Raw genomic sequence first — 56814 nt, forward strand, 5'->3', positions numbered from 1 at the left:
GCGCTTCGACGCGCCCGTGGCCTTCAACACGCTGGCGATCGTCGAGCCCGTCCATGACGCCGACTACGGTGCCACCAGCCGGATCACCGCCTACAAGGTGCAGGCGGAGCAGGGCGGGGCATGGGTCGATCTCGCCAGCGGCGGCACCCCGCTCGCATATCAGTTCCATGAAGTGCCGCGGACCACCGCGTCGCGGGTGCGCCTGTGGGTGCAGGGCCGCCAGCCGGGCATCACCGAATTCGCCCTCTACGATGAGCCAGACTTCACGCCACGATAAGCTAACGCGTTGAAACATGGCGCATTGCCTCCCATATCGGGAGGTGATGCAACGTGGCCGGAGGTGGCCCATGGCGACCGGATGGGCGGGCGATACCGCCGTACAGGACCAGATCGACGCCACCGTGGAAGACGCGGTGAAGCGGGCACGCAGTCGCATGGCGAAGGGTCCCAGCCTGGAGCGCTGCGAGGAGTGCGAAAAGCCGATTCCCGAAGCGCGGCGCAAGGCCGTCCCCGGCGTGCGCCTGTGCGTGGCCTGCCAGGAAGCCGCCGACCGCGACGAAGCCACCCACAGCGGTTACAACCGTCGCGGCAGCAAGGACAGCCAGTTGCGCTGAGCATTACCATGGGCGTTCCCCCGCGCAGCAAGGCACGTCCCCCCATGCTCGAACACCTGATCGTCTGCCGCCATGGCGAAACCGAATGGAACCGCGAACGGCGGACGCAGGGCCGGGAAGACAGCCCGCTGACGGCCGCGGGCATCGATCAGGCCGCGGCACTGGGCCGCGCACTCGCGGCGCGCGGCGTCGAGCACGTCGTCTCGTCGACGCTGGGCCGGGCCATGCACACCGCGGAGATCGTCGCCGGCATCGTCGGTTGCACGGTGTCGGTGGATGCCCGGCTGGTCGAGCGCGCCTTCGGTCATCTGGAAGGGCGCCAATTCGGCGAAATCCCCCTCGATGAGACCTGGACCGCGATCGTTCGCGGCATCGACCCCGACGTCACCGCGCCCGGCTCCGAATCGTTGCGCGAGGTGGGCGCGCGGATGCTGGCGGCCCTGCACGATTGCCTGTCGTTGCCCTATCGCAACGTCGCGGTGATCAGCCACGGCCACAGCCTGCGCGGCATGCTGGGAGCGCTGAAAGAAAGCAGCGACTACGCGGCCTACCATCACGGCAACTGCGGCTTCGCACCCCTGCAGGTGCGCGACGGCGTGTTCTCGGTCGAGGCATGGAACGTCGACCCGCTCGCCGTCGATGCCGCCGACGCCATGCCTGTCACAAATCAGAAATAATTGATTTAAAACGATTTATTTAAGTAAATGGGGCAGGCTGCCGATACCGGTGGCAGACCACCGGCCATCCCCCATGCCCACCTCCCATGCCCCCGCCGGCCGCGAGCCGTCGCCGATCGAACAGGCGCTCTCCGGCGCCTCGCTCTCGGCCGTGTTCCAGCCGGTCATCCGTGTCACCGACGGCGAGGTGGTGGCGCACGAAGGCCTGATCCGTTGCGCGTTGCCCCATCTCGCGCTCACCCCGACCGACCTGCTCGACCTGGCTCGCGCGCGCGGCCGCCTGGGCGAATTCGAACTGGTGGCGGCACGCCGTGTCGCCGAGGGCTTCGTCGCTTTGGGCCTGCCCGGGCGCCTGCTGGTGAACCTCAGCGCGCAGGCGGTGATGCACGAGGGCGTCGCCGCCGAGGATGTCATCGCCGCCCTGTCGGTGCCCGGCCTCGACCTTGGCCGGGTCACCATCGAGCTGACCGAACGCGACATCGTCGAAAACGCCGCCAAGCTGGCGCACGCCCTGGGCTACCTGCGTGCCCGCGGCGTGCGCGTCGCGCTGGATGACTTCGGCAACGGCCACTCTAACTTCGAGATGTGGAACGAGATCCACCCCGAGGTCGTCAAGATCGATCGTTACCTGATCAACGGCCTCGCCAGCAGCGCGGAACGCCTGGCGATCGTCCGCGCCCTGTGTTCGGTGGCAGAGACGCTCGGTGCCGATCTCGTCGGCGAGGGCGTGGAGGACGAAGCCGACCTGCGCATGCTGCGCGAGCTCGGCATTCCCTACGCTCAGGGCTTCCTCATCGCCCGCCCTTCGAGCACGCCATCGGCCGACATTCCCGCCCACGTCGCGGCCGCCCTGCGACGCACCGTGGTACCGGTGCCGCCGCGACCGAGCGGCCCCGTCGCCGCGCGCCTGTTGACCGCGGGCCACATGTTGATCGAGGCGCCCGCCGTGGCGCCGCGGCAGAGCAACGACGACATCGCCGAGGTGTTCGCCGCGCACCCGCGCCTGCATGCCGTGGCGGTGGTGGACGACGGCGTGCCCGTCGGCATCGTCAACCGGCGCACCTTCACCGAACGCATGGCCCAGCCCTTCGCGCGCGAGCTGTTCGGACGCAAGGCCTGCACCAGCTTCATGCACGCCGATCCGCTGCTGTGCGACGAAGAGATGCCCCTGCAGGGCATGGCCGACATCCTGCGCGGCGAAGACCAGCGCTACCTCAGCGACGGTTTCATCATCACCTCCGCCGGCCATTACATCGGCCTGGGCACGGGCGAATCGCTGGTGCGGCGCGTGACCGAGATCCGCGTGGAGGCCGCGCGCTACGCCAACCCGCTGACCTTCCTGCCGGGCAACCTGCCGGTGACCGAACACATCGAGCGCCTGCTGCGTGCGGCCCGCCCGTTTGCCGCGGCGTATTTCGACCTCGACAACTTCAAGCCCTTCAACGACCAGTACGGATACTTTCGCGGCGACGAGATGATCCGCCTGTTGGCCAGCGTGCTCACCGGCGCCCTGCGCCACGACGCGGACTTCGTCGGCCACATCGGCGGCGACGATTTCATGGTGGTGTTCCAGGGCATGGACTGGCAGGGCCGTTGCGAAGAGATGCGCCAGCGCTTCAACGCCATGGCCGGCAACCTGTTCGACGAGGTCGACCGGCAACGCGGTGGCATCGACAGCGAAGACCGCCACGGCAACCGCCGCTTCTTCCCGATCACGACCGTGGCCGTGGGCATCGCCTGTTTCACCGACGCGTTCCCCGCCGATGCCGAAGTCGTGGCCAGCCTCGCGGCATCGGCCAAGCGGGTGGCCAAGAACGCGGGCATCGGGACGCATGCGGTCGCCTGGCAGGACGACGACGGGATCCTTGCGTCACGACATATTCAAGTGTCTGAAATAAAACAGTAATCTTCGACATTCGGGCTAAAGTTGCCGAAAATGCGGCCGATCAGTGGGGCGTTCCCCACCCCCGAGCCTCCCATGCGCATCCCTCGAATCGTTGTACCGACGCTGACCCTGCGCGCCCGCCTCACCCTCCGCCTTGCCGGCACCATCCTGCTGCTGCTCGCCCTGTGGATCGTGGGCGGCGTGCAGCTACGCCAGGCCAACGGACGGCTACAGTCGGTGGTCGGCGAGACGCTCGCCCCCGTTGCCGACGTCGGGCACATCCAGAACGACTACAACGACCTGCTCGATGCGCTGGTGCACGCCACGCTGATGCGCCTGCCCTCCGCCACCGATGACGCGGTGACCGCGATCGGCGCGAACCGCAGCGACATCGACAAGCAATGGAAGTCGCTGTCCGCCAGTGGCCTCGGCGTGCAACAGCAGAAGCTCGTCGCGCTGGCCGCGGTCCATCGCAAGGCTGCCGACGAGGCCATTGACGCCGTGCTGGAGCTGCTCAAGGCCGAACAGTACGACCTCGCCCAACTGCAGCTGTCCAATGACGTGCAGTCGGCAGTCGGCCCGCTGAAGAGCGACTTCTCCAACCTGTTCCAGCTCGCCCTCGCCGGCGGCAAGGAAGAAGCCGAAGCGCAGCAGGCGGCCGTGCGCCAGGGCGGGATCTTCTCCGCCATCCTGCTCGGCGTCGCCTTGTTGCTGGCGAGCGTGATGGACGTGGCGATCATCCGCTCGCTGCACCGTCGCCTGCGCCAGGCCTCCGAGGTCGCGGCCAACATCGCACGCGGCACGCTGGGCGCACGCATCGAGGTCGGCCGCGACGACGAGATCGGTGAACTGCTCACGTCGCTGGCGGCGATGGACGCGCAGCTGGGCAACGTGGTGGTGCAGGTGCGTGACCGCGCGGACCACGTGGCGCACGCGGCGAATCACATCGCGCGCGGCAACGATGCCCTAAACGACCGCACGCGCACCCAGGCCGAACATCTCGAACACACCTCGTCGTCGATCCGTGCGATGGCGAATGCTGCGAAGGGTGGCCTTGGCCATGCCACCGCGGCGCATCGTGCCGTGGTCGAAGCGCGCGGGATGACCGACGAGGGCCAGCGCGTGGCGATGGACGCCGTCGGCAACATGCGCGAAATCCAGCGCACCAGCGAACGCATGAATGAAGTACTCGACCTGGTTGACCAGGTGGCGTTCCAGACCAACCTGCTGGCGCTGAACGCGGCGGTGGAAGCGGCACGCGCCGGTGAACATGGCCGTGGCTTCGCCGTCGTGGCGCACGAGGTGCGCGAACTCGCTCGCCGCTGCGGTACGGCCGCGCGCGACATCCGCGGCTTGATCGCCTCCAGCGACGAAGCCGTGCAGGCGGGTGTGCAGTCGGTCGATCGCGCGGGCGCCGTGCTTGCCGGCATCGGCGAGCGGGTCAATGCGCTGTCGGGCCTGGTTGCCGACGTCATGGCGGCGACCCAGGGCCAGGCCCAGGGCATCGAGCAGGCGAACGGCGCGATCGTGGTGATCGACGCGACGACGCGCGAGAACGCGTCGCTGGTCGAACAGGCCGCATCGGCAAGCCGGGCCATGCAGGAGAGCGCCGAGATCCTGCGCAGCGAAGTCGCGTACTTCTCGCTCGAAGCCGCCTGATCGAAGCAGCCTGATCGCAGCCCCCGATCGAAGCAGGGCAGGCGCCGGCGCCTAGCGCGCGGCGGCCGTCCGCTGGTAGCGCAGCAGGGCCATCACCGCGCCACGGTCGCGCGGGGTGGCCTCGCGGAACCAGCGCACCAGCAGGCGGATCTCGTCGCTCTCGTCCGGCGCCGCTTCGCCCACCAGCGCGCCGATCGAGACGTCGAAGTACATCGACAGCGCCCGCAGCACCGCATACGACGGATTGGCGCTGGTGCCCTTCTCCAGCTGGTGGACGTGCGACTTGGACAAGCCCAGCGCATCCGCCACTTCCTGCAGGGAATGGCCCCTGGCTTTGCGAAGCTCGCGAACCCTTGCGGCCAGCGCGTTCGCGTTTTCGGCATCGGGCGTCGCCGGGTAAGAAAAATTCTTACCGTCTTTTTCTACGTCTTTCGTACGAACCACGGGTCGAACCCCCTATCCAACCACCCCGAGCCATCGCCCGGGCCTGGCCATCATCATGCATGGCCAGCCTGCCAGTGCCCTTCAAATGGCTTTACTAGGCCATTTCCCCTTGTCGAAGCCGCGTCGCTTCTCGCCCTACGCAACCCTTTTTTCGCAGCGTGCCGCCCCCCTGTCAATCGGAATGCTTCGCAGGCCCGGTCGCGATTTCGTACTTCCCCAGCGTACGAAACCGTCGCGTATGGACGTACGAAGGCGCAAGAACGTGCCCGGGCGCGTTGACGGTTTGTTATCGAACCGTTTACAAAGTTGTGCAGGCTATGTGACACGGATCGCGTTTCAAGGGCTTGCTTGTAGTGACGGCGACACTCCTGAGGGAGGGAGTCCGCCGGCGATTTTTTTTCTGGTGTGGCGCTTGCCGCATTCTTTTTCTGGGGGACATTGCATGTTTTCATCGATTCGGCCGCGCTCCGCGGCCGTGGTAAGCCGTTCTTTGCTCCATGTCGCGATCGCGACCGCGCTGGCGCTGCCGTCGGCCGCGGTTTTCGCACAGTCGACCACCGGTACGATCTACGGCCAGGCTCCGGCTGCCGCCGGTGAGTCGATCCGCATCGAGAGCAACACCGGCCAGTCGCGCGAAGTGGGCGTCGACGCCAGCGGCCGCTACACGCTGCCGGAACTGCCGATCGGTAAGTACAAGGTTTCGCTGCTGAAGGACGGTGCCGTCGTCGATTCGCGCGATAACGTCAACGTGGTCGTCGGTCGCGGTATCGATGTCTCGTTCGTCGCCGCCGCCGCTGGCGAAGCGCAGAACCTGCAGAGCGTCACCGTTTCGGCCAACACGCTGCCCGCCATCGACGTCTCGAGCGTCGACGCCCGCACCGTCGTTACCTCGCAGGAACTCGCCAAGTACCCGCTAGGCCGCACCGCCGAAGCCATCGCGCTGCTGGCGCCGGGCGTCGTCCCGGGTAGCTCGTACTTCGCCGGCCCGACGCGTAACGCGCTGGTCTCGTTCAGCGGTTCGTCCGTGACCGAGAACGCGTACTACATCAACGGCTTCAACACGACCGACCCGGTCAGCGGCTTCGGTGGCATCACGCTGCCGTACAACGTCATCGAGCAGCAGGAAGTGCTGACCGGCGGCTACGGCGCTGCCTACGGCCGTTCCGACGGTGGCGTGCTCAACCAGATCGGCAAGCAGGGCACCAACGAGTGGCATTTCGGCGCGCAGGTGCTCTACACCCCGCGTTCGCTGAAGGGCGACCCGAAGGACACCTACTACACCCAGGGTCCGAACGCCGGCAAGATCTACCGCCAGTTCAGCGACAACAAGTCGTGGGTTGCCACCACCAGCGCCTACGCGTCCGGTCCGCTGATCAAGGACAAGCTGTTCTTCTTCATCGCCGCTGAGTATGAAAAGACCCAGGGCGACAGCGTCGGCGCCGTCACGCTGCCGTACAACACCAAGTACAGCTACCGCGACCCGCGCTACTACGGCAAGCTGGACTGGAACATCACCGACAACCACCACCTTGAAGCGACCTTCGCGTCGAGCAAGGACCAGTACGCCGGTAACCTGTACAACTTCGACTACGCGAATCGCCAGACCGGCGACTACAACAGCAGCGACACCTCGCTGAAGAACTCCGGCGACCTGGGCGTCCTGAAGTACACCGGTTACATCACCGATGACCTCACGATCACCGCCCTGTACGGCAAGCTGAAGTCGACCTACTTCTCGCAGATCCCGGGTTACGACCCGACCCTGCCGTTCATTGCTGGCCGTGACCAGCAGAACCCGGCCATCGGCCAGAACATCGGTAACTCGCAGACCGTCGCCACGTTCACCGATCCGAAGCACAAGTCGACCAACCGCAACCTGCGCTTCGACGTGTCGTACCACATCGGCGATCACACGATCACCGCCGGTATCGATAACCAGGACGTGCATGACGTCGATGACGGCGACACCACGTCGGGCCCGGGCTACGAGTGGATCTACTCGCAGGTCGCCCCGGGTACGCCGATCCTGGACAACGGCACGGTCTTCGTCGACGCGCCGAACAAGTACGCCAACGGCGCTGGTGGCTACGTCGTCAACCAGCAGATCTACAAGACCGCCGCTTCGGTCCGCGTGAAGCAGCGCGCCCAGTACATCGAGGACACCTGGCAGGTGACCGATCGCTGGCTGGTGAAGCTCGGCCTGCGCAACGACCAGTTCACCAACTACAACCCGGACGGCGTCGCTTACCTCAAGCTGACCAGCCCGCAGTGGGCGCCGCGCATCGGTGCTACCTGGGACGTGAACGGCGACTCGTCGACGAAGATCTTCGCCAACGTCGGTCGTTACTACCTCGCGCTGCCGGCCTCGGTCGCGCTGCGTTCGGCAGGTTCCTCGCTGTACACCAATGAGTACTTCACGTACTCGGGTATCGACGGCCAGGGCAACCCGACCGGCCTGACCCAGATCGCTACCTCCACCGGTGGCCCGGTCTCGAGCAACGCCGAGTACGGCCAGCCGCGCGATCCGAAGACGGCTGCGTCCAGCAACCTGAAGTCGGAGTTCCAGGACGAAGCCATCCTCGGCTTCCAGACCGAACTGAACCCGGACTGGGTTGCCGGTGCGAAGCTGACGTGGCGCAAGCTGCGTAACGCGATCGACGACGTGGCCGATCAGGACACCATCCTGAACAAGGCGCAGTCGCTCGGTTACAACGTCACCATCGACGACATCCAGGGCGGCTACCTGTTCAACCCGGGTCGTGCCAACACGTTCAAGATCCCTGACGGCAACGGCGGCTACTACGACGTGCCGGTCACCAACAAGGATTTCGGCTTCTCGAAGCTGAAGCGTAAGTACTACGGCCTCGACCTGAGCCTCGAGCATCCGTTCGATGGCAAGTGGCAGGCGAAGGCGCTGTACACCTTCAGCCGCAGCTACGGCAACTCGGAAGGCCAGGTCAAGTCGGACATCGGCCAGGACGACATCTCGGCCACGCAGGACTGGGACTTCGCTTCGCTGATGAGCTACGCCAACGGCGCGCAGTCGAACGACCAGAAGCACGTGCTGAAGCTGTACGGTTCGTACCAGATCAACCCGGAATTCCTGGTTGGCGCGGTGCTCAGCGTTGCCTCGGGCAAGCCGCGTAGCTGCCTTGGCTACTACGGTCCGGACGAAACCTCGCCGGCTTACGCTGGTCCGTATTACCACTGGTGCGGTGGCCAGCCGTCGCCCCCGGGCACGTACCGTTACCCGTGGCAGAAGATCCTCAGCCTGAACGCCGAGTACCGTCCGGCCTTTGCCGACCACAAGCTCGCGTTCAACGTGATGGTCTACAACGTCACCAACAAGACCGAAGTCACCACGGCTTACGCCTACTACGGCGCTTCCGATGCACGCCTGTCGCGTTACGACAGCGCGCTGTACCGCAGCCAGCCGCGTTACGTCCGCTTCGGCATGACGTACGACTTCTAAGTCGGTTAGCACCACCGGACGGCTGGCCATGGATGGCTAGCCGCCCACAAGTCCGGAAGAGAGTGCGGAGCAAAGAACACCGTCACTTCCGGCGGCGAACATGCCAGTTACGATTTCGCCAGATCTCCCCAATTGACCCGCGCCCCAGGTGCGGGTTTTTTTATGCGCGCTCGCCGCGTGCGGCCTTCAGCGTCTTATAGAGGGTGGCGCGCGACACGCCGAGCACCTGGGCGATGTAGTTCGCGGCGTGCCGGATGTCGAATAGCCCGCGATCGGCCAGGGCACGCACGAGCGCTTCGCGTTCGGCGACGTCGAGCATGCCCAGGCTGATCCCGCGTTCGCCGAGGAACTGGCCGACCTGCTCGTTCACGTCTTCGCGCCAGTCTTCGCGGAACAGCGCCGCGGGGCGCGGGGCTTCGTCGCCGAAGCGCAGGAAATCCTTCAGCACGCCCTGCATCGACGCGAACATCGACACATCCAGGTTGATGCACATCAGGCCGGTGGCGCGGCCGCGGCCGTCGCGCAGCACGGCGGTCACCGACTTCAGGGCACGCCCGTCGACGTTGGTCTTCGGGTAGGGGCCGATGACGCTTTCCGCGGCGGCGGGCGGCTCACCGATGTCGTTGAGCGAGTCGTCGCCGGGCGCGCGCCGCGAGAGCCGGTTGGCGATGTGCCGGATCGTGCCGCTGGCCAGGTCGTGGATCACGACCTCGGCGTGCGGCTTGAGCAGGGCGGCGACGGCATCGGCGACGGGGATGAACGGGGCAAGGGGATCGGCCATGCCCCGGATCATCGAAGTGGCGAGACGTTTTGTCCAGTTCGGTAGTCCAGCTTCGGATACCAGTCCGGGCGGCGCCCTTCCGGCGTGCAGTCGAGCACGGTCCACAGCGGCATCAGGTCCGGGGCGCCGCGCGGATCCTGCCCCGGGTCGGCGGTCGCCGCATCCATCTCGCCGGCCCAGAAGTGGCGGATCGTGCCGTCGCGACGGGTAAATACGTTGAACGCGGGGATGTCGTTGCCTTCGGCGTCCAGCGCGAAGTAGTCGCGGCTGAAGGCCCCGTTGGTGTCGGTGACGAAGCGCAGGTGCTGCCAGCCACGTTCGCGGGCGAAGGCCTGCATGCGCTCCCATGGCGAACGCGAGACGACCACCAGCGCCACGTTCTGCTCGATGTCGCGGGCTTCGCCATCCCACGAGGCGAGCAGGGCCGAGCACATCGGGCACGGACGATCGCGCTCCGGGCCGAACATCCAGCTATAGGTCACCAGCGTCGGCTTGTCGCCGAACAGCGCGGCGACGTCGAGCGGGCCCCCTGCGCCGGCGAAGCGGTAGTCGCCGCCGACTTCGCCGCCAGGCGGCAGCGCGCGGCGTAGCGCGGCAACGCGTTCGATCTGCCGGCGCAGCTCGATCTCCTCGGCCAGCAACGCCGTGCGCGCGGCGCGGTATGCGGCGCTTTCGTTGGGCATGCGCATGGCGCTGCGCGAGGCAAGGATCGAGGCCGGAACCAGGGTGTCTGCGTTCATGGTGTGCTCCGTCAATCGCGATCGGGCGCGCCGAGGGGGAACAGCGCGCGATAGGGGCGGGCTTCGTCGACGGCCCGGGCAAACGAGGGTCGCGCCAGCAGCCGCTGGCGGTATGCATGGACGTGGACGAAGCCTTGGTCGAGCGGATGGGCCCAGTCCGCGTAAAACAGCGACGGCGCCGCGCCACAGTCAGCGAGGCTGAAGCGATTGTCGACGGCCCAGCTGCGGCCTTCCATGTGTCGATCCAGCCACGCATAGGCGTGGTCGAGCACGCAGCGTGCGTGGGCGACGCCGGTGGGATCGTGCTGGTGCGGCGCACGCATGGCATCGGCAACGATCGCCTGCAGCGGGGTAGAGATGTAGTTGTCGAAGAAACGATCGAGGTTGCGTACGTCCAGTGCCGCCTTCGCGTCGTCGGGCAGCATCGGTGCGGGGCCGGGATGGTAGAGCTGCAGGTATTCGATGATGGTGCTGGCCTCGGTGACCACGCGCTTGCCGTCGACCAGCACGGGGAAGCGCTTCAGCGGCCACAGCTCGGCGAACTCGGCGTAGATCTCGGGATGCTCCGGCGACAGCATCCGCCATTCGAACGGCGTGCCGTTTTCGTACAGGGCGATCAGCGCCTTCTGGCAGTACGACGAGAACGGGTGGGCATAAAGCTTCAGCGTCATGGACGGTTCCTCGCAATGGAGCGGGCTTCTAACCCTGCGTCGATCCAGCCAGGGGGTTTTCGACAAACCGGCTTGGTATGCTCGGCGCGACACGGAGGCGCCATGAAGATCGCGATTACAGGCTATGGAACGGCCGGGCAGGCCAGTGCGATCCTGCTCGCCGCACAAGGCCATGAGGTTACCGTTTTCGAGAAGAGCCCGTCGCTGGGGCCGGTCGGCGCGGGATTCCTGCTCCAGCCCACGGGCCTTGGCGTGCTTGGACGGCTCGGCCTGGCGGACCGGGCGCTGGCGCTGGGCCAGCGGATCGACGAACTGCACGGCTGCACGCCGGGCGGTCGGGATGTCATGGCGATGCGCTACCGCGACCGCCGGGAGGGCTGTTTCGGCCTGGGCATGACCCGTGGCGCCCTGTTCGAATTGCTTCGCGATGCGTGGCCCGGGGCGGCATCGGTGCGTACCGGCGTGCGCATCGACGCCTACGATCCGGCGACCCACCTGCTGCGCGACGACCAGGGCGGCGAGCACGGTCCGTTCGACCTCGTCGTCGCTGCTGACGGCGTGCACTCCAGCCTGCGGCCACACTGCGCGGGCCAGGTCCGTCGCGCATCCATGTACGCCTGGGGGGCGATCTGGTGCCTGCTACGCGTGGACGACTGGCCGACACCGACGGTGCTGCGGCAGCGCTATGCAGGCACCCGGTCGATGATCGGCATGTTGCCCGTGGGCACGCGGCCCGGCCACGACGGGCGCTGGGTAACCTTCTACTGGAGCCTGCCCGGCAGCGAGGTGGATCGCTTCGACGACGCCGGCGTGGCCGCCATGAAGGCGGGCGTGCAGCGGATCTGGCCGGAGGTGTCGCCGTGCCTCGAACACGTGACGAGCGCCGCGCAACTCAACCACGCGCGGTATCGCGACGTGCTGCTCCGCGCCCCGCACCATGCGCGCATGGTGGTGATCGGCGACGCGGCGCACGCCATGAGCCCGCAGTTGGGGCAGGGCGTGAACATGGCCCTGCTCGATGCCGCGGCGCTCGCGGATGCGCTCGCGGCACACCCGGTGCTGGACGACGCGCTGGCGGCTTACCGACGCAGCCGGCATGCCCACGTGCGGCTGTACCAGCGGATGAGCCGCTGGCTGACCCCGGTGTTCCAGTCCGACCACACCGCGTTGGGCTGGTGCCGTGACCTCGTGTTCGGTCCGCTGGGCCGCGCGCCCGGTGCGCGCCAGGCCATGCTCAGCATCCTCACCGGCGAAGCCGGGCATCGCCCCGCCGCCCTCGCGGCTGCGGCCACGGAGGTCGCGCCAGCCAGCGGGCATACCTTCGGCTAGCAGCGCCACTGCCCGCGATTGTTTACCCTCTCGCCAACGGATGCCTGGAACCCGCGCATGACCCGCCTGCTTGCCGCCTTCGCCTTGCTGATCGTCCTGGCCATGCCGGCCAGCGCCGCGGTGCCCACGTGGGGCGCGAAGCAATCCAGCCCGGCGGATACGCCGCCGTCCGCGTTGAAGGCGGGTGAGTGGATCTGGGGCGGCCGTGCGACCTCGCCCGGCCCGATGGCGGTGATCGTCAGCCTGACCGAACAGCGCGCCTATGCGTATCGCAACGGCATCCTCATCGGCGTCACCACGGTGAGCACCGGCAAGAAGGGATACGAGACGCCGACCGGTGTCTTCACGATCCTGCAGAAGGACAAGAACCACAAATCGAACAAGTACAACGCGGCGCCGATGCCTTACCAGGAACGGCTGACCTGGGATGGCGTGGCGCTGCACGCGGGTGGCCTGCCGGGGTATCCGGAATCGCACGGCTGCGTGCACATGCCCACGGAATTCGCGCGGCTGCTGTTCGACTCCACCAACATGGGCATGACCGTGGTCGTCGCTGAAGAGGGCACGGCGCCGGTCACCGTGGTCCATCCCACCGCCGTGATCCCGATCGACCCACGCAACGGCCGCGATCTCACCGTTGCGCCGCTGATGAACGGCGACATGTACAGCTGGAATCCGGACGCCTCGCCGACCGGTCCCATCTCCATGGTGCTCAGCGTGCCCGACCAGCGCGTCATCGTCTTCCGCAACGGCATCGAAATCGGCCGGAGCAAGGTCGAGGTCACCAATCCGCTCGTCGGCACCCATGCCTACATCGTGGCCGCGGGCTACATGGCGCCGGCGGCGACGCGCGAAGGGCTGCAGATGCCGAACTGGATCACGATCGGCATCCCCGGCCACGGCGAGGAAGCGGGCAAGGTCGTCGACGAGGCGCTGGTCGACCGCGTCGCCGTGCCACGCGAGTTCATGGCGAAGATCCTGCCGGAGCTGAAGCCCGGCGACGTGCTGCTCGCCACCGACGAAAGGATCCTGCCGTCGACGACGGGGCCGCAACTCGAAGTGATCGACGCCAGGCCGCCGGAGCGCGCCCCGTAGGACGCGCACGCGGTGTCAGTTGGGTAGCGGCAGCGAGATCGGATTCGACTTGATGCTGCTGCTGAGGCCGGGGAATGGATCGATGCCGGTCTCGTCGCTGATGTCGTCGATCGACACCACCGTGCACACGGTCGCGTCGACGTTGGTGCAACGCCACGCCGCCGCGCCACCCGCCTTCGCGTCGTAGACGGCTTTCCACGTGTAGTTCGGCACGATGACCGCGTCGTCACCGATGGTGTCGGGCGTGGCGCCATCGAAACCGGGGCCGGTGACGACGTAGATGTCGCCGTCGGCGAGCACCATGTTGCGCAGGCTGGTTTCGATGCGCTCCCACTTGCCGGTGTTCAGCGTGTGGTTCTGCGGCACCATGTTGGCCAGCGAAAAGCTATCGCGTTGCGCGGTGGCATTCGGTTCGTCGCCGCTCGGCGTCATGTGGCCACGGTCGAAGCCACTGCCCTTGTAGTCGGCGAGTTCCGAACGATCCGCTTCGGGGATCCCGGTCTCGGCGTGGAAGGCGTCCTTGCGCGGCGTATTCTGCGCGTCTTCGATCTGTTCCGTGGTGAGGTGCTCGGCGGCCCACAGCGGACCCTTGGTGACGCCCGAGGCGATCAGCGAATACGCGTTGAAACACAGCGTGGTGGTGCGCTCGGCTAGCGAGCTGTCGACGAGGTCGGGCGCTTCGGATCCCTGGAAGAACTGAGGGCAGGACGTCTCCGAAGCGAATGCCGAGCCGGCGAACACGAAGGCGACGACGGCGCAGAAGGCGCGCGCATGGCGTTTGAACATGTTTTGTTTCCCCACTTCACGATGGGATCCCCTGTTCGCGAGCCTCGCCATTCTTGCCGCGTTCGATGACGGCAGAGGTGCACGCGATGCACCGGAAATGCGAACGCGTTCACGCTTCCGCGCTTATCAATCGTTCGTTCAGCGATCGAAGCCGTTTTCGCCTATCGCATCGGCGAGGTAATTCACGAACGATGCGATGCGTGCGGAGATCGCGGTGTTTCGGTAGTAGACCGCGTTGATCGGCTGCCGGTGTTCGACCACCTGCCGCGCAAGCACTTCCACCAGCGTGCCGGCCTGGCGATCCTGCCAGGTCATGAAATCCGACAGGCAGACGATGCCGTTACCGCCCAGTGCAAGGTGGCGCAGTGTTTCGCCGCTCGACGTGGAGATGGTCGGCTTGATATGCAGCGGCTGGCGTCGTGCATCGCGCAGCGGCCATTCGTTGAGCAGGTCGGGCTCGGTGAAGCCGAGCAGGCTGTGTCCCTGCAGGTCGGCCACCTTGCGTGGCGTGCCGCGCCGTTCGAGGTAAGCAGGGCTCGCGAGCACGCGCACCTGGCTGCTGCCGATGGGTCGTGCGTGCAGGGTCGAGTCCTTCAGGCGCCCGATACGCAACGCGACGTCGGTGCGCCGTTCGAGCAGGTCGATATAGCCTTCGCTGGTATGCAGTTCCAGCTCGACGTCGGGATACTGCTCGCGGTAACCCGCCACCAGCGGCGCGACCACGTGGAGCATGAACGGCATGGCCGCGTCGACGCGGAGCCGCCCGGCCGGACGTGCACGCCGCGTCGCCATGGCTTCCTCGGCCCCCTCCACGGCGGCGACGATCTCGCGCGCCCGTTCGAGGAAGGCTTCGCCTTCGTCGGTCAGCTCGATCCGGCGTGTCGTACGGCGGAGCAGGGTGGTCTTCAGCTTCTGCTCGAGTCGCCCCAGCGTCCGGCTCGCCGCCGACACGGTCTGGTCCAGCTGCGTCGCCGCACTGGTGATCGAACCGGTATCGACCACGGCGATGAAGTTCTGGATCTCGTCGAGCGTGATGTCCATTGTTGCGCTGGCGGTAAGGGTGATCTGCTTATACCCGCAGACTGGCGCAAAAGTCACCCGACGCGCCGGTACATCACTCAAAGCCGGCTGATAGAAGCCCCACCGTCGACGAGCGATGCGGTGCCGGTGATGAACGAGGCGTCGTCCGAAGCGTAGAACAGCACGGCCTTCGCCAGTTCATCCGGCGTCGCCACGCGCTGCAGTGCGTGCATCCTGCGCAGCGTTTCCTGTGATTCGGGCGTGTCGTTCATTTCCAGGTACATCTCGGTTTCCACGGCGCCCGGCAACACGGCGTTGACCCGGATGCCGCGCGGTCCGAACTCGGCAGCAAGGGCCTGGGTGAGGCCGATCAGGCCGGCCTTGCTGGCGGCATACGCGGCCACGCCGGGGAACGAGAACGAGTAGCCGACGAAGGTTGAGGTGAACACGATCGAGCCGCCGCCGTCTTTTTCCATCTGCGCCAGCTGGTGCTTGGCCGAAAGGAACGAGCCGGTGAGATTGACGTCGATCGCCTGCTGCCAGCCCGACTCGCTGACGCCGGTGCTTGGCCCCAGCTCGCCGAGCGTGCCGGCGTTGTTGAAGGCGATGTCGAGGCGGCCATAGCGGGCGACGGCGAGCTCGACGAGCGCCCTGGCGTAGGCCTCGTCGCGGACGTCGCCGGCGAGGGCGGCGGCATCGCCACCGGCGGCCTGGATCTCGGCGACGAGGGATTGCAGCTCGGCGTCACGGCGGGCGCCGACCACCACCTTCGCACCTTCACGGGCGAACAGCAGGGCGGTGGCACGGCCGATGCCCGAACTGGCACCGGTGACGATGGCAACTTTGTTGGCAAGGCGGGACATGGCGGATCTCCACGGAAAGAAGGTATGGAGAGAGCTTGCGCCGGGCCGGTGCCGATGACGTTCCATGCCGCGGTCGCGGACGTTCGATGGCATCGAACGTCCCGAGCTGCGAGACCTGCGCGAGGCGCCCGGCGGCCGCGCGCGACTAGCTGCCCGGAGCGGCCACGGCACGCACGATGGTGCGTTCGAGGTTGTCGCGGTTGAATGGCTTGTCCAGGCGGAGCAGCCCCGGGAAATCGCCCATCGCGAGGTCGGCGTAGCCGGTGGCCAGAACCACGGGAAGCTCCGGGCGGGCCAGCCGGGCACTGCGTGCCACGTCGCCGCCGGTGATACCGGGCATGGCGTAGTCGGTCAGCAACAGGTCGTAGTCGCCGTCGCCGCGCAGCAGCTCGATGGCGCGCTCGCCGGATGCCGTGGCGGTGACGGCGTGGCCCATGTCTTCGAGCAGGGCCTTCAGCGTCGACAGCACCAGCACGTCGTCGTCGACGGCAAGGATGCGCAGGGCCGGCGCGGGCACCTCGGGCAACGGCCCGGCGATCAGCGGCCGGGGCAGGTCGACGGGGGCCTGTCCCACGATGGGCAACCAGATATCGGCGCGCGTGCCCACCGCCGGCTGGCTGCGCAGGACCAGGCGCCCGTGCGATTGCGCGGCGAGGCCGTGGACCATCGACAGGCCCAGTCCGGTGCCCTTGCCGACGCCCTTGGTGGTGAAGAAGGGATCCGTGGCGCGGGCCAGCGTCGCCGCATCCATGCCCGGGCCCTGGTCGACCACCGCGAGGCGGATATAGCGGCCTGCCGGCAAGCCAGGCACGTCGGCGTGCGGTGCTTCCAGTGCATCGGCCTCGATCGAGATCCGGCCGCCTCCATCGCCGTACGCATCGCGCGCATTGACCACGAGGTTCAACAGCGCGAGTTCGAGCTGGTGTGGGTCGACCAGCACGCGGTCGAGGCGGAAGGCGAAACGGGTCGCGAGCTGGAAACGCGCGCCAAGCGTGCCGTCGATCAGTTCCGACATGCCATGGACCAGCTCGACCAGGTCCACCGCCTGCGGGCGCAGCTCCTGCTTGCGGGCAAATGCCAGCATGCGTTGCGACAGGCTCTTGCCGCGGTTGACCCCGGCCTGGGCGGCCGCGACCAGGTTCTGGATGTTCGGGTCGTCGGGGATCCGGCGCACCAGCAGGTCGAGCGAGCTCTGGATCGCCATCAGCAGGTTATTGAAGTCGTGCGCCATGCCGCCGGTGAGCTGGCCAATGGCTTCCATTTTTTGCGACTGGAACAGCGCCTCGCGGGCTTCCTCCAGCTGCGCGGCGGCCTCGCGCTGCACGGTCACGTCGCGCGTCACCTTGGCGAAGCCGACGAGCTGGCCGTTGTCGTCGAGGATCCGGTCGATGATCACGTGGGCCCAGAAGCGGGTGCCGTCCTTGCGCACGCGCCAGCCTTCGGCTTCCACCCGGCCTTCGGCGGTCGCGCGGCGCAGGTTCCGCTCCGGCTCGTGCGTGGCCTGGTCTTCCTCGGTGTAGAACGCGCGGTAATGCCGGCCGATGATCTCGGCGGGCAGGTAACCCTTGATGCGCTGGGCGCCGGAGTTCCAGCTGGCCACCCGGCCGTCCGGGCTGATCATGTAGATCGCATAGTCGGCCACACCGTCCACCAGCAGGCGGAACTGGGTGTCGCTCTGGCCCAGGGCCATGACATCGGCCGGCCCGGGCGCATCGCCCGCCGCCCTGCCTGCCACGCCCGCATCGTCGTGCTGCACCATGTAACCCACGCTCCCCGATTTCCCGGGAGCATGCGCGCGCCGGCCGGCATTCGCCAGCCCCGGCTCACGTATTTCTTACGGCGATGGGCTCATCGTGGGGCCTTCATCCACCGAGGGCGCTGCCATGACCGACCATGTCTATAAGTCCGTCGAGCTCACCGGTTCGTCAGCGGACGGCACCGATGCCGCCGTCCGCTGTGCCATCGAACGCGCCTCGAAGACCATCCGCGACATCCGCTGGTTCAAGGTCATCGAGACGCGTGGCTACGTGGAAGACGGCAAGGTGGCGCACTGGCAGGTGACGATCAAGGTCGGCTTCACCCTCGAGGAATGACCCTCGCGCGGGTGCGCCATGAGTTGATTGGCGCATGACGGCGATGGAATTGTCTAACGCGGCACCCCTCGCCTACCATCGCTGGCGATGACCGCTCCGTCCGCCACGCTGTTTGCTTCCCTGCGCCGCCTTCGCGGTGCATGGCTGCTCGTGGCCGCCGCGCTGGTGATCAAGCTGCTTTCCGGCACGGCTTGCCTGCTGGACGGCGCACGCGTCGCCGCCACGGATGTCGTGCAGGTGATGCAGGCACAGGCGGCCGACGAGGGTGACCCGGGTTGCCTGCTCGACGAGCGTGGCGGTTGCCACTGCGCCTGCGCACATGCGGCCGCGTTGCCTTCGCACATCGCCACCCTGGCCGCCTACCTGCCGGCCCCGGCGCGGCACGCCCACGTTCCCGTGGAGCCCTCGCCACAGGTACCTGGCTCGCCGCTGCGCCCACCGATCGCCTGAGACCACGCCATGGCGCGCCGCTGCCCTTGCAGCGGCGTGGATTGCTTGTGTCCCAGGAGAAACCCCCATGTTCGCTCGACGTACAGCGCCTCTCGGCGCCCTGTGCGCGTTGCTTGCCGTCCCGGCCATCGCCAGCCAGGCGACCGCCGGCACGTCCTCGTTAGCCGCACCGCCACCTGCCGTGCAGGCGGCCATCCGTGACCTCTGGGCGCGTAGCCCGCGGGTCGAAGCCGCCGATGCCAGCCTTCGCGCCGCGCAGGAGCGCGCCCATGCCGCCGGCCAGCCGGTCTACAACCCTTCGCTCCAGCTGGACGGCGAAAACGCCGACGTCGATCGCCGTACGGTGGGCGCGAGCCTGACTCTCGACGTCACCGGCAAGCGCGGCGCGCGGGTGGTCGAAAACGCCGCCGCCGTGCGTGGTCGCGAAGCCGTGCTGCGGCGCGAGCGGCGCGACGTCGCCGCCGAGTGGCTCAAGGCATGGGCCGGCACGACCCTCGCGCGGGACCAGGTCGTGCTTGGCCGCGAGCGCCTCGCCCTGATGCAGCGCTTCGACGCGGAGGCCGCGCGACGGCTGGAAGCGGGCGACATCAGCGGCCCGGAGCGGGACCTCGCCCGCCTTGCCCTGGGCGAAGCCCACGTGCAGCAGTCCGCGCTGGATGCGCAGGCTGCATCCGCGGATGCAGCGCTGGCCGCGCTTGGCAGCGATGTCCGCGAGCCTTTGCCCGCATTGCCGCGCGAGCTGCCACCGTCGATCGACGCCGTGGTGCCCGTGCCCGAGGCCGAGCGGATCGAGACGGTCGAGGCCCAGGCCGAGCAGGAGCGTAGCGATGCGGCCGTCGTCGTCGCCGACCGTGCCCGCCGTCCCGATCCGACCGTGAGCCTCACCGGTGGCCAGGTGCGCAGTGGTCCGCGTACCGATCGTGTCGTCGGCGTCAGCGTCTCGATCCCCATCCCCCTGCGCAACAGCGGGCGACACGACGTGGATGCGGCGCGCGCCGATGCCGATGCCGCGTGGGCGGCGCGTCGTGCCGTGGCGCTTCGCGTCGCTGCGCAATGGCAAGGAACGCGGGCGACGTACGCGGCACTACGTGCGGCAAGCGAATCGTTCCGCCGCACGCGTGCCGAAGGGCGTGACGCACCCACGTTGCAACTCGACCGGCTTTGGCAGGCCGGCGAAATCACCACCTCGGATTACCTCGTGCAGGTGAAACAGCACCTCGATACCGCACTCGCCGGCCTCGCCCTGGAAAACCAGGCGTGGCAGGCGTGGTTCGACTACCTCGCCACGTCGGGCCGCCTCACCGAATGGATCGGCAGCCACGCAAAGGACACCACGCCATGACCTTCGTTTCGTATCGCAAGAAAACCCTGTGCGTCGTCGTCGCCGCGTTGCTGCCATGTCTCGCCGATGCCGCGCCCGTCGAGCCTGCCACGACGACGCATCCGCTGACGCTGGACGCCGACGCCATCCGGGAGGCCGGCATCGTGGTCAGCCAGCTCGCCCGTCGGAACATGACCGATGAGCTTCGCGCACCCGGCGAAGTCAAGGCCGATGCGTACGCCACCGCGCTGGTCACGCCGCGCGTCGCGTCGCAGGTGGTCGCGCGCAAGGCGGCGCTTGGCGATGAGGTGAAGGCGGGCCAGCCGCTGGTCGTCCTTTCCAGCGTCGACGTCGCCGAAACGCAGGGCCAGCTCATCGTCGCCAGCCAGGACTGGGCACGCGTCGCTGCGCTGGGACCGCAGGCCGTCTCGGCGCGACGCTACAACGAGGCACTCATCCAGCGCGACCAGGCCCGGGCGAAGCTGAAGGCCTATGGCCTGTCCGACGGCCAGCTTGCCGATCTGGTGAAGCGTGGCTCGCCTGCGGCGGACGGCCGCTTCGCCTTGCTGGCGCCGCAGGCCGGCCGGGTGACGACGGATGACTTCATCGTGGGTGAGCGCGTCGAGCCGGGCCGCGTCCTGTTTACGCTCGTCGCCGAATCGTCGGTATGGGTCGACGCCCGCCTTGCCCCCGGCGACGCCGCGCAGGTGAAGCGCGACGCCGAGGCCACGGTGCTGGCGCACGGACGGGAACTCCGCGGCCGCGTGATCCAGCGGTCGCACCAGGCCAGCGAGGCGAGCCGCACGGTCAGCCTGCGCATCCGCGTCGGCAACGAACACGACCTGCTGCATCCCGGCGAACTGGTCGAAGCGCGGATTGCCGTCGGTGCATCGACGGCGACGCTGGCGGTCCCCGCCGAAGCGATCGTCCTGCTGCAAAACCAGCCGACCGTCTTCGTCCGTGGAGAACGGCCCGGTCAATTCGAACCGGTGGCGATCGACCCGGGTGGCACCCGCGATGGGTGGACGGCGATCAGGCAGGGGCTGGAGGAAGGCGTGCCCTATGTCAGCAAGGGAGCGTTCGCCTTGAAGGCACGGATCCTCCGTGCGCAGCTGGGAGACGAATGATGCTCACCCGTATCGTCGCCCTGTCGTTGCAGTACAAGGTGCTGGTGATCATCGGCTTCGTGCTCGTGGCCGCGTTTGGCTACCACGCCGCGCGCACGCTGCCGATCGATGCCTTCCCCGACGTCACGCCGGTGCAGGTGAATGTCTACACCGAAGCCGCCGGCCTTGCCGCCGAAGACGTGGAAACCCTGCTCACCACGCCCGTCGAGTCGTCCCTTGCCGGCCTGCCCGGCGTGCAGGACGTGCGCTCGGTCAGCCTGTTCGGACTGTCTTATGTGTCGGTCTATTTCGACGACGACATGGATATCTATTTCGCCCGCCAGCTCGTGAACGAACGGCTGCAACAGGTCGGTGAGCGGCTTCCGGCGGGTTATGGAAAGCCGGAGATGGGACCGAACACATCCGGCCTGGGCCAGGTGTTCTGGTACACCGTGGAGCGTGCCAGCGACACGGCGGCGGACGCGCCATCCGACATGGACCTGCGTGCACTGCAGGACTGGTCGATCCGGCTGATCCTGCGTACGGCGCCCGGCGTCGACGACGTGACCTCGTGGGGCGGCCAGCAGAAGCAGTACCAGGTGCGTGTCGATCCGCTTCGGCTGGCCGCGCATTCGCTCGGCTTCAGGGACGTGATCGATGCGCTGGCCGCGAACAACGCGCAGGTCGGTGGCAACGTGCTCGACGTCGGCCGCGAGCAATACCTTGTCCGCGGCCTCGGGCTGGTGGAAAACGCGAAGGACATCGGCAGCATCGTGCTCACGTCCAGCGACGGAACGCCGGTCTACATCCGCGACGTCGCGACGGTGACCGAGGCCGGCGCGCCGCGCACGGGTGCGGTGACCCGCGATGGCAAGGAAGTGGTGCTGGGGCAGGCGCTCGCCCGCGTCGGCGAGAATGCGCGCAGCGTGGTCGACGCGGTCAAGGCGAAGCTGGAAACGGTACGAAAGGCGTTACCCAACGGAACGGTCGTCAAGCCCGTCTACGAACGCACCGACCTGGTCAACGCCGCGGTAGGTACCGCGGTGCGCGCGCTCATCGAGGGCTCGATCCTCGTCGCACTGGTGCTGTTCCTCTTCCTCGGCGAGTTGCGCAGCGCACTGATCGTCGTCGTGACCCTGCCCCTGGCCATGCTCATCGCGTTCATCTGCATGGGGCAGGCCGGGCTGTCGGCCAACCTGATGTCGCTTGCCGGCCTCGCGATCGGTATCGGCATGATGGTCGACGGTGCGGTGGTGATGGTGGAGAACGCTTTCAGGATCATGGCCGAGAAGCGTGCCGAAGGCGCGGGCGTCGACCGTTCCGCGGCGGTGTTGCAGGCGGCACGCGAAGTGGCGGCACCCATGGCCTTCGCGATCCTGATCATCATCGTGGTGTTCCTTCCGTTGCTCAGCCTGCAAGGGCTCGAAGGCAAGATGTTCAAGCCGATGGCATTCAACATCAGCTTCGCCATGGCCGGCTCATTGGTGCTTGCGCTGACCCTGGTGCCGGTGCTGGCCGCGCTGGTGCTCAAGCCGAAAGCCGAGAAGGACACGCGCCTGGTTGGCTACCTCAAGCGAGCCTATGCGCGGGTGCTGGGCTGGTCGCTCGCGCATCGCAGGGTCGTGCTCGGTATCGCCGCTGCCGCGCTCATCGCGTCGCTCGCGCTGTTCCCGTTCCTCGGCAAGGAGTTCATGCCCAACCTCCGCGAGGGCGCCATCATGTGGCGGATCACCTCGATCCCTTCCGCTTCCCTGGACGAGTCGATCGACATCTCGCGGCGCGTCGCCGACCGGATCAAGGCGAAGTTCCCGGAGGTGGACACGACGCTGGCGATGATCGGGCGCGCCGAGAAAGGCGAGACGGCGGACGTGAACTACATGGAGGTTTACACGCCGTTGAAGCAGGAGGCGCAGTGGCGCCGCGGCCAGACCCTGGAAAGCATCGAGGAAGCCATGCAGGCCGAACTCGGCGCGCTGCTACCCACGGCCGTGGTCAGTTACACCCAGCCGATCCAGATGCGTATCGAGGAATTGATTTCCGGCGTGCGCGCCACGCTCGCGCTGAAGATCTATGGCGATGATCTCGCTCAGCTCGATCGCCTCGCCGCGGCCAGCAAGGCGGTGCTGGCCGGCGTGCCGGGCGTCGCCGACCTCGCCCTCGAAGCCAACCTGGGCAAGCCACAGGTACGCATCGCGGTGGACCGCGAAGCCCTTGCCCGCTATGGCCTGAATGCCCAGGACATCCTCACCGTAGTTCGCAACGGCATCGGCGGCGAGCCCGTCGGCACGCTGCTGGACGGGGTGAAGCGTTTCGACCTGACGGTGCGACTCAACGCGGCGAATACGGCCTCGCTGCAGGAACTCGAACGGATACCGCTACGGACGCCGTCCGGTGCACTGGTGCGGCTCGACCAGGTGGCCTCCCTTACCACCGCGGAGGGCTACTCGTTCATCCGCCGCGAACAGCTGCAGCGCTACGCCGTGATCCAGATGGACGTGCGCGGCCGCGACATCGATGGCTTCGTCCGCGACGCCAACGCGGCCCTGGCGACATCGGTACCGATGCCGACCGGCTACTACAGCGAATGGGGCGGCGCGTTCGAGAACCAGCAACGTGCGCTGGCACGGCTGGCGATCATCGTGCCGGCAACGATCTTCCTGATCTTCATCCTGCTCTATACCGCCTTCAACTCGACCAGGCATGCCGCGCTGATCCTTGCCAACGTGCCGTTCGCGACGATCGGCGGGGTCGTCGGCCTGTTCCTCACCGGGCAATACCTGTCGGTGCCCTCCGCGATCGGGTTCATCGCCGTGTTCGGCGTGGCCATGCTCAACGGTATCGTGCTGGTCAGCTTCCTCAACGAACAGCGCCGTGCGGGCATGGGCGTGCGTGAGGCCGTCTTACGCGGCACGGCGCTGCGACTGCGGCCGGTGTTGATGACGGCGAGCGTGGCGATCCTGGGCCTCGTGCCGATGCTGCTCTCCCGCGGTGTCGGCGCCGAGACCCAGCGTCCGCTGGCGACCGTCGTCGTCGGCGGCCTGGTCACGGCAACCCTGTTGACGCTGGTGCTGTTGCCGGTGCTTTACGACTGGATGGAGGGCAGGAAGGAAGCGGTCAGCCCCCGTTCGTGACCTGCGCGAGCACGCGTGCCACCAGTTCCGGCGTGGTGGGGTTGTAGACCATCATCGTGAGGTCCGGGCGGCCGTCGACGGCGAAGGTGGAGAATTCCAGCTCCATCGTGCCCAGCGTGGGGTGATGCATGCGCTTCATCCCATCGCCATGCCCGGCGATGTCGCTGCTGCGCCAGAGCGTCGCGAACTCCGCGCTGCCCTGGCACAGCTCTTCCACCAGCGCGTTGATTTCGTCACCGGCGCCGGCGCGCGCGGCGTCGGCGCGAAAGGTGCCGACCACGAAGCGGGCGACGCTCAGCCAGTCGTCCTGCGCGGCACGGATGCGCTGGCTGGAAAACATCAGGCGAAGGATGTTGCGTTGCTCGCGCGGCAGCGTGGCGTAGTCGGTGAGCACGACGGCGGCGGCACGATTCCAGGCCACGACGTCCCACGTGGCGGTGCGGACGATGGCGGGGCTGGTCGGCATGGCGTCGAGCACGCGCTGCAGCCGCGGCGTGATGCCTTCGCTTTCCCGGTAGCGTGGTTGCGGCGGGTGGCCGAGTGCCAGCATGAACATGTGCTCGCGCTCGGTCTCGGTCAGCATCAGGCAGCCGGCGAGGCGCTCGAGCACGGACGCGGAGGGCGCGCCGCCGCGACCCTGTTCGAGCCAGGTGTACCAGGTCGGGCTGATGTTGGCGCGCTGGGCGACTTCCTCCCGGCGCAGCCCGGGCGTGCGCCGGCGACCGCCGGTGAAACCGAAGGTGGCCGGGTCGAGCCGGGAGCGGCGGTCGCGCAGGAAGCGACCCAGGGTATGCGGGTTATCGGTAGCCATGGCCGAAGGGGGTGGCGGTTATAACAGGATAACGTCCCTACTTTAACAGGGAGCGGCGTGGGCCAAGACTACACCCTGGCTTCCCCCACGGAGTAATCCCCATGCGTATTTTCCTTACCGGCGCCACGGGTTTCATCGGTTCGCGCATCGTCCCCGAGTTGCTCGCGGCCGGCCACCAGGTGCTTGGCATGACCCGATCGGAGAGCGGTGCCCGTGCGCTGGCGGCCGCCGGCGCCGAGGCGCACCAGGCGACGCTGGAAGACCTCGACAGCCTGCGCGCGGGTGCCGAAGGCGTCGACGCCGTGATCCACACCGCCTTCGACCACGACTTCTCGAACTTCGTCGCCAATTGCGAGAAGGACCGTCGTGTCATCGGGGCCCTTGGGTCGGTGCTGAAAGGCTCCCAACGTCCCTTGCTCATTACCTCGGGCACCGGCCTGGGCATGGGCGCCGACCACCAGCCGGCGCGCGAACAGATCGTCAACCTCGACCATCCCAATCCGCGCGTCGCGTCGGAGATGGCCGGCAATGCCTTGCTCGACGCCGGGGTGAACCTGTCCGTGGTGCGGCTACCCCAGGTCCACGATCCGGTGAAACAGGGCCTGGTGTCGCCCTTCATCGACCAGTCGCGCGCGAAGGGGCTGGTCGCCTACGTAGGCGATGGCAACAACCGCTGGCCCGCCGCGCACGTGGACGACGTCGCTCGCCTGTATCGGCTCGCGATCGAGAAAGCCGAAGTGGGTGCGCGCTACCACGCCGTCGACGAGGAAGGTGTCTCGGCCCGCGACATCGCCACGGTCGTCGCGGAGGGCCTCGGCCTGCCGCTGCGCTCGATCGCACCGGAAGAGGCCGCGGCGCACTTCGGCTGGCTGTCGATCTTCGCCGCCCTCGACATGCCCGCGTCCAGCGCCTGGACCCGCGACTACCTGGGCTGGACGCCCACCGGCCCCAGCCTCCTCGAGGACCTGCGCCGGATGGACTACACGGCTTAGGGCCCGCGACCGACAGCGCATCGCCGGCCTTATTTTGCCCCTGCTCCGCCGATCATCCCGAGGCCCGTCATCCATCGCTCTGCGAGGGCGGGCCACTCGGTGATCGCGTTGTCGGTCTTGCGCAGGCCGAAGGCGTGGCCGCCCTTGGCGTAGAGGTGCATCTCGACCGGGACCTTTGCCTGTTGAAGGGCGAGGTAGTAGGTGAGCGATTCGCGGATATCGTCGGTGGCGTCGTCTTCGGCCTGGACGATCAGCGTCGGCGGTGCATGCGGGTCGATCTTCACCTGGGGGTCCAGCGTCAGGCCGGGCTTCGTCCACAGGTGGCCGGGATAGAGTGCGATCGCGAAGTCCGGTCGCACGCTTTGCTTGTCGGCGTCGTCGACCGGCTTGTAGCTACGCTTCGCGTGGTTGCTGACATCGGCGACCATGCGTCCCCCCGCCGAGAATCCGACGACGCCGATCTTGTGCGGATCCACGCCCAGCGACGCGGCCTGCTGGCGTAGCAGGCTGATCGCGCGCTGCGCATCCTGCAGCGCCATCGGCTCGGCCGGATTGCGACGGCAGTTGCACTCGTCGTTCCAGTAGGGCCCGGAGCCCGGCACGCGGTATTTCACGACGACGCAGGTCATGCCTTTCGCAGTGGCCCAGTCGCAGACTTCCGTGCCTTCGAGATCGATCGCCAGCACGCGATAGCCGCCACCGGGAAACACCACCAGCGCGGCGCCATTGTTCTTGCCGACGGGCCGGAAGATCGACATCGTCGGTACCGAGACATGCTGGACCATGACGATGCCGCGCCCGGCGATCTGCCCGGTGCTCGACCCGAATCGTTCGTTGCCGGGATAGGCCGGTGCGGCGATCTTCAGCCCGGCCGGCCAGAGCGGCGTCTGCACGGCGGGGGCGGCCGGCTGCCATGGCCGGTCCTGCTGATTGACCAGCTTTTCCCCGCCGGTCTCGGCGCTGGCAAAAGCAGGCACGAGCAGCAGCGCGGCTGCGGCAAGCCAAGTCGATCGCGTCATGATCCGATCCCCTTCCAATGAGCGTCCCACTGTCGTGCAACGACATGGCATTTAGGGGGCGATCGGCCGACACGACGCTGGCACGCTGCGCCGGTGCCCATCTACCCCGCGGGCGGTGTGGGATTGTTGGTCGCCCACTGGGCCGCGAACGCGCGCTGGTACGCAGGCCTTGCTTCGGCGCGGGCCACATAGGCCGCGAGCGTCGGAAACTCGTTGAGCATGCCGGACGGCTTCAGCCGCATGAGTACCGACGCCATCACGAGGTCGCCTGCGCTGAACTCGCCTTCCAGCCACTCGGTATCACCCATGTGCCGGGCAAGCTGGGCGATGCGCTGGCGGATGCGTTCCTGGACCAGCGGCATGCGCTCCGCGGCCCAGGGCTTGTCGCCCTCCGAGAAGCGGCAGGTGACGAGGTCGAGGATCGGCGGCTCGACCGAGTTCAGGGCGGCGAACATCCACATGATCGCGCGGGCGCGAGCGTTCGGCTCGTCGGGCAACAGCCCGGGATAGCGATCGGCGAGATGGAAGATGATCGCGCCCGACTCGAACAGGGTGAGGTCGTCCTGCTGGAAGGTCGGAATCTGCCCGAACGGCTGGATGGCGAGGTAGGCCGGCTCCTTCATGGCCTGGAACGACACGCAGCGCACCTCGTAAGGCTGGCCGGTTTCTTCCAGTGCCCAGCGTACGCGTGTGTCGCGTGCCAGGCCCATGCCGCCGTCGGGCGACCGTTCGAACGCGGTGATCGTGATCGTCATGGCGTGCTCCTCGCGGGTGCCTGGCCATTCTTCACCGCCGGCTGCGGCGCCGCAACCGACGTGGCGGATGCCGGTTCGTCGTCGTCATCCTTGAGGATGTCGCGGGTGCAGCTATAGCCGAGGGCCAGGTGGGTCACGCCGGCCACCGCCGCGGTCTCGGGATCGTACTGGGCCTTGTCGTCCATCGTGCGTGGCGTGTCGAAATGCGACGGCTTCGCCTCGGGGGTGCCCCATACCTCGTCAACCGCGAAGCCCTTGCCGCAGCTGCCATAGAGAACGAAGCTGCCGGTCAGGTAGTAGCTGGCGTAGACCTCGTAAGGCGTGAGCTCCTTTCCATGGCTGGTGACATGGAACACCACCGGATGCTCTCCTTCCCCGTAGATCAGATCCATCGCCACCCGGTAATCGTGCACGGAAGGATCCGGTGCGAGCTTGGAATAATCCGGACCGGGCGGCGTCGCCTCGCAGGCTTCGATAGGGGTGAGTGACACCACCGTCTGGTAGACGTCGGCGCTGAAATAGCCGTTCGGCGCGAAGTCGAGCGTGCCGACCGAGCGGACATGGCAGCCCTTCCACTTCCACAGCGACGGGCCGTCCTCGACGTTGGAGTAAAGCTCCACGGAGTCCATGCCACAGGTTGGTTCGTCGAGGACCAGTTCGACCCAGCCGCGGATATTGTCGTGGATGACAAGCTGGCCGGTCAGGCTGCGCTCCACCGAAGGGACGGTGGGCCCGTCGTTACCCGGGAGGGGACAGGCCTGCGGGGGCATTTCCGGTGGGGTCTGCACCGCCGGTGCCTGCGCAAGCGCCGCTTGACCCACGCCAGCCAGCGCCACTCCCATCACGTGCGCGAGCAGGTAACGCATGCCGGTGATTCCCTGGTGAGCGCGAAAGCGCGGCGCCATGCTCCCATGTTGACAGGGGCCAATCCAGGTTTCAGCGCGACGTGCCGACGACATCGCCGGCCGCGCCCTGCGCGCGACCAGCGATCTTGCGATTACTTCGCGTCGGGAACGAGGTTGGCCAGCTTGCCCTTCTTATCGAACTGACAGGTGAAGTTCTTCTTGCCGTCCATGCCCGCGTCGGCGACGCCGGTGATGGCGTAACCGGAATCGGCGGCCTGGATCGGCTGCAGCTGGATGTAGTCGTTCTTCACGTCGAACTTCTTCGCCGCGGCGTCGAGGCACTTGGTGGTCAGCTTGCCCGGGTCGGGACGGTCGGAGGCGAAGGCGCCCGAGGCCACGACGAGGCCGAGCGAAGCGGCCAACAGCAGGGTGGATTTACGCATGGGTCTATCTCCGGTACGAGGCACGAGGCCGGGGTTACTGCCAACCGGAGTCTGCTTTGGCCTGCCTTGCGGGAGGATGAACCGGGGCCGCAGGCGGCCCTTCCGTCGTTCAGGAAGCGTCCGGCCCAACCCCGGAGCGGCCTGGCGCCGGCCGTGGCCCCTTCAGGCCGCCCGCAGGCGCTGCGTGGCGAGGTAGCGCAGGCCGACCGAAAGGGCCATGCCGTACCCGCCGATCCGGTTGCCGGGCACGGTGATGCTGACCAGTGAGGCGTGCCCTGGCGACACGCGTGCCAGGTCGCCTTCGCGACTGCCGTCATGGATCTCGATCAGCGGGATGGACGACGCGTTCAAGGCGTCGCGCAGAAGGGTAGTGCCTGGCTCGTCGATGGCATCCGGATCCATGTCCAGCAGGATCAGGTCGACATCGCGTGGCGTGGCGAGGCACGCCGCCACGTCGGTCACGTCGCGGCACGGTCGCCACAGCAAGTCCTCGCCCGCCGCCTGGGCCCGATCCCACAACTGCATCATCGGTTCGCTTGCGACGAAGGCATCGGCGTCAAGGTCGGGAGCGGCGACCACCAGCAGGATCGACATCCGGGTATTCCATGGTTAGGTGCGAGGCAGTATCTGTCGGCTCGCATAATGTCTGGCTTATGCTTATGGGTCGCGGCGTAAACAGTGCATAAAAAGGGAAGGATGCGGGCATATGAGGGACGTGACGATTCCACGGTGGCTGCTGGCGATTATCCTGGTGTTCGTTACCGCGCATGCCATGGCCGCTTCGACGCGCCATGGATTCGCCGACATCAGGGACTTCATCGGTGTCTTTGCCGAAGAGGGCATGGACTCGCCACGGCTAACGCAGAGACTGACCGAGCGAGGCATGGTTTTCGGTCCGGGCGATGCATATGGCAGGCAGCGCGGCAACGACGTGACGTTCGCCGACGGCGCGGTGTTGCGAGACATTCGGTACGTCCCCGATACGAGTTCCCGCGTAGGCATGTTCGACGCCATGCTCGCCGAGACCCAATGCGTTCCCGCCGGTGAGCTGGTTGCCGCCTATCATCTCAACGAGGTTCCTGCGTTGATTGGAGCGCCTGCGCCATCGAGCCATCCCTCACCCGATCCCATGCCGACCGCGAGGCGTTTCGATGGACGCGTCGGCAACGCGCAGATCTCGATCATGTACTTCACGGGTCGCGGCCAACCCGCAAGCCAGGACTGTGTTTCGACGCTGATCGTGCGGTGAGTCGCGTCAGCGACGCAGCCGTCCAAGCAAGGCCTGGCTTTCCTCGATGCGCAGCATGAAGGTCGCGCCGAAGTAGACCACGCCGTACACGCCGAGGACGTACACCGCCACGAGGATCGGCCCGAGGTCGGGCCCGAACCATTCCGCCGTGCCGGCGGCGATGGCGGCGACCAGCGCGGCACCCCATAGCCTGGCCATCATGGCAAAGGGCACGCCCGTCGTGCCCAGCCGCGCATTCATGCCCCGGCGCAGCAGGTAGAACTCGATCCAGCCGGCGATGCCAGCCGAGGCGGTGAGGAACGCGGTGCCCCACTTCGGCGCGATGCCGAGGGCGCCCGGTAGCCATAGCGCACCGCCAAGGCCGAGCAGGGCCGTGGCCACCAGGCGGATCATGGCGAAGCGTAGCGGCGTGCGCGTGTCGCGCAGTGCGTAGTAGGTCGAGGCATACAGGCGGCCGAACGTCGAGGCGAGCAGGCCGACGCCGGAGCCGGCGAGGATCGCCCAGACGTAGTTGGCATCGGCGCGAGTGAATTTACCCGACTGGTAAAGCGCCGCCACGATGACGTTGCCCAGCACGAAGAACGCCATCGCCGAGGGAACCACGAAGAAGGCGATGCGGGCGAGGCCGTTATCCAGGCGCCGGGAGAGTTTCGCTGCGCCTTCGGCATCCAGCTCCTTGCCCGCCACGCGCGACAGCTCGGGCAGCTCGGCCGCGGAGATCGCCATGCCGAACAGGCTGATCGGCAGCATGTTGATCGACGAGGCCGTGGTCATCGCCGCCATCGCACCCTGGCCGAGCAGGGTCGAAATGGCCTGGTCGACGAAGGCGCTGATCTGCACGACGCCGCGGCCGATCGCGACCGAGGTGAAGCTGCGCGTCACCTGTCGCACATCATCCGAGCGCCATCCGAGGTTGGGACGCATGGCGGGCGACAGCTTCATCACCGGGCCCAGCTGCACGAGGAACTGCAACAGGCAGCCGAGCACCGTGCCCCAGCCGAGGTAGACGATCAGCGAGTCGGCTGGCTGCTGGCGAAACACCAGCAGCGTCGCGATCATCGAGAGGTTCCACACCACCGGCGCCGCGTAGGAGAGGAAGAAGCGGCCGTGGCTGTTGAGGATGCCCAGGCACCATGCCGACCAGACCAGGATGCCCGTACCGGGAAACAGAATGCGCACGATCAGGATCGTCAGCTCGCGTTTCTCGCCCGAGTAGCCGGGGGCGATGAGCCAGAGCAGCCACGGCGTGGCCAGCACGCCGATGGCCACGATGGCCGAGATCACCAGGGCGAGGGCGGCGGCGATGGCCCCGGCCAGCCGGTCGGCTTCCTCGCGCCTGCCTTCGTGCAGCAGCCGGGCATAGACCGGGATGAACGACGCCGACAGCACGCCCTCGCCGAACAGGTTCTGCAGGAAGTTGGGCACGCGCAGCGCCGAGCTGAACACGTCCGCCGCGTCGGAAAGACCGAAGAAGTGCGAGAACACCCGCTGGCGCACGAGGCCCAGGATGCGGCTGCAGAGGATGCCGGCGGCAACCATGGCGGCGTTCCGGCGTCCGGTGGCTGGGGGCATCGTCAGTCGCTACGGTTGGGGATGGAAGAGTTTACCATCCGGGTGGTACCCATCCGGCCTGAGGGGACTGTTTTGAAAATCGAGATCGACTTCAGCATCTTCGACTCCCCGACGACCGCCTATGGGATGGCCACAGGCACGCTCGACGTGCCCTCGCTTCCGGTGGAGGGGGATCGACTCCAGGTGTCGGGCGCTCGCGGAGCCATTTGCGTCGATGGGTTCGATGGTTGTCTCAAGGTCGAGCATCTGGTTGCCATAGAGCGTACAGGGCGCTGCATATTCATGTTGAGTGACGTCGTGACGGAGTCGCGCGCAGATGCGGAACTGTTGCACCGTCGCCTCGAGGCTGAATCCGACGTGTTCGTCGACGAGTACTGATCCCCCATGAAGACCATTGGCATTCTTGGCGGCATGTCCGCCGCATCGACCCAGCTCTATTACAGCGAACTGTGCCGGCTGACCGCCGCGCGCCTCGGCGGCCTGCATTCGCCGGAACTGCTGATCCGCTCCGTGGACTTCGCTGCCATCGAAGCGCTCCAGGCCGCCGGCGACTGGACGACGGCGGGCGAACGCCTTCGCCTCGAAGCCCAGGCACTCGAGCGTGGTGGCGCCGGGCTCCTCGTGCTCGCGACCAACACGATGCACAAGGTGGCGGACCAGATGATGGAAGGCGTGGGCATCCCGCTGGTGCATATCGCGGACGCCACGGCGGCGCGCATCGCCGCGGCTGGTTTGCGTTCGCCGGGCCTGATCGCGACGGCGTTCACCATGGAGCAGGACTTCTACACGAGCCGGCTTGCACGGGCCGGGCTCGACGTCATCGTTCCCGAGGCTGCGGATCGCGCGGAAACGCACCGGATCATCTACGACGAGCTTTGCCGCAACATTACGCTCGACCAGAGCCGCGCGACGTACGTCGCGATCGCCGAACGGCTCGTGCAACGCGGTGCGGACTGCATCATCCTCGGCTGCACGGAAGTGGGGATGCTGCTCAACCAGGGGAACGTCACCGTGCCGGTCTTCGACACGGCGCTGGTCCATTGCGAAGTGGCGCTGGACAGGGCGTTGGCGGTCGACGACCGCTAACGCCCCAAGCACGCTAGTGGCGCTGCGCCTTGCCGGCGGCGCGGCTGGCGCCATCGAGTGCATCGGCGATCGCGCCGGCCAGTTCTGTCCGGGTGAACGGCTTGGCGAGGATGCCCACGTCGCGGACCTCGCGCTCGTTCGCTTCCATGTTGCGCGGATAGCCCGAGGTGAACAGCACGACCAGGCCGGGCTTGATGATCCGGGCCTTCTGCGCGAGCTCCCAGCCGGCCATGCCCGGCATGACGACGTCCGAGAAGAGCATGTCGACGTCCACGTCCGGCCGTTCGAGCAGTCGCAGCGCACTGAAGCCATCGTGTGCTTCGAGGACGCGATAGCCGAGGTCGCGCAGCACCTCGACGACATAGGCGCGGACGTCGTCGTTGTCTTCGGCCACGAGGATGGTGGCATCGCGGCTATCGTGCGTGGTCGCTTCGGGGCTGGCCTCGTCGGATGGCTCCGCCACCTGCATCGAGCGCGGGAAGAACATGGTGACGGCCGTGCCCTTGCCTTCGGTGGAGTCGAGCAGCACGTGGCCTTCGGACTGCCGGACGAACCCATAGACCATCGGCAAGCCGAGCCCGGTGCCGCGGCCCACTTCCTTGGTCGTGAAGAACGGCTCGAAGACCCGGGCCATCGTCTCGGCGGACATGCCTTCGCCGCTGTCCTTGACCCGCAGCATGACGTACTCGCCGGGCGAGAGCTCCGGGATGCGCTCGACGTCATCGCTGGAGAGGCGCGTGTTGCTGGTTTCGATGACGAGCCGGCCGCCGCCCGGCATGGCATCACGCGCGTTGACCGCCAGGTTGAGGATCGACGCTTCCAGCTGGGCTGGATCGACCTCGACGCTCCACAGGCTCGGCGCCGTCACCAGTTCCAGGTGGACGAGCTCGCCAAGCGCGCGCTTCAGCATGTCCTGCATGCCGAACAGCCGGCGATTACAGTCCAGCGGCTCCGTCTTCAGCGGCTGGCGCCGGGCGAAGGCGAGCAGCCGGTGCGTCAACGCGGCGGCGCTGGCGACGCCTTTCAGCGCATGGTCCAGCGCTCGCGATGCGCGGTCCGCGGAACCCTGGCTGCCGATCAGCATCTTGGCCAGCTCGGCGCTGCCCGCGATGATCGTCAGGATATTGTTGAAGTCGTGGGCGATGCCGCCGGTCAACTGGCCGATGGCCTCGATCTTCTGCGACTGGCGCAGCGCATGCTCGGCCTGGCGGCGTGCCGTCGTTTCCACCGCCTCCGACACCACGGCGACGATGTCGCCGGAGCGGTCGCGCAGCGGGCGGAACGAGAAGCCGAAGCTGCGCAGTCCGGTCGGAAGGTAGAGCTCCAGCTCGTGCTTCGAGGATTCTCCCTCGGCCGCACGGGCGATGGCCGCGCGAACGGTGGGCTGTGCCGCGCTGGTGCCGGCGAACCACGGTGAGTCCACCAGCGCTTCGCCGAGCACGGCCGTCTTCGCGATCAACACGGAGTTCAGCGACGCCGCGTTCGCGTCGAGGATGCGGCCTTCCTTGTCGAGCAGGATCTGCAACTGGAAGCTGGACTCGAAGATGGCCGCGAGGTGGCTGCGGCTGGTCTCCAGCTCGAGCGTGCGGGCACGCACTTCGCGCTCGAGCGTATCGTTGGACTGCCGCAGCGAACGTTCGGCGTCCTTCAGGTCGGTGATGTCGCGAGCCAGCAGGTAGTAGCCGGTGACATCGCCGGCGGCGTCCATCTCCGGCACGCAGTCGATCTGCGCGTAACGATGCTCGCCCTGCCTGGTCGGGAAGGCGGCTTCGATGACGGTACGCGCGCCGGTCGTGACCGACAGGAGTGAATCGGCACTCTCGGCGAAGGCTTCCTGGCCCAGCACCTCGGCGAGGTGCATGCCGGTCAGTTGCTCCGGGGTGATGCCGAACCAGTGCGTGTGTGCGTCATTGCCGAAGCGGTAGCGGTGGTCGAGGTCGACATGCGCGATCAACGCGGGCAGCGCGTCCGCGATCAGCAGCAGCCGCTCGCGGCTTTCCTTGAGCTCGCGTTCGGCCCTGGCAAGCTTCTTTCGTTCTTCGTTTTCGGACAATGCACGATCGATGGCATCCGGCAGTCGCTGCAGTCGCTGCTTGACCACGTAGTCGCGCGCGCCTTGCTTGAGTGCCGCCACGGCGAGCTCGTCCGAGAGCGTGCCGGAGACGAAGATAAAGGGGACATCCGGCGCGTCGGCACGGGCGATCGCCAGGGCGTCGCTGCCATCGAAACCGCGCAGGAGGTGGTCGGAAAGGATGATGTCGTGTTCGTGCGACGACACCGCTGCCTGGAACGCGTCCAGCGTCCAGACGCGGTCCAGCGTGTAGTTCATGCGGGCATGGGCCAGCTGAGCTTCGATCAGCTCCGCGTCGAGCGCGCTGTCCTCCAGCAGGAGGATGCGGGTAGCCGCCGCGCGCGCGTCGCTCGTCATGCGCCACCGCCCTGCACGGGCAAGGGCGGCGGTGGCTGGTTCGTGATGCCCCAGAACATGCCGAGCCCCTGGATGGCTTCGAAGAATTCCTTGAAGTCCACGGGCTTCACCACGAAGGCATTCACCCCGAGCTTGTAGCTGCGCAGGAGATCCTGCTCTTCGCGCGACGAGGTGAGCATCACGACCGGCGTGCTGCGTAGTTTTTCGTCGCGACGCACTTCCTCGAGTACTTCAAGGCCGTTGATCTTGGGCAGCTTGAGGTCGAGCAACACCACGACGGGCCCGCCGTGGCGGGTGCCCGCGAACGCGCCTTCGCTGCGCAGGTAGTCGAGCGCTTCCGCGCCGTCACGCACGTGGATGACGTCGTTGAGCAACTGGCACTTGGCCAGCGCGGCGAGGGTCAGCTCGGCGTCTTTGGGATTGTCCTCGACGAGCAGGATGGGACGTAGATCGCGCACGGAAAATCCTCTGCCTAGCAAGGAATGGAAAATGAAAAGGTGGCGCCTTCGCCGAGGAGGCCTTCCGCCCACACGCGGCCGCCATGGCGGGTGACGATGCGGTGCACGTTGGCCAGGCCGATGCCCGTGCCTTCGTAGTCTTCGATGTGGTGCAGTCGCTGGAACACGCCGAACAGCTTGTCGACGTAGCGCATGTCGAAGCCACAGCCGTTGTCGCGGACGAAGAAGATGTCTTCGCCCTCCTCGCGGCGATGGCCGATGGTGATCCGCGGGTCGGCCGCGTCGCGAGTGAACTTCAGCGCATTGGCGACGAGGTTCTGCCAGACCTGGCGCATCATCGCCGGGTCCACGGTGACCACCGGCAGGGGGCCGATGTCCCAGGTGACGGTCCGTCCCTGCGACTCCATCTCGAGGCGGTGGCGGACATCGTCGACGAGGGAAGCCATCTTGATGGTCAGCTTGCCGAGCGTCGAGCGACCCAGCTGGGAGAAGCTCAATAGATCGTCGACCAGGGTGCCGGCCGACTTCGCCGACTCCACGATGGTGTCCAGGAAGCGCCGCTCGGTGTCGTTCAGTCGCTCACTCGCGGAGGACGACAGTAGTTCGGAGTAGCCGACGATGTGCCTGAACGGTGCGCGCAGGTCGTGGCTGACCGAATAGGAGAACGCTTCCAGTTCCTTATTCGTGCGGACCAGCTGTTCGTTGACCTCGGCAAGTTCTTCGGCATTGCGCAGCACGATGTCGACGATTGCCACGCGCAATTCCATGGCGGCGTCGCGATCGACATCGCTCCACGGCAGGGAGCGCTGGTGGACGGTTTCCTTCCAGATCTCGAACGACATGCGCGGCGACAGCGACCCATCGCCCTGCGACTTGCGCGGATCGCCGCCCCAGCGCACCGTCCGCACCACCTCGGGCCGGAACCAGAGCAGGTAGCTGTCGTGCAGCTGCGAGATCGAGATCGCCAGTACGCCGCTTGCGACGTCGGCGACCGACTCGGTGCCGGGCAGCTCGGACGGCAGGCGGTCGGTCGTGTAGACGTCGCTGCCGTCACGCTGGCCGGCGACCCACTGGATGATGGCCTGGATCTGGTCTTCGGGCGGGCAGTCGCCCACGCGGATGCAGTCGTCGCGCCGGACGATGGCCGCGCCACTGGCACGCGTCAGCGCGAGCAGGTGGGCTTCATCCTTGCGCAGGGCTTCGACGAAATCATCGTCGCCGGTCATCCGTCCGAGCAGGTGCATCTGCGCCGCGCGTCGATGGACGCGTTCTTCGACGACCGCGGCGCGTTCTTTCTGCGCGATCTGCAAGGCGAGGATCTGGCCGATGAATTCGCATGCGGTGCGGACGTGGTACGGGACGCGGCGCGACACCTGGTTGTGACACGAGATGAGGCCCCACAGCCGGTTGTCGTGCACCAGCGAGACCGACATCGACGAGCCGGTACCCATGTTGCGCATGTATTGCAGATGGACCGGCGAGACGCTGCGAAGCATGGCCAGGCTGAGGTCGGTCGGTGGCGCGCCCCGGCGCCCCTTGCTCCGGGTCAGCGGGGTCGGCTGGTAGTCGGCGTCGGCGATCAGGCGCAGTCGGTTGCGGCGGTAGAGCTCGCGCGCCTGCGCCGGGATGTCCGACTCCGGGAAGCGCAGGTCCAGGTACGACGGCAGGACTTCGTTCCGCGACTCGGCGACCACGGCGCCGTTCCACTCGGCATCGAACTGGTAGACCAGGGTTCGATCGAACCCGGTCAGCCGCGCGACTTCGGCGGCGCCAAGATCGCACAGCGCCTGGACGGTCTCGGCTTTCTCCAGCGCGGAGATGAAGCGCCGGATGGAGGGGTAGAGTTCCTCGAGTGACGACGGCTCGCCCGGTACCGGCGATTCCAGCTCGATGACGATCTCGTTGCCGTTGCGATGCGCCAGGCCGTGGTGTTTACCCAGGGCGCCGAGCGGAATCGTGCCGAGGTAGACCGCGCCGTCCGGTGCCATGCCATCCAGCTGCGAGAGGCAGGGTGCCAGCACGCCGCCAAAGGCATCGGCGAGGGGCTGGTCGAGCGGATCGCCTGCGGACGCCAGCAGATCGGTATCCGACACGGCGCGCTCGGTCACCCGCATGCTGGCGGGATCGACGACAAGCAGGGCGCCGTAAGGCTGGATCGCGCCGGGCGTGTGGATCGGTTCCCGCGCACAGGCCGATAAATCCAGCGCTTGCGAGGGAAGGGATTGCGCAGACATGCAGGAACTCCGGACGCACGGACATTTATATTGCCTGATGCGGACGGCAACCCCAAATGGATTCAACGAGTAACTGGCGTCTACACATATGTGTAAGAGCAGTTCACGAACGTGAAGACCCGTGCGGCAGGACAGCGCGCCGGCACCATGCCGACGCGCGAACTGGGGACTTAAGGCATCAAGACCTTGTCGACCACATGGATGACGCCATTGGATTGCATCACATCACCTATCGTCACGTGGGCGACGCCACCCTTGGTATCGGTCACGGTGAGCGCATTGCCCGCCTGCATCACGGTCAGCGGTTCGCCTTCGACCGAGGTAAGCGACGCCTTGCCGCCACCCTTAGCCACCAGGTCCATCAGATCCTTGGCCGTATAGCGTCCCGAGACAACGTGGTAGGTGAGGATCTTCGTCAGCGTCTCTTTATTCTCCGGCTTGACCAGGTGGTCAACCGTGCCCTTGGGCAGCGCATCGAAAGCTTCGTTGGTCGGTGCGAACACGGTGAACGGGCCGGCGCCGGATAGCGTATCGACGAGGCCGGCCGCTTTCACCGCGGCCACCAGCGTGGTGTGGTCCTTCGAGTTCATCGCGTTCTGCACGATAGTCTTGTTCGGATACATCGCTGCGCCACCTACCATGACGGTGTGGTCGGTGCCCATGTCCTGCTGTGCGAAACCCGGCACCGAGACACCAAGTCCCAGTGCGAGCGTCAGGGCCGAAAGCGATACGCGCTTGATGTGTTTCGTATTCATCGAAAACTCTCCTTGCCCCGTCATAGGGGTATGAGTGATACGCAAATGAGGAGCCGTCGGACGCGCAGTCGCATCGCGACGACTCCACGATCCAGGCTGTTACCAGCCCATGCCCACGCCGACGCCACCGGAGCTTTCGCCGTGGCTCATCGCGCCACCAAAAGTGATGTTCGCCTTCGACGTAATCGCGCGCGAATAGCCGATCGACAAGGCCGCTTCACCGCGGTAACCGCCGACACCCACGCCCAGTCGATTCTGTCCGTCCACACCCTGGGTGCTGAACGCCATCTGCGACATCGCCGCACCCATGGCGCCGACCTTGTCCAGGCGATCATTGACCGAGTGGATCTGGTTGTTGACCTGGTTCCGGTACGTATTGAAGTCGTCCCCGGTGACGAAGTTGCCGAACTTCGAATCGGTGTACGCCTTCGCCTGGTTCAGCGTCTTGACGTCGTTCGTGTCGCTATAGGTCTTGGCCGTTGCCAGCGCCTGGTCGACCTGCGCGGTATTGGCCGCATCGGTGGCCTGCGTGCCACCCGCGACGTTGGTGATCTGCCTTGGTGCCACCGCCGTACCGACCGAGACCGTATTCGCACGATCGGCGATCGAACCCTGGCCGAGCGCCACCGCATTGGCCGCCTGTACGGACGCGCCCTGGCCCACGGCCGTTCCGGAGGCCGCCGTCACCGAAGCGCCCTCGCCAACGGCGACGGCATGGGTCGCATTGGCGGTGATCGTGGCATTCGCACCCACCGCCGTGCTGCCATCCGCACCGACGCTGGCACCGCTACCCACTGCCGTATCGGTCGGGTCCTGCGCATGGGATCCTGTTCCCACTGCCAACCCGGCGCCCGTTCCCGCGGGGATGCCCATGCCGTTCGGGCCACTACCGCCCTCGATGTTGGTGACCCGTGTATTGAGGCTGCCCAGCATCGTATCCACGGCGCCGAAGGCGGAGCCCACGTTGTTGTAAGCGGTCCCACCGATGGTATAGGCCGGCGCGACGAAACCCGCAGCGCTGAACATGGCCCCTGCGCCGAGCGACTGCGCGGTCGATTGCTGGGTCAGGTTGAGCTGGTCGCCATTGACGACATCGGTACTGCCCTGGGCCACGTTACCCGCGGCAGCGTTGACGATCTTGCGCTGTGCCGTTGCGCTGCCCACCGACACCGTGTCGGCATCGACGGCTTCCGAGTTCGCGCCAAGCGCCACGCTGTTGTTCGCGACCGCGGAAGCACCGGCACCAAGCGCCGTGGCCGTTCCGCCCAGCGTGGCAGCGCCGCTACCGACAGCCGTACCCTGGCCTGCCGCGGCGGTGGCGCCGTGGCCAATCGCGGTCGATTCGTCCGCGGGTGCATAGGCGTTGGCACCCAGCGCCACGGCGTAGTTGCCACTCGCCGCCGCGGAGAAGCCGAACGCCGAGGCCGACTGGGCACCCGCCGGGTCGAAGAGGTTGAACGCCGTGGCGTTGTTGCCCACGGCCACGCTATTTGTGGACGCCTGGGTGAAATAACCCACCGCTACGCCACCCTGCCCACGCGCATGGGCGTACTGACCGACGGCGACACCTTGCGCCGAGTCCGCGCCTGCCGCGTTGCCCAGCGCGACGCTGCCATCGCCGGCTGCCGTAGCGCGTGCACCCGTAGCAACACCCAGGCTGCCGGGCGTCACGACCGCATCGTCGGTACCGTCGTTGGCGCCATCGGCGTGGAAGTAGCGCGTGGCGCCGGTCACGGCCCCGCTGACGCTGGCATTAAGTTGCGACACGTTCACCGCATCCGTCGCACCGGTGCCTGCGGCGACGTTGGTGATGCGCCTTTCCGCGCCACTGCTACCGACGGAGACCGTGTCTGCCTGGTCGGCGACCGAACCGGCACCGAGGGCCACGGCATTGGACGCGGAAGCCAGGGAACCTGACCCAAAGGCACTACTGTTGCCTGCGTAGGCGCGCGCACCGTTGCCGATGGCGACCGCATCCGTGCCGAGCGTCACGGCACTCGTGCCGATCGCCGTGCTTCCCATGGCCGATGCCGTCGCAGAGTGACCCACCGCCGTGGCTTCGTCGCTAGGCGCGTATGCCTGCGCGCCTAGCGCCGTGGAGCCATTGCCGTTGGCTGAGGAGGAGTAGCCGAAGGCGGAGGCGCCAACGGCATTGCCGAACAGCTGGAAGGCGCTGGCGTTGCTGCCCACCGCGACGCTCTGTGCGCCGGCGTTGCTGAAGTAACCGACGGTGACCCCATCCGTGTCGCGCGACTGCGCATAGGTTCCAATCGACACGCTACGAGCACCGGTGCTGCTGGAGCCGAGCCCCACCGCCACCGTCTGGTCCCCGCTCGCCATGGCCTGTGAACCGACGGCCACCGCATCCTGGCCGATCGCCTGCGAGTCCGCGCCGGTCGAATTCGTGTGGAAATACTTGACGCCCGCGCCCCCTGCAATCGCCGATACCTGGTCGTCGGTTGCCTGCAACTGGCTGACGTTCACCGCGTCGGTTGGGTCACTGCCGGCCGCGACGTTGGTCAGGCGGCGGGTGTCTCCCGTGACATTGTTGCCGATGGACACTTCGCCGACGGGTGCCGTGCCGGCAAGCGCGCCGTTGAAGCGGTTATAGGCGGGTTGCGCCAGCCGCGAACCATCGGCGCGGGTACCCGCGCCCAAGGCGACGTTGGTGTCCGTTCCCGTGCTGTCGGCTTCCGAATTCGAGCCGACGGCGACGTTGGAGGTGCCGTTTGCCACGGCGAAGTTGCCCAGCGCAGAGGAGAAATCGGCATTCGCCTCCGCGCTCGCACCTATGGCGGTCGCGAAGTTGCCAGCAGCCGTGCTCAGCGTGCCGACGGCCGTGCCGAGGCTGCCGCCCACCGTCGTGAACGCACCAACACCGACCGACAAGGTGCCTGCCACGGCGCTGGTATCACCGATGGCGATGGAGCTCCCGCCCGTCGACATCGCACCGCTGCCGATGGCGATGTCGTTCGTGATGATGTCTGACTGGCCCTGTACGCCCGCGACCGCCCCATGGCCTTGCGCGATGGCGCCATCGCCATGCGCCGTGGCGCCGTCACCGGAAGCGACGCTGCTTACGCCAGTCGCGGTGGTGTTCGTGCCAAGCGCCGTGGCGTTGTCGCCGGTAGCCGTGGCGCCGTTGCCGCACGCCAGGGCGTTGGCACCCGGGGCCGTGGCGCCCGGAATGGGATTGCCATTGGCATCGCACACATCCCCGGCCCATGCACTGGATGACGCGCAGGCGAGGGCAAGCACACACGCGTGGACCAGGAACGATGGGCGACCGCGCCTGACAACTGAGCCAGACTTACCACGACGATCCGCATGCTCACTGGCAACGACAAACGCGCGCAACGTGGTATTCCAGACGCGGCTGAAAATATGATTCATGGCAATGACCTCTCAAGATGAGCCGTTAGACGAGACGATGGTTTTTTCCGGGCAAGTGAATGCGGCTCCGTCGACACGCCGCGACAAAAGCCGGCGTCGTGAGCGACAGATGAGAGAAGATGTTTAGGCCCGCAAAAATGCCCCGCCCGAAGATTCCGGGCGGCTGATGCGATTCAGCAATGCGAATCGAAAGGGTGCATACGAGTCGATATTTTTCGACTCACACATGCATACGTTCGCAGTAGTTCTACGGATGCGTAGAAACGAAAAGTATTTTGCGAGCAACAGTCGATCGATGGTTCGCCGTTCGTCGTCAACGACGTGGCGCGTGATCCAGCGAGAAGGGCGCGTGCAATTCGCGTGAAGCATTCGCACGCAGGAGCAGCGAAGGCACCGTTAATCCGCGGCTATCGCTGCCGCGTGAACTGCTGCTCCGTCATCACCGAGCCCCACTGGTCGCCGACTTCTTCGGACGTCAGCGTGAAGCCGAAGCTTTCGTACAGCCGACGTGCTGCGTCGAGTCCCTTGAACGTAAACAACTGGATGGCCTCGTACCCCGCCTGATCGCAGAAGGCGACGGCCTCCACCATGAGTCGACGGCCAACGCCACCGCCGCGACAGCCTTCGTCGAGGATGAACCAGCGCAGGTGCGCCTGGTTGCCGCCGAGGTCTTCGCCATCGATCGCCACGGAACCGACGATCCGATCATCCTGCAGTGCCAGCCAGATGCGATTGGCGGGGCGATCGATCCGGCTGACGAACTCGGCGAGGTCGGCCGCGACGCGGCGCTCGAAGAAGGCGCCGAACTGCCAGTGACGTGCGTAGAACTCTGCGTGCATTTCCACGATGCGACCGACAAGGCCCGGGCGGTAGCCCACCGCAACCTCCAGCTCGGGTACGCCAGGTCTGGCATCGGCGTCGAGCCTGCCGGCCAGTGCCCCGCCACCGGCCTCGATCCGCGCCGCGGAAAGCTCGGCACACACAAGGGCTGCAACGGCGAAGGCGGCGGCTACCCAGCCGAGGGCCTGCGGGCCTAGCTGACGTAGCGCGACGGCGCCGACGAGGCCGGCGAACGTCGTGCCCAGATAGGTGGCGGAGCTGTTCAGTCCGAGCAGCAGGGGTGCGACCGCTGGCGCAATGCCCACCAGGCGATGCTGTTGCGGTACGAGGATCCCCCAGCCGCACGCACCCCATACGGCGATGGCGACCACGGCCGTCGCCAGGTGCGTCGCGGTCCACGGCAGGAGTGCGAAGTCGAGGATGACGAGAACCAGCATCACCGCCAACACGCGACGGGACCCTATCGCATCCAGCAGGCGGCCGGCGCGCAGGTTGGCAACGGTTCCGGCCGCACCCCACAACACGAGCATCAGTCCGAAGCGCGTGGTGCTTCCACCGATCGCCGGCGCGAACACCACGGAGAAATAGGTGTAGACGACGAACGCCGCGCAGAAGAACAGCATCGTGGTCAGCAACGTGAGGCCGACGCGTGGATCGGCGATCGGCGCCAGCCGCTTCGCCAGGGGAATCGCCGGAAGCATCGGTATGCGCGAGAGGAAGATGGCAACGCCGCCAGCGGAAAGCACGGCCAGCGCGGCGACGAACACCATCGTCCAGCGCCAGTCGACGAAGCCGCCTATGAACGTGCCGATCGGCGCACCGATGGCCGTCGATACCGTCATTCCCGCGATCACGATCGCCAACGCCCTGCCTCGGCGTTCCGGCGCGACCAGCGTCGCCGCCGTGCCGGCCGCGGTCGGTGAGTAAAGCGCGGCCCCGAGGCCTGCGAGGACCCGCGACAGAAGCGCCATCGACAGCGACGTCGCCGTGGCTGTCCACAGGTTGGCCACTACGAAGATGGCCAGGGAGGTGAGCAGCATGGTCTTGCGCGGCACGTGTGCGGTCACGGCCGCGAGCACAGGGGCAAGCAGGGCGAATGCGATGGCGTAGGCGCTGGTCAGCTGGCCGGCGGCGGGTATCGTGACGTGCAGCCCGCTGGCGATTTGCGGAAGCACGCCGGCCATGACGAAGCTGTCGGTGCCTAGGGCGAACATCCCGACGGAAAGAATGATCAGGCGGCGATCCATGGGCGTGTTCCTGGTGAAGAGTGCAGGCAGCCACGCTCGACGCAGGGACGACCCACGTGCGCTCGCGTGTTTGGGAAAGGTTGCCCACCGAGGCCTGCCGGGTGGGCAACGTGACTACCGTTTGCAGGGTGGGGCTGGCGGTGACGCTCAGTCAGCCGGCAACAGGCGGCCCAGCGGCATGAGCGGGCCGACCGGCAGCAGCTCGTAGTCCATGACGCCACCGGCGACCAGTGGCAGGGTGCCCAGCACGGTTTTCGCGTCTTCCAGCGAATCCACGTTCATCAGGAAAATGGGACCACGCTGGTCGGCGAACCAGAACTGCTCGACGTGCCCGTTGAGGTAGAGCTTGAGCGTGGCGCCGACCTCGGTGCCCATGTACGGCTTGAGCACTTCAGGGGTGAGCGGCTGCAGCGGCGTTGCGATTGCCATGACTTTCATGGTGACGACCTCGTTTGCGGTGGGAAGGGAAGCAACGGTGGTCAATCTACCCACCGGGGGTGGCCGGTGGTATCGTCGTAAATGACAATTTTAGAGTCGTTTACGCCATGAAGATCGCCATCCTCGCGCTCGACGGCCTGTTCGACACCGGCCTGACCGTTTCCCTCGACACGCTCTCCATCGCGAACAACTTTTCTTCGCGCATGACGGGTAGCCGGCCGTTCGAGGTCTCGGTGACCGGCGTGAAGCGCAAGATCCGCACCGCGCAGGGGCTGTCGATTTCCACGTGTCCCGTAGGCGACTGCGGCACCCCGGACTGGGTTATCGTCCCGGCGCTCGCTACGTCGGCGCCGGATGCGCTGGTCGCTGCGCTCGGCAGGAAGGACGTATGCAAGGCCGGGGAGCAATTGCGTGAGTGGCACGCGCAGGGTGCGAGCATCGCGGCATCGTGCATCGGCTCCTTCATCCTGGCCGAGACCGGTTTGCTCGACGAGGGCGAAGCCACGACCACATGGTGGCTGGCTCCGCTGTTTCGCCAGCGCTACCCGGCCGTCGCGCTGGACGAAACGCGGATGCTGGTGCCTTCCGGCCGGCTGGTCACGACCGGCGCGGCGATGGGGCATCTGGATCTCGCCCTGTGGCTCGTGCGCAGGGTGAGCCCGGACCTCGCCGCCGTCGTCTCGCGCTATCTGCTGGCGGACATTCGTTCTTCGCAGGCGCCCTACATCATCCCCAACCATCTCGCCCAGGCCGACCCGCTCATCGCGCAGTTTGAAAAATGGGCACGCGACCACCTGAAGGGCGGTTTCTCCCTGCAGGACGCCGCCAGAGCCCTCGCGACCAGCACCCGCACGCTGCAACGCCGCTGCGAGGCCGTGCTGGGGAAATCCCCGTTGTCGTATTTCCAGGACCTGCGCGTGGAACGCGCCCGCGCATTGATCCAGGGCAACGAGCTGGACATCGAATCCGTCGCTGCGGAGGTTGGTTATGCGGATGGCGCTACGCTGCGAACATTGCTGCGGCAGAGGCTGGGGCGTGGTGTGCGGGAGTTGCGTGGGGATTTGCAGTAACGCTCGGTTAGCCCGTGGCTAGCGCATTGCATCATCTCGCTATGGAACGAGGAAGACGCCAACAAGCGTCGCTGACTTGACCTGATGAGCCAAAGAAGGGGATTGGAATGCGCTACCGCAATCTGTTGCCACTAATGGCCATGCTGGTGGCAGGAGTTGTCCACGATGCGAGCGCGGATGACGTCCCGATCCGATCCCCCGGGCTTGCGGGAGTCACGCTCGCCGGAGCGAACCGGATCATGCGTCACGTCGTGTCCGAGGGACACAGCAAAGGCGAGGCGTTTGAACAGGTGCCGAACAATGCCAGAGAGCGCGACTTCTATGTCTTCGAGGTTTTCAGGACAAACGCGAAAAATGGGGAGTCTGATGTCTCCGCGTTCATGGCGATCAGCAAGCGGAGCGGACGCATCGTCGTAACAGCGGGCGAATGGTGCTATCCGTACCCGGAGTACGACGACGATAAGGCGGCTACGCCGATCAAGCCGACGCCCGGCGCGGACCTGCCGGCTGCCTGCGAAGACCCGACGCTGGGCAAGTAGTCAGCGCACGCTTTCGATGGAGGTGGCGGCCGTGTATGGCTCGGTATGTGTCGCCTGGGATGGCAGCATGCAGAGCATACGCGTCATAGGTATGGTGGGACTTGTGTGAATCATTTCGTTCCTGTTGAATCGCCGAACCATGCCGTTAAGGGAAGTAACGTATGCTCGGTCAACGATTCCTTGTCATTTATTCCGGGTTACTCACCGCGGTCTTCGCGGTTTCGATGCTGACCGGATTCGCGAGAAATCCGGCATCGTCATTCGACGAGATAAATGTTCAGCGTATTAATTTGCGCGAGCCCGATGGCACGCTCCGGATGGTCATAACCGACGGCGCCAGGATGCCAGGTGTAATCATCAAGGGTAAGGAGCAGCCCAAGGAAGACCGCCCGCAGGCCGGGATGATCTTCTACAACGACGAAGGCTCCGAGAATGGTGGCCTTATTTTCGGGGGAAAGCGTCTCGCTAACGGCGACGTCGTCGATGCGGGCGGAAGCCTTTCGTTCGACCGCTATAACGCGAACGAAGTTGTGAAGCTGATCGGCGTCAACGACAAGTCGGATGATTTCGCAGGCTTGATCATTTCCGATAGCAAGGAAAATGCACGCGGCCATCGCCGAGTGTGGGTCGGCAAGACGGATGACGGGCTGGCCTCGCTCGCCCTGATGGATGCGAAGGGAAACGAGCGTATCCAACTGAAGGTGCCTGCAGACGGTACGCCTGAGATCAATTTCCTCGACGAGCATGGGGCGGTCGTCAAAGTGATCAAAGGGGATGGCGCCGCGTTGCGGCAGTAATCCGCCCTCGAAGGTATTGCGCTTCGCAGCTACTCGTCGCTCGACGACGAGCGGTCAAGCTGGAAGACATCGGCTATGGGTATGGCCAGTGCTTCGGCGATCTGCAACGCAAGAAGGGTGGACGGAATGAACACTCCGTTTTCGACGGTGTTGATGGTTTTGCGTGCGACACCCACCCGCTCCGCCAATTCGGCTTGCGTGAGCTTGGCCGCGATTCGCAGTGCCTTCAAATGCACCACCAGCTTCGGTCGACTAAGCATGCTGGGCGCGCCATTCGAAGAGCACGAATGCCAGCACGGTCGCGACAACGCCCATATCCGTGGCGCTGCGACCGATCATCAGCCCATCGACGTTGATCAGGTGGGACGTAACCAGCCCATATCCGATAACTGACGCAATGCTGGACACCGTGAAGCCGACGGTGAAAGCGCCGCGCACATGCGCCCGGGTCATCTCGTCGTTCAGATAGGCCTGCACCGGTGCCGTGGTCGACACGAAGCCGGCCCGCAGCACCGTAAGGAAGAGGATGCCGACCCATACCGCCCAGAACCAGAAGTCCACTTGAGGCGAGATGTTCCCCTGGCCGTGGCCAAGGCCAAGCGCAATTTGCGCAGCAGCGAAGAGCACCACCTGTACGAGCAGGCTTACGGTTCGAATGCGATCGAGCCTGGCAATGGTCTCTCCAGAAACGGCGTGGTGGGTAGGCATTGCGATTCCTTCAGTGACGGGTTCAGGCGATCTGTAACCCTGAGGTGACTTGTAACCTTAGGGTGACTTGTAACCTTGAGGTTACTTTTCGTCAAGCCTGTGACGAAGGCGACCGCCCATTGGGTGGCGCGACCGGTTCGTTACGAGCATGGGAATCCGTCCGCGATATAGGAATCCGTCCGGTTGCACCGCACCATTTCCCTCCCTACATTGGTGCAATGAATGCACCGGATCAGGCGGAACTGTTGACATTGCTGGGCACGGGGCTTGCCGTGGTGGGCCCGGACCTCTGCGTCACGTGGCTCAACCCGGCCTTGGGCGAGGTGCTCGAAGTCGGCCCACGCACGGCTGTCGGCCACCCGCTGGCCCAGCTCATGCGCGAGCCGGCGCTGGCCAGCCAGCTGGCGCGGACGGCCGCGGAAGGGCGCGGCTTCAACCTCCGCGGCGTCACCTTCGGCGTCGCCAGGGGCCGCGAAGTCACCGCCGACCTGTCGCTGCAGCCGATCGGCGATGGCCGCGTCCTGGTTGAAGTCCATCCGCTCGCTGCCGACGTCGGCGCGCATGGCACGCCACTCTCCGCGACGCTGCGCGGTTTCGCCCACGAAGTGAAGAACCCGCTGGCCGGCCTGCGTGGCGCGGCGCAGCTGCTGGAACGCCGCGTCGCCGACGACGACCTGCGCCAGCTGGCCGCGATGGTGATCGCCGAAGCCGACCGGCTGGCCGCGCTGGCCGATGGCCTGCTACGCCACCGCGGTGCGGCGCGGATCGGGCCGGTCAACATCCATGAACTGCTCGAACGCCTCGAAGGACTGGTCACCGCCGAAGCCGACGCGCCCCGCGTGCGCCACGACTACGACCCGAGCCTCCCGGACGTCACCGGCGATGGCGACCGCCTGTTGCAAGTGCTGCTCAACCTCACCCGTAACGCGGCCGAAGCCGGCGCACGCACGATCACCCTGCGCACGCGCATCGAGCACGGCGCGCGGCTGGGCGAACGCACGGTACGCGCCGCGCTGCGCGTCGACGTCATCGACGATGGCCCCGGTGTCGCCGACGACATGCGCGACGTGTTGTTCCAGCCGCTGGTCAGCGGACGCCCCGATGGCACGGGCCTGGGCCTCGCGCTGTCGCGCGAGATCGCGCTGGAACACGGCGGCGACCTGCGTTGCGTAAGCCATCCGGGCGACACCGTGTTTTCCCTGTACCTGCCGATGGAGCGCCCGCATGAGTGAGATCTGGATCGCCGACGACGATCGCGGCGTGCGCTTCGTGCTCGCGGAAGCCCTGCGCGATGCCGGCCATGCCGTCCGCGAATTCAGCGCGGGCGACGCGGTGCGGGCCGCACTGGAAGAGAGCCGGCCGGCCCTGCTGGTGACCGACGTGCGCATGCCCGGCGAGAACGGCTTGCGCCTGCTCGAAGACCTCACCCGGCGGAACATCGGTCCGGTGATCGTCATGAGCGCGTTCACCGACGTCGCGACGACGGCCGCGGCGTATCGCGCGGGCGCGGCGGACTACCTGGCCAAGCCGTTCGACCTCGACCAGGCGGTCGAGACCGTCGAGCGTGCGCTCACCGCGGCGAACGAAGAAATCAGCATCCCGCCGCAGCGGGGCGATGCGCATGCGTTGATCGGCGAGAGCCCGGCCATGCGCGAAGTGTTCCGGCTTATCGGACGCGTCGCCGCCAGCGATCTCAACGTGTTGATCACCGGCGAGACCGGCACCGGCAAGGAACTGGTCGCGCGTGCACTGCACGAAGAGAGCGCGCGTGCGGGCAAACCGTATGTCGCGTTGAACACGGCGGCCATTCCGGCCGACCTGCTCGAGAGCGAGCTGTTCGGCCACGAGGCGGGCGCATTCACGGGCGCCACCCGGCGCGTGGCGGGACGCTTCGAGCAGGCCGACGCCGGCACGCTGTTCCTCGATGAGATCGGCGACATGCCGCTCGGCCTGCAGACCCGCCTGCTGCGCGTGCTCGCCGGTGGCGAGTTCTACCGCGTGGGCGGTCGCGAGCTGATGCACGGGAACGTGCGCATCATCGCCGCTACCCACCAGGACCTGGATGCCCGCGTCGCACAGGGCCTGTTTCGTGCGGACCTCAAGCACCGGCTCGATGTCGTCCGCATTCCGTTGCCGTCGTTGCGCGAGCGGCGCGGCGACATCCCCCTGCTGGCGCGGCATTTCCTCGCCCAGGCGTCCACCGAACTGAACCTGCCGTCCAAGCGTTTCTCGCGTGGTGCGATGAAGCTCGTCGAGCAACGCGACTACCCGGGCAACGTGCGCGAACTGGAGAACCTCTGCCGCCGCCTCGCCGTGGTGGCACCGGGCGTGGAGATCCAGGCGGCCGACCTTGGCGCCTTGCCCGCGCGTGCCACGCGTAGCGGCGAGTGGACCGAGGCCTTGCGTACCTGGGCGCAGGATGCGCTGGCACAGGGCGAGATCGACATCCACGCCCGCGCCCGCGATGCGCTCGACAAAACCTTGCTGCAAGCCGCGCTGATCGCCAACGACGGTCATCGCCAGCAGGCCGCGATCGCCCTGGGTGTCGGCCGCAACACGCTCACGCGTAAACTCGGCGCATCGCGCAAACGACGCCCTTCGACGGACCTGACATGAGTATTGAAGTACGCCGCGCCACGGCGGCCGACGCGGATGCCATCGCCGGCTGGAACATCGCGATGGCGTGGGAAACCGAAGAAAAGCAGCTGGACCCGGAGACGATCGGACGCGGCGTGCGCGCGGTGTTCGGCGAGCCAAGGCGTGGGTTTTATCTCGTCGCGGAGCAGGACGGCGTGCCGGTGGGCTGCCTGATGGTCACCTACGAGTGGAGCGACTGGCGATGCGGCGACTTCTGGTGGGTGCAGAGTGTCTACGTGGCACCGGAAGCGCGGCGCGGTGGGGTGTTCCGGGCACTGTATGCCGAGGTGAAGGCCTTGGCGGAAAGCGCGGGTGCGGTCGGCGTGCGGCTATATGTCGAGACGGAGAACGCGCGTGCGCAGGCGACGTATGGCGGGCTGGGGATGGAACGCTGCCATTACTACATGTACGAGCAGATGCTCACCTGACACCCCGCCGTTTGTAGGAGCGCGCCTGCGCGCGAATGGGGTTTCGGCGGCGGTTGGTTTTTGCGAATTGGGATAATTTGGTTTGTAGGTTGTCGCCAAAAGATGTCGCGCACAGGTGCGCTCCTACACGGTGACGGTCAGGCCGCTGTCGACCTGGGCGACGCGTTGTTCGAATTCGCGGGCAGGGACGGCGCGGCCGAACAGGAAGCCTTGCATCAGGGCGCAGCCGGCGTTGCCGAGGAAGTTGGCTTGCTCGACGCTTTCCACGCCTTCGGCGAGCACCATCTTGTTCATGCCCTTGCCCATCGCGATGATGGCGCTGACGATGGCGGCGCTGTCGTTGTCCCAGGCCACGTCGCGGATGAAGGCGCGGTCGATCTTCAGCGTGTCCACCGGGAAGTGCTTCAGGTACGACAGGCTGCAGTAGCCGGTGCCGAAGTCGTCCAGGCTGAGCGACACGCCCTGGGCCTTGATCCGGTGCAGCAGCTCGGCGATATGGTCGCCACCTTCCATCACCGTGCGTTCGGTGACTTCCAGTTCGAGCAGGGTCGGGTGCAGGCCGGTCTCGACCAGGATGCCCTGCAGCGATTCGAAGAAGCGCGTGTGCTGGAACTGCAGCGCCGACACGTTCACCGACACCGACAGCGGCCGGTACGACTGTGACCACAGGTGGGTCTGCCGGCAGGCTTCGCGCAGGGCCCATTCGCCGATCGGCACGATCAGGCCGCAGTCTTCGGCCACCGGGATGAACTGTTCCGGCGTGTAGATATCCTGGCCGTCCACCTGCCAGCGCAGCAGCGCCTCCGCACCGACGATGGTGCCCAGCTCGACGTCGACCTTGGGCTGGTAGTGCAGGCTCAGCTCGTTACGCGCCAGCGCCTTGCGCAGCTCCACTTCGATGCGGACACGCAAGGTGTTGCGCTCGTTCATGCTCGGGTTGAAGAAGCGATAGCCATTGCGGCCCTGCATCTTCGCCTCGTACATCGCGGCATCCGCGTTGCGCAGCATGGACTCCGCGTCGAACGCATCGTCCGGATACAGGCTGATGCCGATGCTGAAACTGATCGCCAGCGCCGACGCGTCCAGGCCGATCGCTTCGTTGCAGGCTTCGAGCACCTTCTCCGCGACGTCCGACGCCTGCGTGGCGTCTTCCACGTGCGGCAGCAACACGACGAACTCATCGCCGCCAAGGCGGCTGACGGTATCGTCGGAACGCACGGCGGAGCGGATCCGCCGGGCGACTTCCTGCAGCAGGGCATCGCCCGCGGCGTGGCCCAGCGAATCGTTGATCTGCTTGAAGTGATCGATGTCGACGAACAACAGCGCCGCGCGTTGTTTCCGGCGGTTAGCCACGGTTACCGCGAACTCCATGCGCGACTGCAGCAGCGCCCGGTTGGGCAGGCCGGTCAGCGTGTCGTGGTGGGCGAGGTGGGCCATCTTCAGGGCGAGCGCACGCGTCTCGCTCACGTCGTGGAAGACCACCACGCCCCCGACGACGTTGCCGGCATGGTCGTGGATCGGTGCGGCCGAGTCTTCGATCGGGCTGTCGAAACCGTTCCGGTGCAGCAGGATCGCATCGGTGGTCAGGCCGATGATGGTGTTCTTCTGCACCGCCGTCCGCAGCGGATTGACGATCGGCCGGCGGGTCAACGGATCGCGCAGCTGGAACACATCGTCCATCGAACGGCCGACGGCTTCGTGGCTGCTCCAGCCGGTCATCGCTTCGGCGATCGGATTGAGCGAGGTGACGATCAGGTCGGGATCGGTGGTGATCACCGCGTCGCCGATCGACTTCAGGGTCACCTCGGCCAGTTCGCGCTCGCGGAACAGCGCGTCTTCGAAGGCCTTGCGTTCGGTGATGTCCTGGATCTGCGAGACGAAGTAGATCGGTTCGCCGTGCTCGTCGCGCACCAGCGACACGGTCAGCATCACGTGCACGATGTGCCCTGCGCGGTGCACGTAGCGCTTTTCCATGTGGAACGACGCCCGTTCGCCGGACAGCACCTGCATGGTCAGGCCGAGGTCGGTGGCGAGGTCGTCCGGATGGGTGATGTCCTGGAACGTGAGCGCGAGCAGTTCGTCCTCGCTGTAGCCGAGCATGCTGCATACCGCGTTGTTCACCTGCAGCCAGCGGCCGTCGGGCAACACCAGCGCCATGCCGATCGCTGCGTGGCGGAAGGCCTGGGCGAAGCGGCGTTCGCTTTCCTTCAGTCGCGCTTCGAGGGCATGCCGGTCGGAGATGTCGGCCAGCACGACGAAGGCGCCACGGACCGTGCCGTGTTCGTCGGCATCCGGCGAGAAACTGGCCTGCGCGTAGCGATGCGCGTGCTCGCGCCGCAATTCGCGATCGGAGATCACCGGGTGACCGGCGAGGGCGGCGGTGATGCCCGGTTCGATCCGGGCGTAAAGGTCGTCCGGCACGAGCTCTTCCAGCCGGCGGCCCGCTACGGCGACATCATCGCCGATGCCCATCCATGCCCGGTACGCGGGGCTGGCGTAGCGCAGACACCCATCGAGCCCGACGTAGGCGATCATCGCGGGCGCGCGGGCCAGCAGGAACGCCGGCCAGTCTTCGGCGGCATGCTCGTCGGGTGGGGCCGGGTGGTGCATGGGAGGGCCGGAAGAATGGTGTCCCACTCTAACCTGCCTTGGTCCGCCGTCGTATCCCGGCGGCGTGAACGCGTTCAGTGCAGCGAGGGCGCCGGGGCGGTGAGCTGGGCGCGCTCGTCCAGCATCAGCCGGCCCAGGGTCTGGAGTTCGCTGTCGGTGCCATAGCGGGTTGCCATCGCCTCGAGCAAGGGCACGAGTGCATTGGGTTCCAGCGGATAGCCGTGGGCGAGCACGCGGGCCTTGCCGGGCACCGGCTGGGCCACGGTGATCGCGGCCATGCCCAGGCCGGCCGCTTCCTGGGCGTAGAGGCGCGGTGCCGGCAACGCCGGGTCGGGCTCGGCGAGTGCTTCGACCAGGTAGCCCGCCGACGAGGCCGGGTCGCCCTGCATATGCAGCGGCACATGGTGGGCGGCCAGCAGGGCGGCGTACTGGCGCAGTTCGAACAGCGTGCCGGCCAGCTCGTGGCTGGGGTTGTCGCGGCTGGCACCCTCGCGGGCGAACCAGCCGGCGATGCCCGGGATGCTGACCCGGCCTTCGGCGTAATGCAGGGGCAGGCCGCGCGAGCCCAGCGCGGTCTCTTCCTTATAAGGGGTGAGCAGCGCCGCCTCGAGCATCGTCCACAACGGGGCGAGGTTGACGTGCTCGTACTGCACGCAGGTGAGCGCCAGCAGGTCGTCGCGGCTCAGATAGCGGGCGTGTTCCAGGCGAACGCCCAGCGTGCGCATGAGGAAATCGGCGGTGCGCGAACCGGCTTCGCCGCGGCCGACCAGCTCCACTTCCATCGACTGGACCAGCTCCTCGGCCAGCTCGGCCGGGGCCAGCAGGACCCACGGCAGCAGGCGCATGGGGCCGCCGGCGTAGCGCGGATCCGGCACCAGCGGCTGGGCCGGCATGTGGCCCTCGTGGGTGCCGAACGCCACCACGCCGCCCTGGGTGGTCACCCGCGGCACGCGGCGGGCGAGTTCTTCCAGCGTCGCGAACACCGGGAAGCCGGGGCGGAGCAGCTCGACGCCGTCGAACAGGGCGCCGGCCAGGGCGAAGCGCGACGCCTCGACCCCCGGCAGCAGGGCGCGCAGGTCCTCGGCCATCAGCGCGGCCAGCTCCTGGGCTTCGTCGCGGGTCAGCTCGAGGCGATCGGGGGCTTCGCCCGGGACCAGTTCCAGCGCCAGGACGGCGGGGCAGGCGATCAGCGGCTCGGACACGACGCGGTTTCCACAACGGCAAAGGAACGCAATTCTATCATCCGGCGCCTTTGGTCTTTCGTTGGGAGGGGATGCGGGTTAGCCTTGCTGACACCCGGTACGTCGGCGATCGTCGGCGTCCACGTTCCCTTTGGCTTCGATCATTGGCTGGTCGGGCATTTCTCCCTGGTTTCTGGACAGTCCCTCATACAGCATGGAAAAGACGCAAAAGCGCGTGGGTGTGGTCGGCGGCGTCCGCATTCCCTTCTGCCGCAACAACACCGCGTACGCCGATGTCGGCAACTTCGGCATGTCGGTCAAGGTGCTCGGCTCGCTGGTTGAGAAGTTCGGCCTGCATGGCGTGGAGCTGGGCGAAGTGGCCATGGGGGCGGTGATCCGCCACTCCTCGGACTGGAACGTGGCCCGCGAAGCGGTGCTGTCGTCCGGCCTGAAGGCGACCACGCCCGGGATCACCACGGCGCGCGCCTGCGGCACCTCGCTGGACAACGCGATCATCATCGCCAACAAGATCGCAGCCGGGCAGATCGATGCCGGCATCGCCGGTGGCTCGGATACGACCAGCGACGTGCCGATCGTCTACGGGCAGAAATTCCGCAAGCGCCTGCTGGCGCTGAATCGCGCGAAGACGCTGAAGGAAAAGCTTCAGGTCGCCACGCGCGGTTTCTCGTTCAAGGAACTGAAGCCGTCGTTCCCCGGCGTGGCCGAGCCGCGCACCGGCAAGTCGATGGGCGACCACTGCGAGATGATGGCGAAGGAGTGGCACATCGGCCGCGTCGAGCAGGACGAGCTGGCCCTGGCCAGCCATCGCAAGCTCGGCGCCGCCTACGATGCCGGCTTCTTCGACGACCTGGTGGTGCCATTCCGCGGGCTGAAGCGCGATGGCTTCCTGCGTCCGGATACCACGCTGGAGAAGCTGGCCTCGCTGAAGCCGGCGTTCGACAAGACCTCCGGCCAGGGCACGCTGACCGCGGGCAACTCCACCGGCCTGTCCGATGGCGCCGCCGCCGTGCTGCTGGCCAGCGACGAGTGGGCCGCAGAGCGTGGCCTGTCGATCCAGGCGTATTTCCTCGATGCCGAGGTCTCGGCGGTCGACTTCGTGCACGGCGAAGGCCTGCTGATGGCGCCGACCGTCGCGGTCCCGCGCATGCTCAAGCGCCACGGGCTGACCTTGCAGGATTTCGATTTCTACGAAATCCACGAGGCGTTCGCCGCGCAGGTGTTGTGCACGTTGCGTGCATGGGAATCCGACGATTATTGTCGCAACCGGCTGGGCCTCGATGGCCCGCTGGGATCGATCGATCCGGCGAAGCTCAACGTCAACGGTTCCAGCCTCGCGGCGGGTCACCCCTTCGCGGCCACGGGTGCGCGCATCGTCGCCGCCCTGGCAAAGATGCTGGAACAGAAGGGATCCGGCCGTGGCCTGATCTCTATCTGCACCGCGGGTGGCATGGGCGTCACGGCGATCCTCGAACGACCCTGATCCGGGCGGCGCGTCGCGCGCCGTCCCCATCGGACCGATATGTTTGCACTGCGTACCAGCACTTCCCTCAGCGCGCTCGGCCTCGTCCTTGGCATCGCCGGCACGACCTGGCTGACCGCGCTCACGTACGAGCGCGCCCCCGCCACGCGTCGCCTGGCGGAGATCGCCATGCCCGGTACGGCGCCGGCGTTGCTCGCGAAGACGATCGGCGACCGGCCTTCGTCGCCGACGCCGCCCGAACGCCTGCGCGTACGCGCCGTCGTCGATCTCGCGGCACGTCCGCTGGTGCACCATCCGGTGGCCGCGGCTGCGGCGCCGGTCGAAGCCGCACAGGCCAGGGAGCCGCTGGTGCCGGTCTACATGCCGTCGCCGCGTTATCCGATCGCCGCGCTACGCGCCCATCGCGAAGGCCAGGTGGTGTTGAGCGTCACGGTCACGCCGCAGGGCGATGTCACCGCGGTATCGGTCGGCCGCTCCAGCGGCGACACCGAGCTGGACCGCTCCGCCGAAGACGCCGTGCGCAACTGGCGCTTCGCCGCCGCCACCGACGGCCGCCCCCCGCGCTACACCTCCGACCTCCCCATCCGCTTCGAAATCACCGACCCCCTGTAGGAGCGCGCCTGCGCGCGATTTCCAGATCA

52 protein-coding genes (2 of these 52 running past the window's edge) are annotated in these 56814 nt (G+C 66.9%); 25 read left to right on the forward strand and 27 right to left on the reverse strand.

From position 1 onward, the window contains the following. The 5 genes from KPL74_18290 to KPL74_18310 all read left to right on the forward strand — a co-directional run. Positions 1-277: the 3' end of an alpha-L-fucosidase gene (locus KPL74_18290; GenBank protein QWT19686.1), read on the forward strand. It extends 1184 nt beyond the left edge of the window; only the last 277 of its 1461 coding nucleotides appear in the window; the start codon falls outside the window, past its left edge; the stop codon is at positions 275-277. A gap of 70 nt (positions 278-347) precedes the next feature. Then, on the forward strand, positions 348-614 hold the full coding sequence (locus KPL74_18295) for a DksA/TraR family C4-type zinc finger protein (GenBank protein QWT19687.1): 267 nt from the start codon (positions 348-350) through the stop codon (positions 612-614). A 44-nt stretch (positions 615-658) separates the two neighbouring features. After that, positions 659-1291 (forward strand): histidine phosphatase family protein, encoded by a 633-nt coding sequence (locus KPL74_18300; GenBank protein ID QWT19688.1) that lies wholly within the window; start codon positions 659-661, stop codon positions 1289-1291. Positions 1292-1364: 73 nt separating this feature from the next. After that, positions 1365-3197: a GGDEF domain-containing protein gene (locus KPL74_18305; GenBank protein QWT19689.1), complete on the forward strand. Its 1833-nt coding sequence runs from the start codon at positions 1365-1367 to the stop codon at positions 3195-3197. 72 nt (positions 3198-3269) lie between these two features. Further along, positions 3270-4835 carry an MCP four helix bundle domain-containing protein gene (locus KPL74_18310; GenBank protein ID QWT19690.1) on the forward strand — a complete coding sequence of 522 codons (1566 nt, stop codon included), beginning with the start codon at positions 3270-3272 and terminating at the stop codon, positions 4833-4835. 51 nt (positions 4836-4886) lie between these two features. Here the strand turns inward: KPL74_18310 and KPL74_18315 are convergent, their stop codons facing one another. Further along, the gene (locus KPL74_18315) at positions 4887-5279 is read right to left on the reverse strand and encodes a helix-turn-helix domain-containing protein (protein QWT19691.1); all 393 of its coding nucleotides are present in this window, start codon (positions 5277-5279) and stop codon (positions 4887-4889) included. A gap of 442 nt (positions 5280-5721) precedes the next feature. Between KPL74_18315 and KPL74_18320 the strand changes: the two genes are divergently transcribed. After that, positions 5722-8751, forward strand: a complete 3030-nt coding sequence (locus tag KPL74_18320; GenBank protein QWT19692.1) for a TonB-dependent receptor — start codon at positions 5722-5724, stop codon at positions 8749-8751. A 160-nt stretch (positions 8752-8911) separates the two neighbouring features. Here KPL74_18320 and KPL74_18325 read toward each other — a convergent pair whose 3' ends face one another. Genes KPL74_18325 through KPL74_18335 form a run of 3 tightly spaced genes read right to left on the reverse strand, consistent with a single transcriptional unit; the run spans position 8912 to position 10943 of the window. Then, the gene (locus KPL74_18325; protein QWT19693.1) at positions 8912-9532 is read right to left on the reverse strand and encodes a PAS domain-containing protein; all 621 of its coding nucleotides are present in this window, start codon (positions 9530-9532) and stop codon (positions 8912-8914) included. An 8-nt stretch (positions 9533-9540) separates the two neighbouring features. Next, entirely contained in the window at positions 9541-10272 is a 732-nt protein-coding gene (locus KPL74_18330) for a DUF899 family protein (GenBank protein ID QWT19694.1), read from the reverse strand. Positions 10273-10283: 11 nt separating this feature from the next. Further along, the gene (locus KPL74_18335; GenBank protein ID QWT19695.1) at positions 10284-10943 is read right to left on the reverse strand and encodes a glutathione S-transferase family protein; all 660 of its coding nucleotides are present in this window, start codon (positions 10941-10943) and stop codon (positions 10284-10286) included. Between the two features lie 102 nt (positions 10944-11045). Here KPL74_18335 and KPL74_18340 point away from each other — a divergent pair, with 102 nt between their 5' ends. Together KPL74_18340 and KPL74_18345 are read left to right on the forward strand one after the other, a co-directional pair. After that, positions 11046-12272 (forward strand): FAD-dependent monooxygenase, encoded by a 1227-nt coding sequence (locus KPL74_18340; GenBank protein QWT19696.1) that lies wholly within the window; start codon positions 11046-11048, stop codon positions 12270-12272. 57 nt (positions 12273-12329) lie between these two features. Further along, complete coding sequence (locus KPL74_18345) at positions 12330-13367, forward strand: L,D-transpeptidase (GenBank protein QWT19697.1); 1038 nt, start codon at positions 12330-12332, stop codon at positions 13365-13367. Between the two features lie 15 nt (positions 13368-13382). Here KPL74_18345 and KPL74_18350 read toward each other — a convergent pair whose 3' ends face one another. The 4 genes from KPL74_18350 to KPL74_18365 all read right to left on the reverse strand — a co-directional run bounded on the left by KPL74_18350 (position 13383) and on the right by KPL74_18365 (position 17804). Beyond that, positions 13383-14153 carry a DNA/RNA non-specific endonuclease gene (locus KPL74_18350; GenBank protein ID QWT19698.1) on the reverse strand — a complete coding sequence of 257 codons (771 nt, stop codon included), beginning with the start codon at positions 14151-14153 and terminating at the stop codon, positions 13383-13385. A 138-nt stretch (positions 14154-14291) separates the two neighbouring features. Then, positions 14292-15194, reverse strand: coding sequence for a LysR family transcriptional regulator (locus KPL74_18355; GenBank protein QWT19699.1), 903 nt, complete (start codon positions 15192-15194; stop codon positions 14292-14294). A 77-nt stretch (positions 15195-15271) separates the two neighbouring features. Continuing rightward, positions 15272-16036 carry an SDR family oxidoreductase gene (locus KPL74_18360; GenBank protein ID QWT19700.1) on the reverse strand — a complete coding sequence of 255 codons (765 nt, stop codon included), beginning with the start codon at positions 16034-16036 and terminating at the stop codon, positions 15272-15274. A gap of 145 nt (positions 16037-16181) precedes the next feature. Continuing rightward, complete coding sequence (locus tag KPL74_18365) at positions 16182-17804, reverse strand: PAS domain S-box protein (GenBank protein QWT19701.1); 1623 nt, start codon at positions 17802-17804, stop codon at positions 16182-16184. 115 nt (positions 17805-17919) lie between these two features. Here KPL74_18365 and KPL74_18370 point away from each other — a divergent pair, with 115 nt between their 5' ends. The 5 genes from KPL74_18370 (at position 17920) to KPL74_18390 (ending at position 24137) form a co-directional block, all read left to right on the forward strand. Then, positions 17920-18129 (forward strand): dodecin family protein, encoded by a 210-nt coding sequence (locus KPL74_18370; GenBank protein QWT19702.1) that lies wholly within the window; start codon positions 17920-17922, stop codon positions 18127-18129. Positions 18130-18216: 87 nt separating this feature from the next. Next, positions 18217-18579 carry a hypothetical protein gene (locus tag KPL74_18375; GenBank protein QWT19703.1) on the forward strand — a complete coding sequence of 121 codons (363 nt, stop codon included), beginning with the start codon at positions 18217-18219 and terminating at the stop codon, positions 18577-18579. A gap of 67 nt (positions 18580-18646) precedes the next feature. Next, positions 18647-19921, forward strand: a complete 1275-nt coding sequence (locus KPL74_18380; GenBank protein QWT19704.1) for a TolC family protein — start codon at positions 18647-18649, stop codon at positions 19919-19921. Next, entirely contained in the window at positions 19918-21027 is a 1110-nt protein-coding gene (locus KPL74_18385; protein QWT19705.1) for an efflux RND transporter periplasmic adaptor subunit, read from the forward strand. The genes KPL74_18380 and KPL74_18385 overlap by 4 nt, the downstream gene beginning before the upstream one ends. Beyond that, complete coding sequence (locus KPL74_18390) at positions 21027-24137, forward strand: CusA/CzcA family heavy metal efflux RND transporter (protein QWT19706.1); 3111 nt, start codon at positions 21027-21029, stop codon at positions 24135-24137. The genes KPL74_18385 and KPL74_18390 overlap by 1 nt, the downstream gene beginning before the upstream one ends. Here KPL74_18390 and KPL74_18395 read toward each other — a convergent pair. Further along, positions 24121-24948 (reverse strand): helix-turn-helix transcriptional regulator, encoded by an 828-nt coding sequence (locus tag KPL74_18395; protein QWT19707.1) that lies wholly within the window; start codon positions 24946-24948, stop codon positions 24121-24123. The two genes, KPL74_18390 and KPL74_18395, sit on opposite strands and share 17 nt — an antisense overlap. Before the next feature lie 101 nt (positions 24949-25049). Between KPL74_18395 and KPL74_18400 the strand changes: the two genes are divergently transcribed. Next, positions 25050-25940: an SDR family oxidoreductase gene (locus KPL74_18400; GenBank protein ID QWT19708.1), complete on the forward strand. Its 891-nt coding sequence runs from the start codon at positions 25050-25052 to the stop codon at positions 25938-25940. A 29-nt stretch (positions 25941-25969) separates the two neighbouring features. Here the strand turns inward: KPL74_18400 and KPL74_18405 are convergent, their stop codons facing one another. The 5 genes from KPL74_18405 to KPL74_18425 all read right to left on the reverse strand — a co-directional run bounded on the left by KPL74_18405 (position 25970) and on the right by KPL74_18425 (position 29596). Beyond that, on the reverse strand, positions 25970-26959 hold the full coding sequence (locus KPL74_18405; protein QWT19709.1) for an alpha/beta hydrolase: 990 nt from the start codon (positions 26957-26959) through the stop codon (positions 25970-25972). A 101-nt stretch (positions 26960-27060) separates the two neighbouring features. Further along, positions 27061-27714 carry a glutathione S-transferase family protein gene (locus tag KPL74_18410; protein QWT19710.1) on the reverse strand — a complete coding sequence of 218 codons (654 nt, stop codon included), beginning with the start codon at positions 27712-27714 and terminating at the stop codon, positions 27061-27063. Further along, positions 27711-28580: a hypothetical protein gene (locus KPL74_18415; GenBank protein ID QWT19711.1), complete on the reverse strand. Its 870-nt coding sequence runs from the start codon at positions 28578-28580 to the stop codon at positions 27711-27713. The genes KPL74_18410 and KPL74_18415 overlap by 4 nt, the downstream gene beginning before the upstream one ends. Positions 28581-28711: 131 nt before the next feature. Then, positions 28712-29002, reverse strand: a complete 291-nt coding sequence (locus KPL74_18420) for a hypothetical protein (GenBank protein ID QWT19712.1) — start codon at positions 29000-29002, stop codon at positions 28712-28714. 162 nt (positions 29003-29164) lie between these two features. Further along, positions 29165-29596 (reverse strand): hypothetical protein, encoded by a 432-nt coding sequence (locus KPL74_18425; GenBank protein QWT19713.1) that lies wholly within the window; start codon positions 29594-29596, stop codon positions 29165-29167. Positions 29597-29708: 112 nt separating this feature from the next. On the opposite strand from KPL74_18425, the gene KPL74_18430 reads away from it, so the two are divergent. Next, positions 29709-30251, forward strand: coding sequence for a hypothetical protein (locus KPL74_18430; GenBank protein QWT19714.1), 543 nt, complete (start codon positions 29709-29711; stop codon positions 30249-30251). A 6-nt stretch (positions 30252-30257) separates the two neighbouring features. On the opposite strand, the gene murJ is transcribed toward KPL74_18430, so the two are convergent. Further along, entirely contained in the window at positions 30258-31790 is a 1533-nt protein-coding gene (murJ, locus tag KPL74_18435) for a murein biosynthesis integral membrane protein MurJ (GenBank protein QWT19715.1), read from the reverse strand. A gap of 54 nt (positions 31791-31844) precedes the next feature. Between murJ and KPL74_18440 the strand changes: the two genes are divergently transcribed. Together KPL74_18440 and KPL74_18445 are read left to right on the forward strand one after the other, a co-directional pair. Next, positions 31845-32201 carry a hypothetical protein gene (locus KPL74_18440; GenBank protein ID QWT19716.1) on the forward strand — a complete coding sequence of 119 codons (357 nt, stop codon included), beginning with the start codon at positions 31845-31847 and terminating at the stop codon, positions 32199-32201. A gap of 6 nt (positions 32202-32207) precedes the next feature. Further along, positions 32208-32909 (forward strand): aspartate/glutamate racemase family protein, encoded by a 702-nt coding sequence (locus tag KPL74_18445; protein QWT19717.1) that lies wholly within the window; start codon positions 32208-32210, stop codon positions 32907-32909. A gap of 13 nt (positions 32910-32922) precedes the next feature. Here the strand turns inward: KPL74_18445 and KPL74_18450 are convergent, their stop codons facing one another. From KPL74_18450 to KPL74_18480, 7 genes are all read right to left on the reverse strand, one after another. Further along, entirely contained in the window at positions 32923-35337 is a 2415-nt protein-coding gene (locus KPL74_18450; protein ID QWT19718.1) for a PAS domain-containing protein, read from the reverse strand. Further along, on the reverse strand, positions 35334-35795 hold the full coding sequence (locus tag KPL74_18455; protein QWT19719.1) for a response regulator: 462 nt from the start codon (positions 35793-35795) through the stop codon (positions 35334-35336). The genes KPL74_18450 and KPL74_18455 overlap by 4 nt, the downstream gene beginning before the upstream one ends. A gap of 14 nt (positions 35796-35809) precedes the next feature. Next, positions 35810-38029, reverse strand: a complete 2220-nt coding sequence (locus KPL74_18460) for a GAF domain-containing protein (protein ID QWT19720.1) — start codon at positions 38027-38029, stop codon at positions 35810-35812. 170 nt (positions 38030-38199) lie between these two features. After that, positions 38200-38784 (reverse strand): fasciclin domain-containing protein, encoded by a 585-nt coding sequence (locus KPL74_18465; GenBank protein ID QWT19721.1) that lies wholly within the window; start codon positions 38782-38784, stop codon positions 38200-38202. 99 nt (positions 38785-38883) lie between these two features. Continuing rightward, positions 38884-42177, reverse strand: a complete 3294-nt coding sequence (locus KPL74_18470; protein ID QWT19722.1) for a YadA-like family protein — start codon at positions 42175-42177, stop codon at positions 38884-38886. A 407-nt stretch (positions 42178-42584) separates the two neighbouring features. Next, a complete protein-coding gene (locus tag KPL74_18475; GenBank protein ID QWT19723.1) occupies positions 42585-44264 on the reverse strand; it encodes an MFS transporter in 1680 nt (559 codons plus the stop codon). Between the two features lie 147 nt (positions 44265-44411). Beyond that, on the reverse strand, positions 44412-44702 hold the full coding sequence (locus tag KPL74_18480; GenBank protein ID QWT19724.1) for a hypothetical protein: 291 nt from the start codon (positions 44700-44702) through the stop codon (positions 44412-44414). 107 nt (positions 44703-44809) lie between these two features. Between KPL74_18480 and KPL74_18485 the strand changes: the two genes are divergently transcribed. The 3 genes from KPL74_18485 (at position 44810) to KPL74_18495 (ending at position 47108) form a co-directional block, all read left to right on the forward strand. Then, on the forward strand, positions 44810-45772 hold the full coding sequence (locus KPL74_18485; GenBank protein QWT19725.1) for a helix-turn-helix domain-containing protein: 963 nt from the start codon (positions 44810-44812) through the stop codon (positions 45770-45772). 107 nt (positions 45773-45879) lie between these two features. After that, a complete protein-coding gene (locus KPL74_18490; protein ID QWT19726.1) occupies positions 45880-46311 on the forward strand; it encodes a hypothetical protein in 432 nt (143 codons plus the stop codon). 161 nt (positions 46312-46472) lie between these two features. Continuing rightward, positions 46473-47108, forward strand: coding sequence for a hypothetical protein (locus KPL74_18495; protein ID QWT19727.1), 636 nt, complete (start codon positions 46473-46475; stop codon positions 47106-47108). A 29-nt stretch (positions 47109-47137) separates the two neighbouring features. Here the strand turns inward: KPL74_18495 and KPL74_18500 are convergent, their stop codons facing one another. Further along, a complete protein-coding gene (locus KPL74_18500) occupies positions 47138-47368 on the reverse strand; it encodes a helix-turn-helix transcriptional regulator (protein ID QWT19728.1) in 231 nt (76 codons plus the stop codon). Next, positions 47361-47816, reverse strand: a complete 456-nt coding sequence (locus KPL74_18505; GenBank protein QWT19729.1) for a hypothetical protein — start codon at positions 47814-47816, stop codon at positions 47361-47363. Before KPL74_18505 ends, KPL74_18500 begins: the two co-directional genes overlap by 8 nt. Positions 47817-48034: 218 nt before the next feature. On the opposite strand from KPL74_18505, the gene KPL74_18510 reads away from it, so the two are divergent. The 3 genes from KPL74_18510 to KPL74_18520 are packed head-to-tail and all read left to right on the forward strand — an operon-like array spanning position 48035 to position 50881. Beyond that, a complete protein-coding gene (locus KPL74_18510) occupies positions 48035-49048 on the forward strand; it encodes a PAS domain-containing protein (protein ID QWT19730.1) in 1014 nt (337 codons plus the stop codon). Beyond that, entirely contained in the window at positions 49041-50432 is a 1392-nt protein-coding gene (gene ntrC, locus KPL74_18515; protein QWT19731.1) for a nitrogen regulation protein NR(I), read from the forward strand. Before KPL74_18510 ends, ntrC begins: the two co-directional genes overlap by 8 nt. After that, on the forward strand, positions 50429-50881 hold the full coding sequence (locus KPL74_18520; GenBank protein QWT19732.1) for a GNAT family N-acetyltransferase: 453 nt from the start codon (positions 50429-50431) through the stop codon (positions 50879-50881). Before ntrC ends, KPL74_18520 begins: the two co-directional genes overlap by 4 nt. A gap of 123 nt (positions 50882-51004) precedes the next feature. On the opposite strand, the gene KPL74_18525 is transcribed toward KPL74_18520, so the two are convergent. Both KPL74_18525 and KPL74_18530 read right to left on the reverse strand, forming a co-directional pair. Further along, a complete protein-coding gene (locus tag KPL74_18525) occupies positions 51005-53491 on the reverse strand; it encodes an EAL domain-containing protein (GenBank protein QWT19733.1) in 2487 nt (828 codons plus the stop codon). A gap of 74 nt (positions 53492-53565) precedes the next feature. Then, positions 53566-54693: a hypothetical protein gene (locus KPL74_18530; protein QWT19734.1), complete on the reverse strand. Its 1128-nt coding sequence runs from the start codon at positions 54691-54693 to the stop codon at positions 53566-53568. A gap of 193 nt (positions 54694-54886) precedes the next feature. Between KPL74_18530 and KPL74_18535 the strand changes: the two genes are divergently transcribed. Both KPL74_18535 and KPL74_18540 read left to right on the forward strand, forming a co-directional pair. Next, complete coding sequence (locus tag KPL74_18535) at positions 54887-56173, forward strand: acetyl-CoA C-acetyltransferase (protein QWT19735.1); 1287 nt, start codon at positions 54887-54889, stop codon at positions 56171-56173. A 39-nt stretch (positions 56174-56212) separates the two neighbouring features. Continuing rightward, positions 56213-56785 (forward strand): energy transducer TonB, encoded by a 573-nt coding sequence (locus KPL74_18540; protein ID QWT19736.1) that lies wholly within the window; start codon positions 56213-56215, stop codon positions 56783-56785. 26 nt (positions 56786-56811) lie between these two features. Here KPL74_18540 and KPL74_18545 read toward each other — a convergent pair whose 3' ends face one another. Continuing rightward, a protein-coding gene (locus KPL74_18545; protein QWT19737.1) for a phospholipase D family protein crosses the window boundary here: on the reverse strand, positions 56812-56814 show its final stretch. The gene runs 1968 nt beyond the window's last position; only the last 3 of its 1971 coding nucleotides appear in the window; its start codon lies off the right edge, out of view; it ends in the stop codon at positions 56812-56814.

Source organism: Bacillus sp. NP157 (genome assembly GCA_018889975.1).
Classification (GTDB): Bacteria; Pseudomonadota; Gammaproteobacteria; order Xanthomonadales; family Rhodanobacteraceae; genus Luteibacter.

What these genes read in the sequence shown, in the direction of transcription:
- KPL74_18295 (QWT19687.1), top strand. Translation starts at nt 348, where the DNA reads ATGGCGACCGGATGGGCGGGCGATACCGCCGTACAGGACCAGATCGAC.
- KPL74_18300 (QWT19688.1), top strand. Translation starts at nt 659, where the DNA reads ATGCTCGAACACCTGATCGTCTGCCGCCATGGCGAAACCGAATGGAAC.
- KPL74_18305 (QWT19689.1), top strand. Translation starts at nt 1,365, where the DNA reads ATGCCCACCTCCCATGCCCCCGCCGGCCGCGAGCCGTCGCCGATCGAA.
- KPL74_18310 (QWT19690.1), top strand. Translation starts at nt 3,270, where the DNA reads ATGCGCATCCCTCGAATCGTTGTACCGACGCTGACCCTGCGCGCCCGC.
- KPL74_18320 (QWT19692.1), top strand. Translation starts at nt 5,722, where the DNA reads ATGTTTTCATCGATTCGGCCGCGCTCCGCGGCCGTGGTAAGCCGTTCT.
- KPL74_18325 (QWT19693.1), bottom strand. Translation starts at nt 9,532, where the DNA reads ATGGCCGATCCCCTTGCCCCGTTCATCCCCGTCGCCGATGCCGTCGCC.
- KPL74_18330 (QWT19694.1), bottom strand. Translation starts at nt 10,272, where the DNA reads ATGAACGCAGACACCCTGGTTCCGGCCTCGATCCTTGCCTCGCGCAGC.
- KPL74_18335 (QWT19695.1), bottom strand. Translation starts at nt 10,943, where the DNA reads ATGACGCTGAAGCTTTATGCCCACCCGTTCTCGTCGTACTGCCAGAAG.
- KPL74_18340 (QWT19696.1), top strand. Translation starts at nt 11,046, where the DNA reads ATGAAGATCGCGATTACAGGCTATGGAACGGCCGGGCAGGCCAGTGCG.
- KPL74_18345 (QWT19697.1), top strand. Translation starts at nt 12,330, where the DNA reads ATGACCCGCCTGCTTGCCGCCTTCGCCTTGCTGATCGTCCTGGCCATG.
- KPL74_18350 (QWT19698.1), bottom strand. Translation starts at nt 14,153, where the DNA reads ATGTTCAAACGCCATGCGCGCGCCTTCTGCGCCGTCGTCGCCTTCGTG.
- KPL74_18355 (QWT19699.1), bottom strand. Translation starts at nt 15,194, where the DNA reads ATGGACATCACGCTCGACGAGATCCAGAACTTCATCGCCGTGGTCGAT.
- KPL74_18360 (QWT19700.1), bottom strand. Translation starts at nt 16,036, where the DNA reads ATGTCCCGCCTTGCCAACAAAGTTGCCATCGTCACCGGTGCCAGTTCG.
- KPL74_18370 (QWT19702.1), top strand. Translation starts at nt 17,920, where the DNA reads ATGACCGACCATGTCTATAAGTCCGTCGAGCTCACCGGTTCGTCAGCG.
- KPL74_18375 (QWT19703.1), top strand. Translation starts at nt 18,217, where the DNA reads ATGACCGCTCCGTCCGCCACGCTGTTTGCTTCCCTGCGCCGCCTTCGC.
- KPL74_18380 (QWT19704.1), top strand. Translation starts at nt 18,647, where the DNA reads ATGTTCGCTCGACGTACAGCGCCTCTCGGCGCCCTGTGCGCGTTGCTT.
- KPL74_18385 (QWT19705.1), top strand. Translation starts at nt 19,918, where the DNA reads ATGACCTTCGTTTCGTATCGCAAGAAAACCCTGTGCGTCGTCGTCGCC.
- KPL74_18390 (QWT19706.1), top strand. Translation starts at nt 21,027, where the DNA reads ATGCTCACCCGTATCGTCGCCCTGTCGTTGCAGTACAAGGTGCTGGTG.
- KPL74_18395 (QWT19707.1), bottom strand. Translation starts at nt 24,948, where the DNA reads ATGGCTACCGATAACCCGCATACCCTGGGTCGCTTCCTGCGCGACCGC.
- KPL74_18400 (QWT19708.1), top strand. Translation starts at nt 25,050, where the DNA reads ATGCGTATTTTCCTTACCGGCGCCACGGGTTTCATCGGTTCGCGCATC.
- KPL74_18405 (QWT19709.1), bottom strand. Translation starts at nt 26,959, where the DNA reads ATGACGCGATCGACTTGGCTTGCCGCAGCCGCGCTGCTGCTCGTGCCT.
- KPL74_18410 (QWT19710.1), bottom strand. Translation starts at nt 27,714, where the DNA reads ATGACGATCACGATCACCGCGTTCGAACGGTCGCCCGACGGCGGCATG.
- KPL74_18415 (QWT19711.1), bottom strand. Translation starts at nt 28,580, where the DNA reads ATGCGTTACCTGCTCGCGCACGTGATGGGAGTGGCGCTGGCTGGCGTG.
- KPL74_18420 (QWT19712.1), bottom strand. Translation starts at nt 29,002, where the DNA reads ATGCGTAAATCCACCCTGCTGTTGGCCGCTTCGCTCGGCCTCGTCGTG.
- KPL74_18425 (QWT19713.1), bottom strand. Translation starts at nt 29,596, where the DNA reads ATGTCGATCCTGCTGGTGGTCGCCGCTCCCGACCTTGACGCCGATGCC.
- KPL74_18430 (QWT19714.1), top strand. Translation starts at nt 29,709, where the DNA reads ATGAGGGACGTGACGATTCCACGGTGGCTGCTGGCGATTATCCTGGTG.
- murJ (QWT19715.1), bottom strand. Translation starts at nt 31,790, where the DNA reads ATGGTTGCCGCCGGCATCCTCTGCAGCCGCATCCTGGGCCTCGTGCGC.
- KPL74_18440 (QWT19716.1), top strand. Translation starts at nt 31,845, where the DNA reads ATGGAAGAGTTTACCATCCGGGTGGTACCCATCCGGCCTGAGGGGACT.
- KPL74_18445 (QWT19717.1), top strand. Translation starts at nt 32,208, where the DNA reads ATGAAGACCATTGGCATTCTTGGCGGCATGTCCGCCGCATCGACCCAG.
- KPL74_18450 (QWT19718.1), bottom strand. Translation starts at nt 35,337, where the DNA reads ATGACGAGCGACGCGCGCGCGGCGGCTACCCGCATCCTCCTGCTGGAG.
- KPL74_18460 (QWT19720.1), bottom strand. Translation starts at nt 38,029, where the DNA reads ATGTCTGCGCAATCCCTTCCCTCGCAAGCGCTGGATTTATCGGCCTGT.
- KPL74_18465 (QWT19721.1), bottom strand. Translation starts at nt 38,784, where the DNA reads ATGAATACGAAACACATCAAGCGCGTATCGCTTTCGGCCCTGACGCTC.
- KPL74_18470 (QWT19722.1), bottom strand. Translation starts at nt 42,177, where the DNA reads ATGAATCATATTTTCAGCCGCGTCTGGAATACCACGTTGCGCGCGTTT.
- KPL74_18475 (QWT19723.1), bottom strand. Translation starts at nt 44,264, where the DNA reads ATGGATCGCCGCCTGATCATTCTTTCCGTCGGGATGTTCGCCCTAGGC.
- KPL74_18480 (QWT19724.1), bottom strand. Translation starts at nt 44,702, where the DNA reads ATGAAAGTCATGGCAATCGCAACGCCGCTGCAGCCGCTCACCCCTGAA.
- KPL74_18485 (QWT19725.1), top strand. Translation starts at nt 44,810, where the DNA reads ATGAAGATCGCCATCCTCGCGCTCGACGGCCTGTTCGACACCGGCCTG.
- KPL74_18490 (QWT19726.1), top strand. Translation starts at nt 45,880, where the DNA reads ATGCGCTACCGCAATCTGTTGCCACTAATGGCCATGCTGGTGGCAGGA.
- KPL74_18495 (QWT19727.1), top strand. Translation starts at nt 46,473, where the DNA reads ATGCTCGGTCAACGATTCCTTGTCATTTATTCCGGGTTACTCACCGCG.
- KPL74_18500 (QWT19728.1), bottom strand. Translation starts at nt 47,368, where the DNA reads ATGCTTAGTCGACCGAAGCTGGTGGTGCATTTGAAGGCACTGCGAATC.
- KPL74_18505 (QWT19729.1), bottom strand. Translation starts at nt 47,816, where the DNA reads ATGCCTACCCACCACGCCGTTTCTGGAGAGACCATTGCCAGGCTCGAT.
- KPL74_18510 (QWT19730.1), top strand. Translation starts at nt 48,035, where the DNA reads ATGAATGCACCGGATCAGGCGGAACTGTTGACATTGCTGGGCACGGGG.
- ntrC (QWT19731.1), top strand. Translation starts at nt 49,041, where the DNA reads ATGAGTGAGATCTGGATCGCCGACGACGATCGCGGCGTGCGCTTCGTG.
- KPL74_18520 (QWT19732.1), top strand. Translation starts at nt 50,429, where the DNA reads ATGAGTATTGAAGTACGCCGCGCCACGGCGGCCGACGCGGATGCCATC.
- KPL74_18525 (QWT19733.1), bottom strand. Translation starts at nt 53,491, where the DNA reads ATGCACCACCCGGCCCCACCCGACGAGCATGCCGCCGAAGACTGGCCG.
- KPL74_18535 (QWT19735.1), top strand. Translation starts at nt 54,887, where the DNA reads ATGGAAAAGACGCAAAAGCGCGTGGGTGTGGTCGGCGGCGTCCGCATT.
- KPL74_18540 (QWT19736.1), top strand. Translation starts at nt 56,213, where the DNA reads ATGTTTGCACTGCGTACCAGCACTTCCCTCAGCGCGCTCGGCCTCGTC.